The 57,671-nt window shown below is 40.5% G+C and carries 48 protein-coding genes and 2 pseudogenes (1 of these 50 running past the window's edge); 30 read left to right on the forward strand and 20 right to left on the reverse strand.

The window, feature by feature from the left end; genetic code table 11:
• A partial coding sequence (locus tag Q4591_RS12425) for a tyrosine-type recombinase/integrase (RefSeq protein ID WP_368501205.1) occupies window positions 1-152 on the reverse strand: 152 nt, incomplete at its 3' end.
• Complete coding sequence (locus Q4591_RS12430; protein ID WP_303461259.1) at window positions 145-822, reverse strand: site-specific integrase; 678 nt, start codon at window positions 820-822, stop codon at window positions 145-147. The genes Q4591_RS12425 and Q4591_RS12430, both read right to left, overlap by 8 nt.
• A 106-nt stretch (window positions 823-928) precedes the next feature.
• On the opposite strand from Q4591_RS12430, the pseudogene Q4591_RS12435 reads away from it, so the two are divergent.
• The 5 genes and pseudogenes from Q4591_RS12435 to Q4591_RS12455 all read left to right on the forward strand — a co-directional run.
• Window positions 929-1,156 (forward strand): annotated as a pseudogene (locus Q4591_RS12435) (DUF885 family protein); the annotation flags it as partial.
• Between the two features lie 207 nt (window positions 1,157-1,363).
• Window positions 1,364-2,128, forward strand: a complete 765-nt coding sequence (locus Q4591_RS12440) for a response regulator transcription factor (protein ID WP_303461261.1) — start codon at window positions 1,364-1,366, stop codon at window positions 2,126-2,128.
• Window positions 2,129-2,337: 209 nt separating this feature from the next.
• Window positions 2,338-3,468, forward strand: a complete 1,131-nt coding sequence (locus Q4591_RS12445) for a M14-type cytosolic carboxypeptidase (RefSeq protein WP_303461263.1) — start codon at window positions 2,338-2,340, stop codon at window positions 3,466-3,468.
• 8 nt (window positions 3,469-3,476) lie between these two features.
• A complete protein-coding gene (locus tag Q4591_RS12450) occupies window positions 3,477-3,794 on the forward strand; it encodes a zinc ribbon domain-containing protein (protein ID WP_076536453.1) in 318 nt (105 codons plus the stop codon).
• Window positions 3,791-4,072 (forward strand): YeaC family protein, encoded by a 282-nt coding sequence (locus Q4591_RS12455; RefSeq protein ID WP_102436222.1) that lies wholly within the window; start codon window positions 3,791-3,793, stop codon window positions 4,070-4,072. Before Q4591_RS12450 ends, Q4591_RS12455 begins: the two co-directional genes overlap by 4 nt.
• A gap of 104 nt (window positions 4,073-4,176) precedes the next feature.
• On the opposite strand, the gene ansA is transcribed toward Q4591_RS12455, so the two are convergent.
• Window positions 4,177-5,187: an asparaginase gene (ansA, locus tag Q4591_RS12460; RefSeq protein WP_102435808.1), complete on the reverse strand. Its 1,011-nt coding sequence runs from the start codon at window positions 5,185-5,187 to the stop codon at window positions 4,177-4,179.
• 162 nt (window positions 5,188-5,349) lie between these two features.
• A complete protein-coding gene (gene sppA / locus Q4591_RS12465) occupies window positions 5,350-7,191 on the reverse strand; it encodes a signal peptide peptidase SppA (protein WP_102476845.1) in 1,842 nt (613 codons plus the stop codon).
• A 163-nt stretch (window positions 7,192-7,354) separates the two neighbouring features.
• Here sppA and Q4591_RS12470 point away from each other — a divergent pair, with 163 nt between their 5' ends.
• Window positions 7,355-9,370, forward strand: coding sequence for an FAD-dependent oxidoreductase (locus Q4591_RS12470; RefSeq protein WP_303461264.1), 2,016 nt, complete (start codon window positions 7,355-7,357; stop codon window positions 9,368-9,370).
• 148 nt (window positions 9,371-9,518) lie between these two features.
• On the forward strand, window positions 9,519-10,184 hold the full coding sequence (locus tag Q4591_RS12475; protein WP_102439803.1) for an SDR family oxidoreductase: 666 nt from the start codon (window positions 9,519-9,521) through the stop codon (window positions 10,182-10,184).
• A gap of 117 nt (window positions 10,185-10,301) precedes the next feature.
• Here the strand turns inward: Q4591_RS12475 and Q4591_RS12480 are convergent, their stop codons facing one another.
• From Q4591_RS12480 to Q4591_RS12490, 3 genes and pseudogenes are all read right to left on the reverse strand, one after another.
• On the reverse strand, window positions 10,302-12,161 hold the full coding sequence (locus Q4591_RS12480; RefSeq protein WP_303461266.1) for an SLC13 family permease: 1,860 nt from the start codon (window positions 12,159-12,161) through the stop codon (window positions 10,302-10,304).
• Window positions 12,162-12,222: 61 nt separating this feature from the next.
• The gene (locus tag Q4591_RS12485; RefSeq protein WP_102439805.1) at window positions 12,223-12,405 is read right to left on the reverse strand and encodes a hypothetical protein; all 183 of its coding nucleotides are present in this window, start codon (window positions 12,403-12,405) and stop codon (window positions 12,223-12,225) included.
• Window positions 12,406-13,000: 595 nt separating this feature from the next.
• Window positions 13,001-14,175 (reverse strand): annotated as a pseudogene (locus Q4591_RS12490) (IS3 family transposase).
• 480 nt (window positions 14,176-14,655) lie between these two features.
• Between Q4591_RS12490 and Q4591_RS12495 the strand changes: the two are divergent.
• Window positions 14,656-16,203 (forward strand): AbgT family transporter, encoded by a 1,548-nt coding sequence (locus Q4591_RS12495; protein ID WP_102519922.1) that lies wholly within the window; start codon window positions 14,656-14,658, stop codon window positions 16,201-16,203.
• 86 nt (window positions 16,204-16,289) lie between these two features.
• Here the strand turns inward: Q4591_RS12495 and Q4591_RS12500 are convergent, their stop codons facing one another.
• Window positions 16,290-17,696 (reverse strand): MATE family efflux transporter, encoded by a 1,407-nt coding sequence (locus Q4591_RS12500; protein ID WP_303461268.1) that lies wholly within the window; start codon window positions 17,694-17,696, stop codon window positions 16,290-16,292.
• 115 nt (window positions 17,697-17,811) lie between these two features.
• Between Q4591_RS12500 and Q4591_RS12505 the strand changes: the two genes are divergently transcribed.
• Entirely contained in the window at window positions 17,812-18,702 is an 891-nt protein-coding gene (locus tag Q4591_RS12505) for a LysR family transcriptional regulator (RefSeq protein ID WP_102439812.1), read from the forward strand.
• A 70-nt stretch (window positions 18,703-18,772) separates the two neighbouring features.
• Here Q4591_RS12505 and yfaE read toward each other — a convergent pair whose 3' ends face one another.
• The 5 genes from yfaE to ubiG form a co-directional block, all read right to left on the reverse strand.
• Window positions 18,773-19,111, reverse strand: a complete 339-nt coding sequence (gene yfaE / locus Q4591_RS12510) for a class I ribonucleotide reductase maintenance protein YfaE (protein ID WP_102476838.1) — start codon at window positions 19,109-19,111, stop codon at window positions 18,773-18,775.
• Window positions 19,101-20,231 (reverse strand): class Ia ribonucleoside-diphosphate reductase subunit beta, encoded by a 1,131-nt coding sequence (gene nrdB, locus Q4591_RS12515; protein ID WP_102439814.1) that lies wholly within the window; start codon window positions 20,229-20,231, stop codon window positions 19,101-19,103. Before nrdB ends, yfaE begins: the two co-directional genes overlap by 11 nt.
• A 55-nt stretch (window positions 20,232-20,286) precedes the next feature.
• Window positions 20,287-22,575, reverse strand: coding sequence for a class 1a ribonucleoside-diphosphate reductase subunit alpha (gene nrdA, locus Q4591_RS12520; RefSeq protein WP_303461270.1), 2,289 nt, complete (start codon window positions 22,573-22,575; stop codon window positions 20,287-20,289).
• A 463-nt stretch (window positions 22,576-23,038) separates the two neighbouring features.
• On the reverse strand, window positions 23,039-23,707 hold the full coding sequence (locus Q4591_RS12525; protein WP_102439816.1) for an HAD family hydrolase: 669 nt from the start codon (window positions 23,705-23,707) through the stop codon (window positions 23,039-23,041).
• Between the two features lie 150 nt (window positions 23,708-23,857).
• Window positions 23,858-24,583, reverse strand: coding sequence for a bifunctional 2-polyprenyl-6-hydroxyphenol methylase/3-demethylubiquinol 3-O-methyltransferase UbiG (gene ubiG / locus Q4591_RS12530; RefSeq protein ID WP_102439817.1), 726 nt, complete (start codon window positions 24,581-24,583; stop codon window positions 23,858-23,860).
• A 356-nt stretch (window positions 24,584-24,939) separates the two neighbouring features.
• On the opposite strand from ubiG, the gene gyrA reads away from it, so the two are divergent.
• Window positions 24,940-27,642, forward strand: a complete 2,703-nt coding sequence (gene gyrA / locus Q4591_RS12535) for a DNA gyrase subunit A (RefSeq protein ID WP_102439818.1) — start codon at window positions 24,940-24,942, stop codon at window positions 27,640-27,642.
• A gap of 80 nt (window positions 27,643-27,722) precedes the next feature.
• Here gyrA and Q4591_RS12540 read toward each other — a convergent pair whose 3' ends face one another.
• On the reverse strand, window positions 27,723-28,868 hold the full coding sequence (locus tag Q4591_RS12540) for a serine hydrolase (protein ID WP_303461272.1): 1,146 nt from the start codon (window positions 28,866-28,868) through the stop codon (window positions 27,723-27,725).
• Between the two features lie 311 nt (window positions 28,869-29,179).
• Here Q4591_RS12540 and serC point away from each other — a divergent pair, with 311 nt between their 5' ends.
• The gene (serC, locus tag Q4591_RS12545) at window positions 29,180-30,271 is read left to right on the forward strand and encodes a 3-phosphoserine/phosphohydroxythreonine transaminase (protein WP_102439820.1); all 1,092 of its coding nucleotides are present in this window, start codon (window positions 29,180-29,182) and stop codon (window positions 30,269-30,271) included.
• Between the two features lie 109 nt (window positions 30,272-30,380).
• Here the strand turns inward: serC and Q4591_RS12550 are convergent, their stop codons facing one another.
• Entirely contained in the window at window positions 30,381-31,571 is a 1,191-nt protein-coding gene (locus Q4591_RS12550; protein WP_303446184.1) for an amino acid aminotransferase, read from the reverse strand.
• Between the two features lie 423 nt (window positions 31,572-31,994).
• Here Q4591_RS12550 and aroA point away from each other — a divergent pair, with 423 nt between their 5' ends.
• The 11 genes from aroA to Q4591_RS12605 all read left to right on the forward strand — a co-directional run bounded on the left by aroA (window position 31,995) and on the right by Q4591_RS12605 (window position 42,931).
• Window positions 31,995-33,275 carry a 3-phosphoshikimate 1-carboxyvinyltransferase gene (aroA, locus tag Q4591_RS12555; RefSeq protein WP_102439822.1) on the forward strand — a complete coding sequence of 427 codons (1,281 nt, stop codon included), beginning with the start codon at window positions 31,995-31,997 and terminating at the stop codon, window positions 33,273-33,275.
• Between the two features lie 175 nt (window positions 33,276-33,450).
• On the forward strand, window positions 33,451-34,128 hold the full coding sequence (cmk, locus tag Q4591_RS12560) for a (d)CMP kinase (RefSeq protein ID WP_102439823.1): 678 nt from the start codon (window positions 33,451-33,453) through the stop codon (window positions 34,126-34,128).
• A gap of 92 nt (window positions 34,129-34,220) precedes the next feature.
• Window positions 34,221-35,909: a 30S ribosomal protein S1 gene (rpsA, locus tag Q4591_RS12565; RefSeq protein ID WP_277869102.1), complete on the forward strand. Its 1,689-nt coding sequence runs from the start codon at window positions 34,221-34,223 to the stop codon at window positions 35,907-35,909.
• 72 nt (window positions 35,910-35,981) lie between these two features.
• Window positions 35,982-36,269: an integration host factor subunit beta gene (gene ihfB / locus Q4591_RS12570; protein ID WP_076536501.1), complete on the forward strand. Its 288-nt coding sequence runs from the start codon at window positions 35,982-35,984 to the stop codon at window positions 36,267-36,269.
• A 122-nt stretch (window positions 36,270-36,391) separates the two neighbouring features.
• A complete protein-coding gene (locus tag Q4591_RS12575; RefSeq protein WP_102439825.1) occupies window positions 36,392-36,691 on the forward strand; it encodes a LapA family protein in 300 nt (99 codons plus the stop codon).
• A 1-nt stretch (window position 36,692) separates the two neighbouring features.
• Window positions 36,693-37,853 carry a lipopolysaccharide assembly protein LapB gene (gene lapB, locus Q4591_RS12580; protein ID WP_102476829.1) on the forward strand — a complete coding sequence of 387 codons (1,161 nt, stop codon included), beginning with the start codon at window positions 36,693-36,695 and terminating at the stop codon, window positions 37,851-37,853.
• A gap of 27 nt (window positions 37,854-37,880) precedes the next feature.
• A complete protein-coding gene (pyrF, locus tag Q4591_RS12585) occupies window positions 37,881-38,576 on the forward strand; it encodes an orotidine-5'-phosphate decarboxylase (protein ID WP_102519898.1) in 696 nt (231 codons plus the stop codon).
• Between the two features lie 86 nt (window positions 38,577-38,662).
• Complete coding sequence (locus Q4591_RS12590; RefSeq protein WP_102476828.1) at window positions 38,663-39,466, forward strand: SDR family oxidoreductase; 804 nt, start codon at window positions 38,663-38,665, stop codon at window positions 39,464-39,466.
• Window positions 39,467-39,493: 27 nt separating this feature from the next.
• On the forward strand, window positions 39,494-40,045 hold the full coding sequence (locus Q4591_RS12595; RefSeq protein ID WP_102439829.1) for a DUF2058 domain-containing protein: 552 nt from the start codon (window positions 39,494-39,496) through the stop codon (window positions 40,043-40,045).
• 112 nt (window positions 40,046-40,157) lie between these two features.
• A complete protein-coding gene (locus tag Q4591_RS12600) occupies window positions 40,158-40,958 on the forward strand; it encodes a CLCA_X family protein (protein WP_102439830.1) in 801 nt (266 codons plus the stop codon).
• 215 nt (window positions 40,959-41,173) lie between these two features.
• Entirely contained in the window at window positions 41,174-42,931 is a 1,758-nt protein-coding gene (locus tag Q4591_RS12605; RefSeq protein ID WP_303412717.1) for an acyl-CoA dehydrogenase C-terminal domain-containing protein, read from the forward strand.
• Between the two features lie 66 nt (window positions 42,932-42,997).
• Here the strand turns inward: Q4591_RS12605 and dacB are convergent, their stop codons facing one another.
• On the reverse strand, window positions 42,998-44,449 hold the full coding sequence (gene dacB / locus Q4591_RS12610) for a D-alanyl-D-alanine carboxypeptidase/D-alanyl-D-alanine-endopeptidase (RefSeq protein ID WP_303461277.1): 1,452 nt from the start codon (window positions 44,447-44,449) through the stop codon (window positions 42,998-43,000).
• Between the two features lie 461 nt (window positions 44,450-44,910).
• Between dacB and pssA the strand changes: the two genes are divergently transcribed.
• The 5 genes from pssA (at window position 44,911) to Q4591_RS12635 (ending at window position 49,906) form a co-directional block, all read left to right on the forward strand.
• Window positions 44,911-46,224, forward strand: a complete 1,314-nt coding sequence (gene pssA, locus Q4591_RS12615; protein WP_303461279.1) for a CDP-diacylglycerol--serine O-phosphatidyltransferase — start codon at window positions 44,911-44,913, stop codon at window positions 46,222-46,224.
• Between the two features lie 77 nt (window positions 46,225-46,301).
• Window positions 46,302-47,072, forward strand: coding sequence for a tRNA-uridine aminocarboxypropyltransferase (locus tag Q4591_RS12620; RefSeq protein ID WP_303461340.1), 771 nt, complete (start codon window positions 46,302-46,304; stop codon window positions 47,070-47,072).
• Between the two features lie 44 nt (window positions 47,073-47,116).
• The gene (locus Q4591_RS12625; RefSeq protein ID WP_102519894.1) at window positions 47,117-47,440 is read left to right on the forward strand and encodes a hypothetical protein; all 324 of its coding nucleotides are present in this window, start codon (window positions 47,117-47,119) and stop codon (window positions 47,438-47,440) included.
• 179 nt (window positions 47,441-47,619) lie between these two features.
• Window positions 47,620-49,626, forward strand: a complete 2,007-nt coding sequence (locus Q4591_RS12630) for an ATP-dependent DNA helicase RecQ (protein WP_303461282.1) — start codon at window positions 47,620-47,622, stop codon at window positions 49,624-49,626.
• A gap of 1 nt (window position 49,627) precedes the next feature.
• Window positions 49,628-49,906: a hypothetical protein gene (locus tag Q4591_RS12635; protein WP_102439836.1), complete on the forward strand. Its 279-nt coding sequence runs from the start codon at window positions 49,628-49,630 to the stop codon at window positions 49,904-49,906.
• 112 nt (window positions 49,907-50,018) lie between these two features.
• On the opposite strand, the gene eco is transcribed toward Q4591_RS12635, so the two are convergent.
• Complete coding sequence (gene eco / locus Q4591_RS12640; protein ID WP_102439837.1) at window positions 50,019-50,582, reverse strand: serine protease inhibitor ecotin; 564 nt, start codon at window positions 50,580-50,582, stop codon at window positions 50,019-50,021.
• A gap of 217 nt (window positions 50,583-50,799) precedes the next feature.
• Between eco and Q4591_RS12645 the strand changes: the two genes are divergently transcribed.
• Window positions 50,800-51,759, forward strand: coding sequence for a GGDEF domain-containing protein (locus tag Q4591_RS12645; protein WP_303461342.1), 960 nt, complete (start codon window positions 50,800-50,802; stop codon window positions 51,757-51,759).
• On the opposite strand, the gene Q4591_RS12650 is transcribed toward Q4591_RS12645, so the two are convergent.
• Both Q4591_RS12650 and Q4591_RS12655 read right to left on the reverse strand, forming a co-directional pair.
• A complete protein-coding gene (locus Q4591_RS12650) occupies window positions 51,756-54,500 on the reverse strand; it encodes a bifunctional acetate--CoA ligase family protein/GNAT family N-acetyltransferase (protein ID WP_303461285.1) in 2,745 nt (914 codons plus the stop codon). The genes Q4591_RS12645 and Q4591_RS12650 overlap by 4 nt on opposite strands.
• 19 nt (window positions 54,501-54,519) lie before the next feature.
• On the reverse strand, window positions 54,520-55,317 hold the full coding sequence (locus Q4591_RS12655) for a LysR family transcriptional regulator (RefSeq protein ID WP_102439839.1): 798 nt from the start codon (window positions 55,315-55,317) through the stop codon (window positions 54,520-54,522).
• Between the two features lie 195 nt (window positions 55,318-55,512).
• Between Q4591_RS12655 and Q4591_RS12660 the strand changes: the two genes are divergently transcribed.
• Both Q4591_RS12660 and Q4591_RS12665 read left to right on the forward strand, forming a co-directional pair.
• Window positions 55,513-55,998, forward strand: coding sequence for a magnesium transporter (locus Q4591_RS12660; protein ID WP_102439840.1), 486 nt, complete (start codon window positions 55,513-55,515; stop codon window positions 55,996-55,998).
• Window positions 55,995-57,068 (forward strand): HlyD family secretion protein, encoded by a 1,074-nt coding sequence (locus tag Q4591_RS12665; protein WP_102439841.1) that lies wholly within the window; start codon window positions 55,995-55,997, stop codon window positions 57,066-57,068. Before Q4591_RS12660 ends, Q4591_RS12665 begins: the two co-directional genes overlap by 4 nt.
• Before the next feature lie 138 nt (window positions 57,069-57,206).
• Here the strand turns inward: Q4591_RS12665 and Q4591_RS12670 are convergent, their stop codons facing one another.
• Window positions 57,207-57,671: the 3' portion of a YgjV family protein gene (locus Q4591_RS12670; protein ID WP_241901023.1), read on the reverse strand. The gene runs 192 nt beyond the window's last position; 465 of the gene's 657 nt are visible here — the last part of the coding sequence; its start codon lies beyond the right edge, outside the window; the stop codon is at window positions 57,207-57,209.

Below are 57,671 nucleotides of genomic sequence, written 5' to 3' on the forward strand. Positions count from 1 at the left end.
AGGCGGGTATAGCGGGCAGTGGTATTAAGGCTGTTGTGACCGAGCAGGCTTTGCACTGAGCGCAAATCTAGCCCTTGTTCTAACAAATGAGTGGCGTAGCTGTGACGCAGGTTATGCGGGCTGATGGATTTGTGAATATTACACTCACGAATAACCCGCTTGAGGGCTTTTTCCTTCTGATTTTAAAGTAAGTCCCGCCTTTATCGATCTTTGAGTCTGGCTGGCCATCTTTACCAGAAAAATCAGCCGTGGGTGGCGATGAGTTTGCCAGTAATATCGCAGCGCTAACAGGGTACGTTGTGGCAAGGGAACCAGTCTGTCCTTACCGCCTTTAGCGTTACGAATGTGCACCTGCATCATCTGTGAATCGATATCGCCAACCTGCAGTGAAATGGCCTCACCGAGGCGCAATCCCATACTGTATAAGGCGAGAAAGCACACTTGATATCGCAGCTTATGGGTAAGGCTAATGACGATAGAAACTTCAGCAGGGGTAAGAATATCAGGCAGTCTTTGGACTTGTGGTGGCTTAACAATATTAAGCCACTCCCAGTGTTGATTAAGCACATGTCGATAGAAAAACTGTAGCCCATTACGGTCGAGTTTCACGGTGCTCCATGAATGTGACGCTATCAAACTGGCAAAATAGCGCTTTAGGTCATTAGTTGAAAGGTTATCAGGACAAGTGTCGAAATAAGCACTAATACGCCTAACGGCGCGGCTGTAGGCATCGATGGTAGCAGGCCGCTTGCCTTGCAGTGTTAAGTTGGTAAGATGTTGTTCATAAAGAAAATCAAAGCGTTGTTGCTCGTGAGTGTTCATAGTGATACTCCTAGATAACTGCCAAGGTAGGCAGGGTCTAGTAAGTATTTAAGATGGGAGAATAAAGGTGAGCTTTTATCTTTTCTGCCGCACAGCGGCTTCGTTCAACGAGGCGTTCCAGCAGCAAGCTGAAGCAGAAGGAAGGTGGCGCAGGGCAACATTAAGCCAAGTGCAGCTAACGAGTTACTATTCTGGCTATCGTGAAATATATGATTTACGCGAAGAGCTTAAACAAGCTCAAGGTGATGATTTTGATTTAAAAACTTTCCACGAAGAGTTTCTAAGTTTTGGCAGTGCGCCAGTAAAATATATTAAGAAATTAATGGTTAAATAATATTGAGGTTATTAAACTTCAATACAAGGTGCTTTATTAAGCAAACTTGATTATCCGTATCTAAAAAAGGCCTGAATTATCAGGTCTTTTCGTTTTTTTGTGAGCTAGGTTCAACAACCGTGCAGAAGCTTTACACTCCACATATAGTATTTTGATCATGACAGTGCTAATCTAAATGGTAATAGTTACTATTTAGATTAAGTCGTCATGAAAAAGATCCTCCTCATTGACCAGCAGCTAAAAAAAAGCTTGCCCTTATGTCAGCAATTACAACTTTTAGGCTATGTTATTACCATTGTTGATAACGGCTTTAATGCCTTAGTTGCAATGGAAAGTAATCAGTTTGAAGTGATTTTACTGGACTCTTCAGTAACACAAATGGATGCTTTTTGGTTACTCATGGGTAAGCATTGTCAAACACCCGTGATTGTTATTACCAACAATGCCAGTGTCGATGAACGTATTGCTGCATTTGAACTGGGCGCTGATGATTATTTACCTGAGCCTATTAATGTGAAAGAACTTTTACTGCGTGTGAATGTGCTTAATCGACGCACAACAAAGCAAACTCACGATTCAATGACTCATGTTGCCAATATTGATTTTGCTGTTATCGAATCACAGTTAACCAGTGGGCAAATAGAGCAAACTACCGAAAAACAACATATTGAACAAAGCGCCAATGTGGAGTTCGATGATGATATTAACGCGGTAACATTTAATGGTCAGCAATTAAATCTTACTCAAACAGAGTATCGTTTGTTCAAATATTTGTTTCAGCGTAAAGGAGAAATCGTCACTAAATCAGAATTGCAAATGCGTGTGTTGCATAAAGAGTTAGGCGAGTTTGACCGTAACCTTGATATGCACATCAGTAATACCCGTAGAAAAATGGCCAAAGAAAGTCTACCAAGAGAACTCATCAATACGGTTAGAGGTAAGGGCTATTGCTTTAGTCCATTATTTAGCTAATCTCATTTAACGTATCCGTTAACACCTAGCTAATGTGATCTTACAGGGGCTTTTTATTGTATTGGTATTAATAACCCTCATCAGCAGAAAATTAAGCCACCATATTGAATAGATGTAGAGCAGATGCTGTGGATTTGATTTTATTGCGTAACGGCTTTTGATAAGATGCAGGGATAACGTCGATTATAACCTTAGATAAAGGAAGTCCTATGCGTATTAGCGCGAATTTTGATGGCGGCAACATTGAGACCATTAGTTTAGACAAGCACGATGACATTCAACTCGCCATTAGACCTGATGAAGGTGGAGAGTTTTACCAATGGTTTAACTTCCGTATGGAAGGTCAAATTGGTCAAACTTACACATTGAATATCGTTAACGCAGGCAGTGCCTCTTACCCGAAAGGTTGGGAAAATTATCAAGCCGTTGCTAGTTACGATCGCCAGCATTGGTTCCGCTTACCGACAACATATCAAGATGGTAAATTATCAATCCAAGTTGATTTAGATTGCGATGCCATTCAAATTGCTTACTTTGCGCCTTACAGTTACGAACGTCACTTAGATCTGATGAGCTCAGTACAACTTCACCCATCAGTTAAACTAGAAAATTTAGGTTTAACCCTTGATGGTCGTGATATGAGCCTGCTAACTATTGGTGATAACGATCCTTCAAAGAAAAATATTTGGATTACCGCAAGGCAGCACCCTGGCGAAACCATGGCTGAATGGTTAATTGAAGGCCTGCTAAACCAATTATTAGACAGTGATTGTCCAACCTCGAAACTGCTATTGGATAAAGCTAATTTCTATATCGTGCCAAACATGAATCCTGACGGAAGCGTCAGAGGCCATTTACGTACGAATGCTGTTGGAACTAACTTAAATCGTGAGTGGGAGTCGCCTAGTTTAGAGCGAAGTCCTGAGGTTTATTATGTTACCAATAAGATGAAAGAGACTGGTGTAGATTTATTCTATGATGTTCATGGTGATGAAGGCTTACCTTACGTGTTTGTTGCTGGTTGTGAAGGCGCACCAAATTACACTCCACATATGGCCAAGTTACAAGAACAGTTCCTTGCAGCGTTAAGTATGGCAAGTGCTGATTTCCAAACTAAATATGGTTATGACAAAGATGAGCCAGGAAAAGCGAACTTAACCGTTGGTTCTAACTGGGTCGGCAACACATTCAAATGTCTAGCGAATACCTTAGAAATGCCATTTAAAGACAATGACAACTTAGCCGATCCTGTGGTTGGGTGGTCACCGGCGCGCTGTGAATATTTAGGTGAAGCATCACTAGTTGCGATGTTGGCTGTGGTTGATAATTTAACAGAATAGGCAGTTTTATGGCGTTAATCGAATGTCCTGTGTGTCAAAAGCGAATTTCGAGCAAAGCAAAACAGTGCCAATACTGTAAGGCTTCTGCTGATGGCGATAGTGATTCAAAAAGAACAATTTCACACATTCAGAAGTCTAATAAATTAATGAATCAAATGATGTTGTTTCTAACGCTATTTATTGCAGGTGCAGTATATGGTTTTTGGGGCGGCGAAGTTGCCACTGGAACGGATGCATATATTGCAGGTAGTTGTTTTGCTTTTGGCTTTGTTGGCTACATTATTACTCGAGTCAGAAGTCTAATACATAAGCGGAAAAGTGTATGAATGATATTAATAAAGTCATAGATGAAATGCCTGATGAGGTTTATCAACGTTTACGCGCAGCGGCAGAAACGGGTAAATGGGAAGATGGCACAGTGCTATCTAGCGAGCAAAAAGAGTCAACGTTACAGGTAGTGATGTTGTATCAAGCGCGTAAGTTAACTCAAACTGATCATTTTACAATTGCTGCTGGTGGCGAGATAAACGAGCTGTCTAAATCACAGTTAAAAAAACAATTTCGCGGTGAAGCTATCGCAGAATTTAAAGAGCCAGAACTATAAACTGATTTTTAGTTATCTCTAGTGAATTTATTTCAGCAAAAAAGCCGCATCAAAGATGCGGCTTTTTATTGTCTAAAGTACATTACATATTTATTTTCAGAAATTTATTCAGTTAGCTCACCCAGTAAGTTTTGCTGCATTGCGATTTTTACTTCATTTGAAGTTAAATTTTTTGATAGTAAATAATGTAATTTAGCCAATGCTGCTTCAATGGTCATATCTGAGCCGCTAATCACTCCAGCTTTGGCTAATGCATTACCCGTCGCATAACCCCCCATGTTCACCTTTCCTTGAAAACACTGGGTTAGATTAACAATTACAATGCCACGTTCATCAGCTTGTTTAAGGGTATCTAATAAGGCTTTATCTTGAGGCGCATTCCCAACACCAAAGGTCAGTAAGATAAGTGCTTTTACTGGCTGCATTAAGATGTTGTTAAAAATCTCAGTTGAAATACCTGGGTATAAGGTGATCACGCCTACAGGTTGCGGGCTGATGTTAATCACCTCTAAGGGCTTAGTGGTGGGCTCGGTGATCTTACCTGCACGTAAATTAATTTTGATCCCAGCTTCTAACAATATAGGAAAGTTAGGTGACGCGAAAGCATCAAAACCATCAGCATGGGCTTTGGTTGAGCGGTTGCCCCTAAACAACTTATTATTAAAGAATAAACACACTTCAGCGACGGGATAATTCGCCGCAATATACAGTGAATTAAGCAGGTTAGTTTGCCCATCTGAGCGCAGCTGAGCTAATGGGATTTGCGAACCGGTTACGATAACAGGCTTGGATAGCCCTTGTAACATGAATGACAAGGCAGAAGCCGTGTATGCCATGGTGTCAGTGCCATGCAAGATCACAAAGCCGTCGTAGTTATGGTAATTGGCTTTGATGTCATTGGCGATGCGCTGCCAATCAGGTGGTGCCATGTTTGAAGAATCAATCAATGGTGAATATTCATTAATGACAAAGGTTGGCATTTCTTCATGGTAAAACTCTGGCATGGACTTTACACAATCAGTTAAAAATCCTGCCACAGGTGCAAAGCCATCATCGGTTTTGCGCATACCAATCGTACCGCCAGTATAGGCAACGTATATGGAGCGTTTTGTCATTGTAATGAATTCTCAACCACTTAAATTATATAATCTGCAAATTATACGGCTTGAGCTGAATAAAACCCAATAAAAAAGCCCGAATAACGGGCTTTTTTGAAGATAATTCAATTTGATCTTATTCTGACTTCATGCCTAACAAGATTAAACAATCACAATAGCTTAGTAATCGCAGAGTTCGCAATACATGTATAGGCCATTGGGATCATCAAACTGAGTCATTTGTTCAACAACAGTGCGCCATTGACCCATAAATTGTTCAACCATAGGTGACTGTGTGGTTGCTACAGGTAAATATGTTGCAGCAGATGCGAGCATTTTTTGCATGAAGATTTGCTCGGTTGTGAGCTCTTGCTCGATGACTTTAGTATCAAACTTTACCATTTCAGCCATTTCAGCCGCTTTAGCAATGGCGCTATCCATATCGCCAAGTTCGTCAACCAACCCCAGTTCAACGGCGCGGGTGCCAGACCAAACACGGCCTTGGGCAATGCGGTCTACTTGTTCTAACGACATGTTTCGTTCAGTGGCAACTAACGAGATAAATTCATGATAGCCGTGTTCAATATGGCGTTGTATGACAGCAGAAATATTTGGGTCTAACTCACGGGTCGCCGAAATACCAGCCCATTGCGAGGTCGACACACCATCTGAGTTAATGCCCCAATTGGACAAGACTTTTTCAAAGGTGGCAAACATGCCAAAGATCCCGATAGAACCAGTGAGGGTAGTTGGAGTGGCATAAATGTAATCAGCACTTGCTGAAATCCAATAACCGCCAGATGCCGCTAGGCTACCCATACTGACCACTACGGGTTTACCAGCCTGTTTAAGGGCAATGACTTCTTGTCTAATTTTTTCAGAAGCAAATGCACTCCCACCTGGGGTGTCGACACGTAGCACGACTGCTTTAACTTTGTTATCAAAGCGAGCTTTCTTTAATAGTGCTGAAGTGCTCTCGCCACCAATTTGTCCCGCTTGTTGTTTGCCATTGAGGATATTACCTTTGGCGACCACAATGCCGACAGATTCTTGTTCTATCAGTGAAGGAATTGGCTGTACTAAATTAAAATATTTAGAAAAAGAGATTTGCTTGTATGAGTCGCCATTGGCTTCTTGACCTACGGTTTTAAGCATGGCGAGTCTAAATGACTCATCTGAGACTAATTCATCAACCCAATTCATTTTTATCGCTAATTGAGCTGAGTCACCGTTAACACTATCAAGTTCCGCTAGGTAGGTTTGTGGGTTTAATACGATATTCTCGGTCGCAATTTGACGGTTAGTGGCAATGGTTGTTTCAAAGTTTTGCCATAAGTCAGTAAGCAGGGCGTTGCTGGCTTCTTTTGCCGGCGCTGACATATCATCACGGATAAAGGGTTCGACCGCTGATTTGAAAGTGCCGACTCTAAATACATGGGTGCTGATGTTCATTTTCTCAAGTGCGGTTTTAAAGAACATGCGGTAGCTGCTAAGGCCTTCAAGTGACACGCCACCTTTATGGTTGAGATAAATGGTATTCGCATAACTTGCCAGGAAGTATTGATTTTGCTCGTATGAATTGCCAACAGCAACCACGGTTTTACCCGCTTCTTTAAACTTGTTTAAGGCATCACCAATGGCGGTCATTTTACTGATCCCACCACTACGTAAATTGCCCATTTTCAATACGATGCTATTAATACGTTTGTCATGAGTGGCATTTTCAATGACGTAAAGAATGTCGGCTAAAAGTATTTCTGCTTCCGGATCATCAGTGTTACTTTGTTTAAATATCGCTTCAATCGGGTCAACATGACGTTTTTGATCCACAATGCTGCCAGATAGGTTTAAGACTAAGGCAGATTGATCTTCAATGGTGATTTCTTCTTCAGATGTCATAGCCATAATGATCATGGCAATGATGCCGAAGAAAATGATATTGAGGATTAATTTACGAATACCGTTGATGGTTTTCCAAATAAATCCAAAGAATCTCTTAATTAATGAGGGTTTAGCGGACATTAGCCACTCCTGTAACATTCTAATAGTGTAATGCTAACTGATCTTGAGTGATTTTGGGAAATTGAATTGTAACGGTTTTTAACAATAGCTACGCTAAATGATTGAGCTTATGATTATGTCGTTGTATGCTAGTTTAAATCACTTGTTTAAAAAGGATGTTTGAATGTCGTTTCCACATTTATTAGAACCCTTAGATCTAGGCTTCACCAAGTTAAAAAACCGTGTATTGATGGGTTCAATGCATACGGGTCTAGAAGAAGAAAAGGGCGGATTTGAGAAACTAGCTGCATTTTATAAAGAACGTGCAGCAGGTGGCTGTGGCTTAATTGTCACCGGTGGCATAGCGCCAAATTTCAGAGGTCGGTTAGCGCCTCATGCATGTCAATTAAGTTTTCCTTGGCAAGTAAGCAAACATAAAATTGTTACCGATGCAGTCCATGAAGCGGATGGCAAAATCTGTATGCAAATTCTACATGCAGGCCGTTATAGCTACCATCCATTTTCATTAGCGCCAAGCAAAATAAAATCACCTATTACCCCTTTTACGCCGTCAGCAATGTCATCAAGACAAGTGCGTAATACCATTAAAGATTATGCCTCTTGCGCTGCGCTTGCAAAAAAAGCGGGCTATGACGGTGTTGAAGTAATGGGCTCAGAAGGCTATTTAATTAATCAGTTTATCAGTTCGCGTACCAATAAACGTACCGACGAATGGGGCGGTGACTTTACTCAGCGTGCTAAATTCCCCGTTGAAATTGTTAATGCTATTCGTGCCAAAGTCGGTAGCGATTTTATCATAATATTCAGGCTTTCTATGCTTGATTTAGTCGACAATGGCTCAAGCTGGGATGAAGTAGTGCAACTGGCTAAATGGCTAGAAAGTGCTGGTGTGAGCATCATCAATACCGGCATCGGTTGGCATGAAGCACGTGTACCTACCATTGCCACCAGTGTGCCGCGCGGCGCTTTTGCATGGGTGACTGAAAAACTCAAATCAGAAGTTAATGTGCCATTAATTGCGACTAACCGTATTAATACCCCTGAAATTGGTGAATCAATTATCGCATCGGGTCAGGCTGACATGGTATCAATGGCGCGGCCTTTCTTAGCCGATGCTGAATTTGTTAATAAAGCGGCAGCTGATCAAAGTGAATTAATCAATACCTGTATTGGTTGTAACCAAGCGTGTTTAGATCATACCTTCTCAATGAAACGTGCTACCTGTTTAGTTAATCCACGTGCATGTTATGAAACTGAGATTAATTTTACCCCAACCACAGGTAAAAAACGTCTTGCGGTTATGGGCGCGGGCCCTGCTGGAATGGCGTTTTCTGTATATGCCGCTTCACGTGGCCATGAAGTAGTATTGTTTGAAGCTAAAGACGAAGTGGGCGGCCAATTTAACTTAGCGCGTAAAATTCCAGGTAAAGAAGAGTTTCACGAAACCATTCGTTATTTCAAAAATCAAATGAAGCTGCATAATGTCGAATTACGATTAAACACCCGTTTAGATGCAGCAGTATTAGCCACTGAAAAGTTTGATGAAGTGATTATTGCCTCTGGGGTTGTCCCACGGGCGTTATCCTTACCGGGATTTGATGATCCTAAAGTGGTTGATTATCAGCAAGTGCTAAAAGGTGAAGTAGAGATTGGTGATAAAGTTGCGTTAATCGGTGCTGGCGGTATTGGTTTTGATATGGCGCATTTCCTGTGCGAGAAGGAATCATCAACATTACAGCCTGAAAAGTGGTTAAAGCAATGGGGTATTGATAAAAGCTATCAACATGCTGGCGGTTTAACTGACGAATCAGAGCATAACCCAAGTCGCGATGTGTATTTACTGCAACGTAAAACCACTAAAATGGGTAAAGGTTTAGGTAAAACAACCGGCTGGATCCATCGTAGTGTTTTAAAGCAGCATCAAGTGAATATGAAAACCGGTGTTAGCTATGAAAAGTTTGACCAACAAGGGTTACATATTAAAGTCGGTGAGCAGTCAGAAATTCTTGCGGTTGATAATGTAGTCTTATGTGCAGGGCAAGAGTCTAACCGCACATTAGTCGATGAGATGAAAGCGTCAGGGTTACCAGTTCACCTTATTGGTGGTGTTGATGTTGCCGCTGAATTAGATGCTAAACGCGCTATTAGACAAGGCGCTGAGCTGGCCATGGCGATTTAAGCTTAAGGTGAGTATTAATTAAAAAACCTAGCAATTTGCTAGGTTTTTTTGTTTACTGATAATATTCACTATTTGTATTAAATATAATTACTAAGTTTACTTATTGAGGTTTGTTTCAATGCAGAGCTCAGTGTTTAAGGATTATCCTATGTCAAAAAACGTTGTTATTACGGGTGCAAACCGCGGTATTGGTTTAGCACTAGCAAAACTATTCAAGCAGCAAGGTTATAAAGTGTTTGGATTATGCCGTCATACTTCTGATGAGCTCGACGATTTGGGTATTAACGTGATAACTCAAATTGATGTGGCTACCGATGAGGGGATTCATAATATGAAAACCTCACTTGCTGGTGTGTTAATTGACGTACTGGTGTGCAATGCGGGTATTTTACGTGATGAGCAGTTAGCTCATCTGAACATAGATACGATTCGCCAGCAGTTTGAAGTAAACGCACTGGCTCCGTTGCGTATTGTTGCTGCGCTACAATCACAACTAAATGTTGGTGGTAAAGTTGCGATGATAACCTCAAGAATGGGCTCTATCGAAGATAATACCTCAGGTGGTCGTTATGGTTACCGTATGTCAAAGGCTGCTTTAAATGCTGCATCAATGTCGTTAAGTCATGACTTAGCATCAAAAGAGGTTGCGGTCGGTATATATCACCCAGGTTATGTACAAACAGATATGGTAAATCATGGCGGTGATATATCAGCAACTGAATCAGCTGCGCGTATTGTAGGTTTAATAACGCAACTTGATATGAGTCAAACTGGCGTATTTAAACATTCAAACGGTCAAGTGTTGCCTTGGTAAGATTAAAGGCAAAACGTCAAAACTGATTATTAAAAAGCCCATTGCTGATCACAAGCGATATAAAATATAGCTTGTGAATGCATTATGTGGAAGCTATTAGAAATTCAGCAATGTTGATTAAAATGGCCACACCCATAGCAGCATAGGTATGCTCACTGACACCACAATAAGTTCAAGTAATAAACCCAGTCGCCAATAATCCCCAAAGCGAAACCCACCAGGACCGAGGATCAGGGTATTGTTTTGATGACCTATTGGCGTTAAAAACGCGCATGATGCCCCAATCGCTATGGCCATTAAGAATGTATCAGGGTTAACCCCAAGTTGGGCTGCAGTACTGATCCCGATCGGGCACATGACTGCTGCAGTGGCGACATTATTCATCAAATCAGATAAAAACATGGTCACAATTAACACCAATAATAATGCGCCAATGGCATGGCTCTGGGCAATATTATCCAGTAAAAACTGGGCAATTAAATCTGCGGTGCCAGTTGTGTACATAGCATTAGCAACAGGCAGTAAAGCCGCAAGTAAAACAATCACAGGCCAGTCGATTGAAGTATAAATAGAGCGGATTGGTACTAAGCCAAATAAAGTAAAGGCAAGGGCGCCTGCTACAAATGCTACCGCTGCTGGCAGTATTCCGAACGCTACAGTAATGAGGGTAATTATCATGATCAGTGACGCAGTTAGTGCATGTCCTTTTTTGGGGACGCGAATATCACGCGCCGCCAAAGGTAAGCAGCCGTACTGAGATGCAAAACCTGATACAGATTCAGGATCACCTTGAAGTAATAATACGTCACCGGCTTTTATCGGGGTAGATCGTAAACGTTTTACTGAGCGGTGGCCTTGGCGAGAAATGGCGAGTAAATTGATACCATAGCGGTTACGTAATTCAATATCGGATACCGAGCGATTAACTATTGTGGTGCCTGGCATTGCGACTAGCTCCTGCATGATAATTTCTGCAGGCTTACTTGTGTCATTATCATCATCTTTAGCAGATTCTGGTGTTGATTCGTCGCCTTTTTTTTGCAGTTTAGTTTCAACCACTGCTACAGTTTGCGCTTCTTCTGTAATAGCGCTTTCTGGTTCAAGTTCTAGCCCTAGGCTAGAAAGTGCTTTAGGGATAGATTCCGGTTCGACTTCTATGATCAGGATATCACCAGTTTGTAGCACTCTATTTGGATTTGGGGCCGTGAGGTGTACCTCGCGACGGATCATGCTGATAATTTGAGCATCGGCCTCATCAAGCAATTTATCTACTTCTCGCAGATTCATTTTTTCAGCAATACTGCCAGCCACAATATTAACTTCACAGAAGTAATTACCGGTATCAAAACTGCCAGATGAAGATTGTTTGCGACTGGGTACGATATGCCAGCCAAATAAACCGACAAACACGATTCCAGCCAGAGCAATACAAACACCTACTGGCGAAAAGTCAAACATGGTAAAACTACCTAATCCGCTGGATTCACGAAATCCAGAAACGACGATATTTGTTGGCGTACCAATTAAAGTTGTCATCCCGCCTAAAATTGAACCAAATGCCAGTGGCATTAATACTTTCCCTGCAGGTAAGTCATATTTAGCAGCCATTTGAATCGCAATAGGCATTAGTAATGCAAGGGCGCCTACATTATTCATAAACCCTGATAGCAAGGCCGCCAAACTGATCAGCGCCAGTATACTCAAGGTTGGTCCCGCTTGAGCTGGTAATAAGTACTTTGCCAATATATCGACAGCACCGGAGCGTTGCAGCCCATAGCCTAATACCAGCACACCGGCCACAGTGATGACTGCTGGGTGACTGAAACTTGTAAAAGCTTCACTGCTTGGGACTAGACCTGTGAATACACAAACAAGCAAGGCAGACATAGCGACTAAGTCATGACGCCAGCGCCCCCATAAAAAAAGCGCCATAGTAACGAATAAGATTATGACAATGATAATTTGATTTGGTGACATGGTATTTGGTCTTTAGAGGATGGTTGTTGAAATGATTATTTAGACCTATCGGCTATTGAAGTCACACCACCTCGTCAATAGATTTAAATTGCGGTAAACGTGGGTCTCGCTGTTTTCTGCGGTCATAACGAACGATAGCCGATTTGTTTTTGCGGCGCTCAACATAAGATCGTTGCTCAACTATGTAATGACCATCAACTAAAACAGTATCGGCAACCTTGGGGATGCTTTTTCTCACAGTCATGTACAACCTACAGATTTATATTCAGATTATCTAAAGCATAGGTGACACATTGTAGTTCTGCTAAGTAAGTCGCTAATTATTTAATATTTTGAGCAAGCTAACTAATGTATTGATTATTTAGATAACCTTTGGGCAGTTGATAACTACAGTGAAAAATCATTTCCATAAATAGGGCGATACCATCCACCTTGGCCTTACAACCTTGGGTATGCTTGTTTCACCGGTGTATCCAACCATAGATTGATACGCTAAAAAATTAAATATTAGCTGGCATAATATTGAACTGTTAAGTAGCTGATAATTAGTCGCTTTTATGAGTTTCTTTAACGGTATAGATTGTTACTTGTCATGTTTCGAGGGTTAGTGACAATCACGGCACTATAGGTGGGTCAGTCAAAATACTGAAACTTATGGGATGTATAGATGAGTATCTAACCTTATGATAGTTTGAATTATTAGCTGTTTATTTAACACTATTTAGCCAGAAGAGAGACTTAACTATTAAAGCTATTTAACGAATAAACCACTAAAGCAAGGAATTTAACTCACGGACAGAGTAGCGTAATTCCCGCTGCGTTGTGACACAATGTTCTGGTCAACTCCAACCGGACACTTTTCTAAAAGAGATTTCAAAATCTATCGGTGATTGATCAGCATTTGCCGAATGCAGTCGTTCAACATTGTAATATTTCATATATTTCGCCACATCATCACACATATTTTGACGAGTTGGCTGTGGTACTTTTAACAACCAGTCATGCTTTAAACTACCAAAAAATCGCTCTACAACAGCATTGTCCCAACACGCTCCCACATCGCCCATACTTGCTCGGCAGTCCAATTTTTTTAATAAACGTCGATAACCTTTACTGGTATATTGCGAACCTCTATCGCTATGAAACACCAAGCCTTTAGGTGGTTTGCGCAAGTTGTAAGCCTTCAAGAATGCGTTCTCAACTAAGCTTCGTGTCATTCGCTTAGATATGTTCCAGCCAACGATTCTGCGAGAATACAAATCCATTACCACTGCGAGGTACAGCCAGCTTTCGCCTGTTTTAAGATAGCTCACATCGCCTGCCCAAACTTGATTTGGCCCTACAGGATTAAAATTCATATTAAGCAAATTGTCAGCCACACTATCACTGTGCTTACGCTTTGTGGTGACTTTATAAGCAAGACGTTGCGTTACATGCAGATTCAGTCGCGCCATTAACTTAATGGTGCGATAACGTGTGATGCTAAACCCTTCTTTGCGTAGCGCTTTAGCTAACTCTCGACTACCTAAGCTGTTTCGACTGGCCTTGAATAATGCTTTAGCTCGACGAAACAATGCCAAGGTATCGGCAGTGATAAGCTCACCAGGAATTTTAAGCCAAACGTAATACGCTGATGTACTGACCTGCATCACTTTGCACGCCATCGAAATAGGATATTTCGTCACAAGAGTCTTGATAAATGAATACCTTACTTCATTTCTTTCACAAAGAAGGCGCTGGCCTCGGTGTGCCCCTTGGGTATTTTTAGGATTTCACGCTCCATTAATAAGCGCTTATTCTCTTTGCGTAACAGCATCAGTTCGGTGCGTTCATCGACAGATAAGGTATCACCTTATGCCTGCTTTTTGTGTTTAGAAGCCCAGCTGTAAAGGATTTTATCTGTGATCCCTAAAGAAGCTGCTGCTTGAATTATTGTGTAACCTTGCTCAAGCACCAAAGCCACGGCTTCTTGTTTAAAGTCTTCTGGATACTGCTTATTTATTCGTTTAGTCATATTCACCTCAATAATGGCATTATATTCCTTTATTAAAGTGTCCGGCTAATTCAACCACAACAGTCAGTATTATTAATGCTGTATTTGTCTTTCGATTGACTCATTTCCCCTCAATTATTTACGACAGAGTTTACCAGAATTCAATGATAATGAATGTAATATTTATTGTTTTCATTATCACAAGTTACTGATGTTAATAGGATGTTTGTTTTTGTCTGTTTCTTAAAACATTTAGTTTGAAGTGCTACATTGAAATTTTAGTGAAAGTGTAATCTAGGCTAATAATTAATAGTTGGATAATTTGCGGGCTGATTTATAGCTGGTTTTTTATTATTTTAAGTTTGCTTAAAGGTTCGTTTAATAAACTAAAAAAACAAAAAATTAAAATAGAGATGTTTTATATCCACTAGCCATAAATGTTACTGGCATTTATGCTGTGAAAGTGAATATGGACTCAACGAAGGTAGGGATAGAATGACAATGACAAGTGAATCTACTGAAAAAGCGCCTGGCTTTTTAGGTAGAGCTTTAGATGGTATTGAGAGAGTTGGTAATAAATTACCAGATCCTGCGATGCTGTTCTTAATTTTAATGTTCGCCGTATGGGCTATCTCAGCTTTATTGTCGGGTGTGAATTTTGAGGCGATTGATCCTAGAACAGATAGTCCAATTGTGGTTAATAATTTATTGAGTGCAGAAGCGTTAACTCACTTTCTAACCTCAATGGTAACCACGTTTACAGCATTTGCACCGCTAGGTGTTGTTCTTGTGGCCATGTTAGGTGTAGGTGTTGCTGAGCAATCAGGCTTTATTAATACAGCACTTAAACAAATGCTAAAAATAACCCCGGCAAAGTTTTTAACACCAGCGGTTGTGTTAGTGGGGATTATTTCTCATACCGCAACTGATGCGGGTTATGTGGTCGTTATCCCACTTGCTGGGGTGATATTTTTTACTGTTGGTCGCCATCCATTAGCTGGTATTGCCGCGGCGTTTGCAGGGGTATCAGGCGGTTTTTGCGCCAACTTTATTCCCTCAGGAATTGACCCACTATTACAAAGCTTTACTCAGTCGGCAGCGCAAATTGTCGATCCTGATATTCAAGTCAACCCACTCAATAATTGGTTCTTTGCAGCTTCATCATGTATCCCAATTACCTTAACAATTTGGTATTTAACCGATAAAATTCTTGAGCCAAGACTTAATCGTAGCCATAAAGTAAAGCGTGAAGAAGTTGATTTACCAGCAATGGAAGAGGTTACTTCTAAAGAAATAAATGCATTTAGAGTGGCATCGGCGGTGATGTTGGCCGCGATAGTTGGCTTTTTCTCATTAACTATTCCTGAAACATCAACCTTACGCGATGCTAGTGGTTCGTTAACCAGTTTTAGTGCGCCATTGATGCAATCAATTGTGCCGTTAATCTTTATCTTCTTTGTATTGCCAGGTTTGGTTTATGGCTTTATGACTGGCACCTTTAAAAGTTCAGCCGATGTGGTGCAGGCGATGTCAAAATCAATGAGTGGCATGGCGCACTATATTGTAATGGCGTTTTTCTGTGCCCAGTTTGTCGCTGCATTTTCAGCGTCAAACCTTGGTGCGTTAATTGCGGTAGAAGGCGCAGGCGGCTTAAAAGCCATGAACTTGCCTGCTGAAGTTACCGTTATTGGCATGGTAATTTTAGTTGGTTTCGTTAACCTATTTGTTGGTTCATCGTCGGCTAAATGGGCACTGATTGGGCCGGTACTGGTTCCTATGTTGATGCAGCTCAATATTAGCCCAGATTTATCCCAAGCCGCTTACCGAGTGGGCGATTCAAGCTCTAATATCATTACCCCATTGATGCCATACTTCCCGTTGGTGGTAGTTTACTGTCAACGTTATGTGAAAGGCATAGGTATTGGTACGTTAATTTCTATGATGCTGCCATTTAGCTTGGCATTGTTGTCTATTTGGAGCGCTTGGTTATTGATCTATTGGTCAATTGGTTTCCCATTAGGCCTTGGTGCAAGTTACACCTACGGTTAAGCCCTTAATGATTTAGGCCTACAGTCTACAATCGAATAAACTAAAAAGGACTGCATTTGCAGTCCTTTTGTATATTTGCACAGCGCTTACGCGTGCACACTCGTTGTTTGGGGACTTTGCTGTACTACCGCTACAGGCTGGTGTTGTTCGTCGATCTTTTTAATGCGTTTTAGTTCATTAAATACCATCGGCATCAGTAAAAGACATAAGCTTATATTGGAAAGTGGCACAGCCAGCCAAATACCATTGACCCCAATTATCAACGGCAAAAGCATCAAAAATGGAAGTTGGATCAGCATATTACTTATCGAAATGGTTAAGGATTTACGGCCTTGATTAACGGCCATAAAATACACTGTGGCCACAAAGATAATACCGTCCAAGATTAACGCAAACAGATGTAATCGAATTCCGATTAAAGCTTCAGCCATTAATGCGCCATCGCCATGACTGAACAGCTGCAGCACATTGCTAGGAAACAAGTTTAATACTACAACCAATAACAGTGCGAAAATACAAACGACTTTTGTCGCAAGAATCACCGTTGTTTTGATGTTGGCTATTTGTTTTTTGCCGTAATAATAACTTACCGGTGGCTGCATACCCCCAGCAATCCCTTCTGCTATGAGATAAAACATTGTGGCGATATAGCCGATAATCGCGAAGGCGGCGACATTCACAGCCGAGCCGTAAACCATGAATGAGTAGTTATGTAAGGCAATAATAAAGCTAAAATACATGAACATAAACAAACTGGATAAGCCCAATGTCATTATAGAACCCATAGTCTTAACGTTAATGACATTCAAAGAAAATTGTAATTTAGTATTCGATTTACTCGACATAAAATAACAGCCGCCTAATATCACGACTAAGGTTTGAGAAATCATGGTAGCCAACGCAGCACCATGCAAGCCCATTGGGTAAAGGACAATCAGCAGGTAATCCAATATGATATTTACACAGGCACCTAGCACCATAAGTTGTGTCGCGATAGCCGGGTTTTCATCATTACGAATTAACAGTGGTATTGCAGTAGCCGCGGTTGTAAAAAATGCGCCATAAACAAAAACGTCTATATAGGCCATTGCCATAGATAAGTTCTCACCTTCAGCTTTTTGTAATAACAATAAGTCTTTAGCAAAAAATTGAATGAACAGCGCAGCCATTATGCTAAAGCCAATGAGCAGGGCGATGGCATTATTTAAAATGCGTTTTGATTTTATAGGGTTATTCTCGCCACGGCTGATCGATAATAAGCTGCCTGCACCCATGCCTATCATCATGCCAACACCAATAATACCGCTGATAATTGGCCAAGCGAGGTTGATCCCAGCAAGCCCCTCGAAACCAATGTAATGGCCAACGAAGATACCGTCGATGATTTGATATAAGCCACTGACTAGCATTGCGCTAATCGATGGAATTGCATATTTCCAATAATGTTGCTTCACATTATTAGGGTTAACTTTTTGAGATATGATTAACGACATTTTTTTAAGGCTTGTTGAGAATGAAGCATCATTATCGCACCATATAAGATAGACTAAAGTTGGTTACTATCCGCTAAACGGATAGATTGTTAATGATTCAATTAAGAGTATGAATATGAATTGGTCTATAGAGCAATTACAAGCATTTGTTACTGCCGTGAATTTAGGTTCATTTTCTGCTGCTGCCCGATCTTTAGGAAAAGCGCAGTCAAGGATAAGCAGTGCTATAGCTAACTTGGAAATTGATTTAGGTTTTAAATTATTTGATAGATCTGGGCGTTTACCTGTGCTGACAGAGCAGGGCGAACAAATGTATATTGAAGCCAATGCCGTTATAGCACAATGTGAGCGTTTAAACGCTAGAGCTATGTCGGTAATGACTGATGATGAATTGTCGCTAACAATCGCTATTGACGAAGCTGTACCTATCTCTATTTTCGAAGATTTCTTTGATAAAACCGCTCACCAATTTCCATTATTAAAACTGACTATCTTAAATGGAACCCGAGACGATATTGCACAGTGGGTTGAAATAGGAAAGGCTGATTTAGGTATTTTGTTCTTGGGTGAACAACTGAGTGACAGTTTAGAGTTCTTTACCATTGATAGTTTTCATCAATCTCTAATTGTTGCACCGAAACATCCGTTAGCGTCAATACCAGTGCCAAATATTTCACAATTAAACATGTATAAACAATTTGTTATTTGTGACTTAGAAACCACAGGTAAACCTATTTCAGCTAATTGTTGGCACGTGGACAGCTATTATTATATTACTTCTCTCGTTGCCCGTGGTTTAGGTTGGGCCTTAGTACCGGAGCATATTGCCCATTCAGATTGGTATACAGGCGAGATAATTGAGTTAAGCTGTTATCACATATCGGATTCACTCACCATTGAAATGGGATTAGTGAAGCGACGGGATAAAGGTGCGGGACACATAATGAACTGGATGTTTGGTGAGGTGGAAAAAATGTTCATCGCAGCTAAAAAAGAAAGAATATAATTAAATTTTTATGTCTATCAAAGATGCTATTACTAAAAGTCAGGTCATGACTTAGCGTTAATTAGTGATATTACTCAGTCACTAATAAATGTCTGCGTTGTTGAACGTAAATATTACTGGGTTCATCTGTGGTGAGATCTAAATCAATATTGCTATCGGGTACGCAGCAACATGGCAGGCATTCATCAGCTTCTAACTCAACAAGTGGCTCAGTGATATAGCTCACCTTACCACTAATGATTTTGGTTTTACAGGCACCACAAAAACCACGTCGACATTCAGAGAAGACGTTGACTTTTTTTATTTCTAATACTTCTAAAAGCGTGTGTTGCTGTTGATTAAACAGCAACACAGGTTCCCCATTTAAGCTAACAATGGGGGCTTTTTTTAAATGTCTATTATAGGTCAAAATCTAAAAACTCATCGCTATCAACAGCTGAATCAATTTGTCCTACTAAGTAAGAAGAGACTTCTACTTCTTGTGGGGCAACTTGTACCGCATCACTTTCAAGCCAGTTTTTCATCCAAGGAAGTGGATTAGTTTGCTCAGCATAAGGCTGTTTTAAATTAACCGCTTTCATGCGCTGGTTAGTAATATATTCAACGTACTGACATAAAATCTGTTCATTTAAGCCAATCATTGAACCGTCTTTAAATAAGTACTGTGCCCACTGCTTTTCTTGTTCTGCAGCTTTATAAAAGATGTCATAGGCTTCTTGCTCACATTCAGCCGCAATTTCACCCATTTCAGGATCGTCTTTTCCACCTTGCATAATATTTAAAATATGCTGAGTACTATTAAGGTGTAATGCTTCATCACGGGCAATCAAACGAATAATTTTTGCATTGCCTTCCATTAAGTTACGTTCAGCAAAAGCAAATGAACATGCAAAGCTAACATAAAAACGAATTGCTTCTAATGCGTTGACTGACATCATGCATAAATACAATGATTTTTTAAGAATACGGCTATTAACGGTAATTTCTTTACCGTTGATGAGGTGCGTGCCTTGTCCGTGTAGATTCATCACTTGGGTTAATTCAATCAAGTCATCATAATATTGAGCGATATCACCGGCCCGTTTTAAGATTTCTTGGTTGACGACGATGTCATCAAAAACTACTGAAGGATCATTAACAATATTACGAATAATATGGGTATATGAACGAGAGTGAATAGTTTCAGAGAAAGACCAAGTTTCAATCCAAGTTTCAAGCTCAGGTAACGACACTAATGGCAATAATGCTACGTTTGGTGAGCGGCCTTGAATTGAATCAAGTAAGGTTTGGTATTTGAGGTTTGAGATAAAAATATGCTTTTCATGCTCAGGTAAACTTTGATAATCGATTTTATCTTTACTTACATCTACTTCTTCCGGACGCCAGAAAAAGGATAATTGTTTTTCAATTAACTTTTCGAACACTTCATATTTTTGTTGATCGTAACGTGCAACGTTAACGGGTTGTCCCATGAACATAGGTTCATACATTGGGTTGTTCGGAGTTTGACAGAAAGTAGAGTAAGCCATTTTTATATCCCAAAAAAGCGGGGAAAACTCCCCGCGTTGATATGCTAATTAGTGATTAAATCTTACAAGCGCCGCTTGCACAACCATCGTCTTCTTTTTCAACGACAGTGATGTCATCAAACTGATCCGATGCACCATCACGGGTGTTGTGATAGTAAAGGGTCTTAACCCCAAGCTTATAAGCGGTGAGCAAATCTTTCAGTAAGGTTTGCATAGGCACTTTTTGATTATCAAATCGTGTCGGGTCGTAATTGGTATTTGATGAGATTGCTTGGTCCACAAACTTTTGCATCAAACCGACTAACTGTAAGTAACCCTCATTATTTGGCATATTCCAAAGTAATTCATACTTATCTTTAAGTTCATCAAAGTCAGGTACAACTTGCTTTAATTGACCATCTTTACTGGCTTTAACACTGATCAGGCCACGTGGTGGTTCAATGCCATTGGTTGCATTAGAAATTTGCGATGATGTTTCAGACGGCATTAATGCCGAAAGAGTGGAGTTACGCAGGCCGTGCTGTTTAATATCGGCACGTAAACCTTCCCAATCCATGTGTAATGGCTCGTCACAAATTTTATCCAAGTCACGTTTATAGGTATCAATGGGTAAAATACCTTGAGCGTACGTTGTTTCATTGAACAAAGGACATGCGCCTTGCTCTTTTGCTAAATTGTTTGATGCTTTCAATAAGTAAAATTGAATTGCTTCAAAGGTTTTATGGGTCAAGTTATTACCTGAGCCATCAGAATATTTCATGCCATTCTTAGCAAGGTAATTAGCGAAGTTAATCACACCTATGCCTAGAGTACGACGATTCATAGAACCAAGTTGCGCTGAAATGATTGGGTAATCTTGATAATCAAGCAAGTTATCTAATGCACGTACTGCTAAGTCAGCTAATGGTTCTAGCTCTGATAAATCTTTGATAGCACCAAGGTTTAATGCTGATAATGTACAAAGGGCAATTTCACCATTTGGATCATCAATATTCTTCAACGGTTTAGTTGGCAAGGCGATTTCTAAACAAAGGTTTGATTGCTTAATTGGCGCAACTTGCGGATCAAATGGGCTGTGAGTATTGCAGTGATCAACATTTTGAATGTAGATTCGGCCTGTTGATGCACGCTCTTGCATCATCAATGAAAATAATTCAACTGCTTTAATCTCTTTACGACGAATGCTTAAGTCAGCTTCATACTGAAGGTATAGACGTTCAAATTCGTCTTGATCAGCGAAGAAAGCGTCGTATAAACCTGGCACATCAGATGGGCTGAATAGGCTGATGTTTTGACCTTTGATTAAACGTTGGTACATCAATTTGTTTAGCTGTACACCGTAATCAAGATGGCGAACACGGTTGTCTTCAACACCACGGTTATTTTTAAGTACCAGTAACGATTCAACTTCTAAATGCCATAACGGGTAGAATAGGGTAGCTGCACCACCACGTACGCCGCCTTGAGAGCACGATTTAACCGCTGTTTGAAAGTATTTGTAAAATGGTAAGCAACCGGTATGGAATGCTTCACCACCGCGAATAGGGCTACCTAATGCACGGATACGACCGGCATTGATCCCAATACCTGCGCGTTGACTAACGTATTTTACAATTGAAGATGCGGTCGCATTGATAGAGTCAAGGCTGTCGTCACATTCAATTAATACACATGAGCTAAATTGACGTGTCGGAGTACGTACACCTGCCATGATTGGGGTTGGTAAAGAAATCTTAAATGTTGAAGCCGCGTCATAAAAACGTTTGATGTAATCTAAACGGGTGTCTTTTGGGTAACGCGCAAATAAACAAGTTGCCACTAAAATATACAGGAACTGAGCACTTTCATAAATTTCGTTAGTGACGCGGTTTTGAACTAGGTATTTGCCTTCAAGCTGTTTAACTGCAGCATAAGAAAAGTTCATATCGCGCCAGTGGTCAATATAACCATCTAAAATGGTTAATTCTTCTGACGTGTAATCTTCTAAAATATGCTTATCGTATTTGCCAAGTTCAACCAAGCGAGTGACTTGATCAACTAACTTCGGTGGCTCAAATTGGCCAAAAGCTTTTTTACGTAAATGAAAAACAGCAAGTCTTGCAGCGAGGAATTGATAATCAGGCGCTTCTGGTGAGATTAAGTCTGCTGCTGCTTTAATAATGGTTTCGTGGATTGCTTCAGTTGGAATACCGTCAAAGAATTGTAGATGAGAACGTAATTCAACTTCTGAGACTGAAACGTTTTTCAATCCTTTAGCTGCCCACTCGATAACGCGATGAATTTTGTCTAAATCGATTGTTTCGCGTTCGCCACTGCGTTTTGTGACTGTCATATTGCTGTTCATTAAAAAAGCCTTGATTGTAAAATAGTTTGCGTGATTTAAATTTTGGATCTTTTTTAATCGTCTCGTTTACGATCGCCATTAAATCACAATACGGTCCCTTGTAAGTTGATCATCCATAAGCACTAACAACGTAATATATCCAAGAAATACGAGTGTTATTTGAAGACCCAAAGCAGAAAAAGCCTTGTGTCTTGTTCTGATGTCACACACAAGATATGGTGTTTAATTAAAACTTACATACAAGATAGTGAGGTTTGGGGCGATTTGCAAGCAGCAATTTAGTGAATAAGTTGTGGATATCTTATGTATAGTGGCCAATGTTAGTGAAGGCTAACCTGCTAGGTCAAAATACACGATATTTTGTTGGTTAAGATTAATATTTAGCCGAAAAAAAACGTGAGCTCGATCGCTACAATATTCGGCGATCGATTGTTTTGTTAACAAAATTATTTGCTATTTATATTTAAGATTTGTTAAGGAAAGCCTGATGTAAGTCGGCAACCTTGCTGAACTGAAAATCACTCGGCCATTCATTGGGTTTATCTTGCTCTGACAAATAACCCCATAATGCGATAGCGCCTTTCATCCCAGCATTACGGGCGGCAATTAAATCCCTTTCAGCATCACCTATATATAGGATGTCCTGTGGCAGGCAATTAATTTGCTGGGCAGCAAGTAACATTGGCGCGGTATGTGGTTTGGAGTGCTGGGTGGAGTCACCACTGATAATCGCAGTGAGTTTGTGCTCGATGTTTAAGGCCTTAACCAATGGCCGAGTAAAACGGGCTTGTTTATTAGTAACAACACCATAAGGGATGTCACGTTGCTCTAATAACAACAGAAAATCATCAAAACCGCTAAATAATGATGCTTTTTCACCATTGACCCGTTGGTAATGCACTAACAAAGCTTGCTGAACTTCGATTTGTAACTCATGGGAAAGCTCAGGTATACCGGCTTTTACAAGCGCCAAACTACCATGGGAGGCAGCATAGCGTAAGTTATCAATACTTTTACTAGCGATACCGCGCTCTTGCAAACTTAAATTTAATGCATGGACAAGATCTGGGGCTGTATCAGCTAATGTACCGTCTAAATCAAAGAGTACACCTTTAATCTTGTTCATAGTTATCCTAAGCGTGCTGAAGTTATTAGCGATTACTTAATCCGATTATGAATTAAGTGAAGGATTAAAGTAGTAATGTCACTGATTCACTGCAGTATTACTACTTTAATATTGTTCTACTATTTATGGCTGGCTATTAAAGATGACGATGTGATACTAATCAGCTTTTTGGGTGGCGATCATATAATTAACGTCAACTTTATTCGTGTACTTATATACACCCGTTAAAGGATTAAAGCTTATCCCAAGAGCATCACGGCAATGAAGCTCTGTTTGGTCAACCAAATTGATTAACTCAGACGGTTTAATGAACTTACTGTGGTCATGCGTGCCAACTGGCAGCATCTTTAAAACATATTCAGCGCCAACAATTGCTTGAATATATGACATCAGGTTACGGTTAATGGTTGAAAAGAACACATAACCGTTAGGTTTAATCATATCGCAGCATGCTTTAATCACTGATAATGGGTCAGGGACGTGCTCTAACATCTCCATGCATGTGACCACATCATAATAGCCTTGATGTTGCTGTGCATGTTCTTCTGCGGTCATGGTTTGATATTGGATATCGATGCCAGTTTCTAATGCATGCAGTTTAGCCACTTCAATTTGCGCTTCACCCATGTCTAAACCTGTTACATTGGCACCAATTTTAGCCATGCTTTCTGACAAAATACCACCACCACAACCGATATCTAATACTTGCTTACCAAAAATACCACCACTGGTTTGATCGATATAATTAAGGCGTAATGGGTTAAGTTGATGCAAAGGCTTGAAACTGCCATTAGGATCCCACCAAGACTGGGCCATTTGGGCAAATTTTTCTATTTCTTGATGATCTACATTTTGCGGCGTGGTTTGTTCTTGGTTAGACATGTCGAGAACCCATTAATTATTAGTATTTATTGCAGGTATTATAACCATTGGATTGAATAAACATAGTGAGATGAAGCAAGATTTCACTTTGGTTGACGGAATATTGCTCAATGTCTGCCCATAAAAACGACATCAGTATTTTATGGGGCAATTTATCAAAATGAAATACGCAAATAATGTAATAGAGATAGTTGAATTTAAAGATTTTTTGACAGCTTTTATCCTCGCGTTAATATTTCCTTGTTCTAGGGTCTAGCCTCTTTAAATATCTGTGTTAGAATGCCAAATCACGTTTTTGAGCTACACAATAAAATGGAATAATTATTGTGCGCTAATTTTAGGGGAACGAGCAGTTTATGACTGATCTGGCATCATCAATTTCGCCAATTAACATCGAAGACGAACTAAAGAATTCATATTTAGATTATGCAATGAGTGTAATCGTAGGTCGTGCATTACCTGACGTTCGTGATGGGTTAAAACCTGTTCACCGTCGTGTGTTATTTGCCATGAACGAGTTGAAAAACGACTTCAATAAGCCTTATAAAAAATCAGCTCGTGTTGTTGGTGACGTAATTGGTAAATATCACCCACATGGTGACACGGCCGTGTACGATACGATTGTTCGTATGGCACAACCATTCTCAATGCGTTACACGCTCGTTGACGGCCAAGGTAACTTTGGTTCTGTTGATGGCGATTCAGCAGCGGCGATGCGTTATACCGAAATTCGTATGCGTAAGTTGGCACATTCTTTATTAGCTGACTTAGAAAAAGAAACCGTAGATTTTGTACCTAACTATGATGGTACTGAATTTATCCCAGCGGTTTTACCTACTCGTGTACCAACATTATTAATTAATGGTTCGTCTGGTATTGCGGTTGGTATGGCAACAAATATCCCGCCACATAACATTTCAGAAGTGATTAAAGGCTGTTTAGCATTAATTGAAGAACCTGAGTTATCTATTGAGCAATTAATGGATTACATCCCAGGTCCTGATTTCCCGACAGCAGCCAGCATTAATGGTCGTAAAGGGATCATTGACGCGTATAAGACCGGTCGTGGCCGTGCGATTATGCGCTCAAAAGCTGAAATTGAAGACAATAATGGCCGTGAGCGTATTATTGTTACTGAAATCCCATATCAGGTTAACAAAGCCCGCTTGATCGAAAAGATTGCTGAGCTTGTTAAAGATAAAAAGATTGAAGGTATTACTGGTCTACGTGATGAATCTGATAAAGACGGTATGCGCATAGTTATCGAGATCAAACGTGGCGAAGTCGGTGAAGTTGTTTTAAACAACTTATATGCGCAAACTCAAATGCAATGTTCTTTTGGTATTAACATGGTGGCATTGACCAATGGTCAGCCTAAACTGTTTAACCTGAAAGAAATGCTAGAGTGCTTCATTCTTCACCGTCGTGAAGTGGTGACGCGCCGTACTGTATTTGAATTACGTAAAGCCCGTGAACGTGCTCATATTCTTGAAGCATTGGCTATTGCATTAGCTAACATCGATCCAATCATTGCACTAATTAAAGAATCGCCAACCCCTGCGGAAGCGAAAGTAAAATTAGTGGCACAAGGTTGGGATCTTGGTAACGTTCAAGGCATGCTTGAAAAAGCCGGTGATGATGCTGCTCGACCTGAATGGTTAGAGCCAGAGTATGGTATCCGTGAAGGCAAGTACTTCCTGACTGAGCAACAAGCACAAGCTATTCTTGAGCTACGTTTACATCGCCTAACAGGTTTAGAGCACGAGAAGATTCTTTCAGAATACGAAGAGTTACTTGAGTTCATTGCAAGCTTATTATTCATTCTTCGTAGTCCTGAGCGCTTGATGGAAGTGATAAAAGAAGAATTAGAAGAAATGCTTGAGCAATACGGCGACCCACGTCGTACTGTTATTAACCAAAACGAAGTTGATATGAGTCTAGAAGACTTAATCAATGAAGAAGATGTAGTCGTAACACTTTCTCATATGGGTTACGCCAAGTACCAACCGTTAACTGACTATCAAGCTCAGCGCCGCGGTGGTAAAGGTAAAGCTGCTACTAAAGTAAAAGATGAAGATTTCGTCGAAAAACTATTAGTTGCCAATACCCATGATACGATTTTATGTTTCTCTGATTTTGGTAAAATGTATTGGTTGAAAGTTTATCAACTACCACTGGCAAGCCGTACCGCTCGTGGTCGCCCAATCATTAACTTATTACCATTGTCAGATGGTGAGCGTATTACTGCAATTCTACCTGTTCGTGAATATGCAGATGACAAATATATTGTTATGGCTACCGCTCACGGCACCGTGAAGAAAACCGCATTAACGGCTTACAGTAACCCACGTGCGAACGGTATTATTGCCGTTAACCTTAAAGACGACGATCAACTAATTGGTGTTGATATTACTGACGGTAGCAACGACATCATGTTGTTCTCAAACGAAGGTAAAGTGGTTCGCTTTAACGAAAAAGTACGTGATTCAGAAACCGGTGAAGTGAAGAAAGATCCTGAAACTGGTGAAGACATGATTGCGATTCGTCCAATGGGCCGTACAGCAACAGGTGTTCGTGGTATCAAACTTGAAGATGGTCAGAAAGTTGTTTCGATGATCATTCCGAAAGTAGAAGGTGATATTCTAACTGTCACTGAAAACGGTTATGGTAAACGTACTGATTTAGCTGAATATCCAGCTAAGAGCCGTGGCACTAAAGGTGTGGTTTCAATCAAAGTAAGTGAACGTAATGGTGCTGTAGTAGGCGCAGTTCAAGTTACTGAAACTGACGAAATTATGCTAATTAGTGATAAAGGCACCTTGGTTCGTACACCATCTGCTGGCGTGTCGTTGATTGGTCGTAACACCCAAGGCGTAACGATTATCCGCACTGCAGAAGATGAGAAAGTCGTTGGCTTGCAGCGTATCGAAGAAATTCAAATGGATGAATCTGAACTTGATGCTGAAGCAGAAGGTCAAACAGTAGAAGGCGAAGTAGTTGCAACTACTTCTGATGCTGAAAACCCTGCAACAGATACACCTGCACAAGATGACGAATAAGTTATTCTAGTGACAAAAAAGGATGCCAATTGGCATCCTTTTTTATTGCTTGTCATTTATAGATGATAATGACGTCCGAATTAGTTTTGCTGTTTAAATACATCATGCCAAAAAGCAGAACTCAATTTAGCAATAACTCTCGACTCACCATTCAATAGCATTACCATGCCGATATTCAGCTCGGGAGAATAGGAAATTTCAGCAACATAACCCGCTACCCAACCAGCGTGATAAATTAATGGCCGGCCTTCAAACTCATATACCCGCCATCCTTTGCCGTAATAAGCATTATCAAGGTAGGTACGCCAATCTCGGCGGCGAAGCTCCTTGGTTGTTTTAACGCCTGGCGTCGTCACATCATTAATCACAGCGCTTGAAAGTACAGCAGGTTTCTCGCCTAAGTTGGCGATTAACCACTTGGACATATCAGTAATGCTCGCATTGACGCCTGCCGCTGGAGCCAGTTCATAGTAGTTTGCTTTTACTGATACTTTTTTAAAGCCTGATTTAGTCTTAATGTGTGGCTCTGCGCGATTTTTTTCCGCCATAAATGCTGTATAGCCTGTTGAGGCGTTATTCATCTCTAGTGGCTTAAAGATGCGTTTTTCAATGTAGTTCTCGTAGCTTAGGCCACTTTTTTGCTCAATGGCAGATTCGATAAATGAAAAGGCTACATTCTGGTAGCTATAGCAAACGCCAGGCCTGCACATTGGGGTTATTTCTGAAAACTTATTTAGAATTTTATCCTTGCTTACATTGGCATTGACTAAGTTATCGTAGCTATTTGGCATTAAGCCTGTGCTTTGACCGATAATATGGCCTAGGTTAATTTTCTGACTGGCTTTAGGATCAGCTAATACAAAGCTTGGAAGATAAGCATTTATCGGTTGTTGCCAGTCAAGTTTATTTTCCTGGACTAACATACTGGCCAGAGTACCTGCAAAGGTTTTAGATACAGATGCAAGTCGAAACACCGTATTGGCATTTACATTTAAAGCGCTACCTTTGCTGCGTTTACCGTAATAACTGAGCTTTAGAATCTTGTCGCCTTCGACAATAACAAACGCACCGCCCGGGACTTTGTTCTTTTTAAGTTGCTGATGAAATTTTTGCTTAAATTTATCAGATACACCGTTATAAATTGAAGCATGTGTTGGCTTACTGACAAGGACAGTACTTATTGCTAAAGAAAGCGTGCCTACGATAAAAGCCGATTTTGAAAACATGTAAATATCCATGACCGCGTTACGGTATTTATTATTCTAGTTAACACTGACACAAGGCCAATCTCCAAAGAGACTATAACCTAATGCTTTAGTATGACTATTGTTGTGTAATTTTTCTCACTTTACTAGTGATAAATAGCACTTAGTTTTTAAAATAGCGTTGTCGTTTATTGTCATTAACTAGCAATAAAGCTCGACAGAATCAGCATTGATGATTAATTTTCATTTTAGCTGCCAAACAGTTGCGATATACTGCTGAGAATTCGATACATTATGAATGTGTTAACTAAAAACGATATAAGGACAATGCTGTGAGCGCTATTTATAATTTCTGTGCTGGACCTGCCATGTTACCTCAAGCTGTGATGCAAAAAGCGCAGCAAGAATTAATTAACTGGAATGGCTTGGGTGTGTCCGTAATGGAAATTAGTCATCGTAGTAAAGAGTTTATGGCGTTAACCCAACATGCCGAGAAAACCTTACGTACCTTGATGGATATTCCAAAAAACTATCACGTTTTGTTTATGCATGGCGGCGGACGAGGTCAATTTACCAATGTTGTTAATAATTTCTTAGGTGACAACGGTAAAGCCTTGTATTTAGTTAATGGCCAATGGTCAACGGCTGCGGTAAAAGAAGCGATAAAACTGGTTGGTGAAAACAACATTGATCAAGTCAATATCATTGAAAATATCGATGGTTTAAATCAGGTGGTGCTGCCTGACTTTAGCGCGCATAGTGACGATTATCGTTATTTGCACTTTTGCGCCAATGAAACCGTTGATGGCATCGAAATTTTTGATGAAATTGAGTGTCCTTGGCCAGTCGTGGTTGATTTGTCTTCAACCATTATGTCGCGAAAAATCGATGTCAGTAAGTATGGTTTGATTTACGCTGGCGCTCAAAAAAATATCGGCCCTTCAGGCTTGTCTATCGTGATTGTCAGAGATGATATGTTGCAGCTACCCAGTTTGCCGCAGTCATCGATTATGGATTACCGTATCGCACAAGCCAATGACTCGATGTTCAATACGCCACCCACGTTCGCCTGGTACTTAGCTGCCGAAGTGTTTGACTGGTTAACATCAGTAGGCGGCGTAGCTGCAATGGAAGCATTAAATCAGCAAAAAGCGCAAATGCTGTATGACTGTATTGATAACAACCCGTTTTATACCAACGGTGTTTGTAAGCAAAACCGTTCACGGATGAATGTGACATTCCAATTAAGCGATAGTAGCTTAGATAGTGAGTTTTTAGCCCAAGCTGAGCAAGCAGGCTTGGTCGCCTTAAAAGGTCATAGAGTAGTAGGCGGCATGCGTGCCAGTATTTACAATGCTATGCCGTTAGCGGGTGTGCAGGCGCTGGTTGACTTTATGCAAGCTTTTGCTAAGCAGCATAGCTAAAGTGATACCAAGTTACATTGTTGAGCTTTAGTTCTACAGAATAAAAAGCGAATAATGAGCAGTCATTATTCGCTTTTTTAAACGCAATTATTGGCTTACAACCAGATAGTTAAAGAATTATTGCGATTGATTTTGCAAGGTAATCAACATTTGTTTCGCTTATACCCGCAATACTCATACGGCTTGAGCCGACCATATAAATGCTATGTTCTTTTTTAAGGGTTTCAACTTGCTCAGCATTAATCCCTAAGAAAGAGAACATGCCTTTTTGGTTAGCAATAAAGCTGAAATCTTGTTTAACCCCTTGTTCTATTAATTTGTTGACCAACATTTGTCGATTGCCATTAATGCGGTTGCGCATAACGGTTAACTCATCTAACCATTGCTGCTTTAATTGTGCGTCACCTAAAATGGTTTCAACAAGGGCAGCGCCATGAGCTGGCGGCATTGAGTAAATACAACGCACTACATACAAGAGTACAGAAAAAGCAATATTCGCCTTAGTACTATCTTTAGCCATAATGCTACAAGCACCAATTCGTTCACGGTATAAACCAAAGTTTTTAGAACATGAACTACATAAGATCATTTCTTCAACTTGAGCGGCCATTTGACGAACGCCGTAAGCATCTTCATCAACGCCATCACCAAACCCTTGATATGCCATATCAATTAATGGGGTAAAACCTTGCTTAGCGGTAATGCTGATGACTTCATCCCACTGGGCATTGGTTAAATCCATGCCGCTTGGGTTATGACAACATGCATGTAGTAGTACCACATCGTTACTACCGATCTTATTTAATGCCGCTTTCATTTCATCAAATTTTAGAGTTTTCGCATCGTAATCATAATATGGGTAAGTTTTTACAGTGATGCCAGCGGCTTCAAATAAGCCAGTATGGTTAGCCCAGGTTGGATCGCTCACCCATAACACGGCATTAGGATTACAGTTTTTAATAAATTCAGCAGCAACGCGCAGGGCACCGGTGCCACCAGGCGTTGATACCGTTCGGATACGGTCAGCAATTAATGCACTGTGAGCTTCGCCAAATGCTAGTTCTGTCATCAAAGTATTAAACTGAGGAGAACCAGTAGGGCCAATATAAACCTTAGTCGTTTCAGACTCAGTGCGCAGTCGCTCTGCTGTCTTTACACAATCAAGAATAGGCGTATTGCCGATTGGGTCTTTGTAAACACCAACCCCGAGGTCAATCTTCTGTGGGTGAGTGTCTTGGCGGTACTGAGTAAGTAAACCAAGAATGGGATCTGCAGGCATTGCAGTTAACGCGTTAAACATGGCCATTGACCTTATAGTATTAAAAATAAAAGTAGGGTTTTGTTTAGCATAACGTGGTTTAAATACTGATTGAAATGGCTATTTCTAGAAACTACTTAAAATAAAGATTTTACTTAGTTTAAAGTTTACACTTTTACCAATAAAGTCATTTATTTGCTTAATGAAGTTGGCTGTTTGGGTCATATAAATGGCCGAGTTGCGCTTTTTTTACGCAAATAATTCAAGTTCAGCGTAAAACTGTCATTTAATTTCAGTTATCCCTTGAATCATTGGCTGCAATCAGTAAATTTGTATTCAAGAATAATTTATTAAGTTTATACCATCTAATTCGTATAGATAAATTGACAAAGACGTCATTTTCTCTTTAGCCCATACACATTTATTCTTCCGTAGCAGGGAGAAGACATTTAAGAAGAACTTGTAATGAAACAATTGCGTCTTGATCCGATCCAAAAAGTAAATGGCGTTGTCAATATTCCTGGCTCTAAGAGTATTTCGAATAGAGCGCTGTTATTAGCAACCTTAGCCGAAGGCAGAACCACGCTAACAAATCTGCTTGATTCAGATGATATTCGCTATATGTTGGCATCATTAAAGCAATTAGGCGTTGATTACCAATTATCTGAAAATAACACCGTATGTGAGCTACAAGGCTTAGGTAAGCCTATTACGGCGGAACAAGCGCAAAGCTTATTTTTAGGTAATGCGGGGACAGCAATGCGGCCTTTATGCGCGGCATTGACACTGGGCAGTGGCGAGTTCACCTTAACGGGCGAACCACGTATGGAAGAGCGTCCTATTGGCGATCTTGTTGATGCACTACGTCAACTCGGTGCTGAAGTGAGCTATCTTAAAAATGATGGTTTTCCACCGCTGACGATTAATGCCAATGGTTTAAATGGCGGTGATGTTGAGATAGCGGGGGATTTATCCAGTCAGTTCCTCACAGCTTTGTTAATGGTAGCGCCATTAACCAAAGACACGGTTAATATCACCATTAAAGGTGAGTTAGTGTCTAAACCATATATTGATATCACTATCGCACTAATGGCCCGTTTTGGTGTTGAAGTGATCAATCATGACTACCGCCGTTTTGAAATACCTACAGGTCAGAAATATGTTTCCCCAGGTAAAGTGCTAGTTGAAGGCGATGCATCCTCTGCTTCATACTTTCTTGCTGCTGGCGCAATTCAAGGCGGTGAAGTCAAAGTGACCGGTGTCGGTAAACTCAGTATTCAAGGCGATGTTAAATTTGCTGATGTACTCGAAAAAATGGGCGCAGACATCGAGTGGGGCGACGATTTTATTATCGCGCGCCAAGCAAAATTAACCGCGGTTGATTTAGACATGAATCACATTCCAGATGCGGCAATGACCATTGCAACTGCGGCATTATTTGCCGAAGGCACCACACGTATCACAAACATTTACAACTGGCGCATTAAAGAAACCGATCGTCTTGCAGCAATGGCCACTGAATTACGTAAAGTCGGTGCAACCGTTGACGAGGGTCATGACTATATTACCGTTACGCCACCAGCTGTTTTAAATACAGCAGCAATTGACACTTACAACGATCACCGAATGGCGATGTGTTTTTCAATGCTGGCTTTTGCTGATTGCGGTATTACCATTAATGATCCAGATTGCACCTCTAAAACCTTCCCAGCCTATTTTACTGAATTTGCACGTATCGGTGAGTAAAGCGCTTGGTTTAAGTCTTAAATATGACGGCAGTCAATATACTGCCGTCATTTGATCTTGATTGAATATCGTAAATTTTCTCCAGTATTTTGCTGTAAATTGTTGTACAATGCCGCCCGCTCATTTTGATGAACCTTTTTATATTCATGGAAGATTGTTTTTTTCGGAGGAATTTATGTCTGAACGTGCTCCAGTAGTCACAATCGACGGACCAAGCGGTGCAGGAAAAGGGACCATATGCCAACTCGTCGCTGAGCGACTTGAATGGCACTTACTAGATAGCGGCGCTATCTATCGTGTTTTAGCCCTTGCAGCCATTCATCACGATGTTGAATTAGAAAATGAAGAGGCGATCACCTTACTTGCTTCTCATTTAGACGTGCAGTTCTTAGCGGGCAGTGACCTTGTAAAAGTCATTTTAGAAGGTGAAGACGTTTCAACCAGTATTCGTACTCAAGAATGTGGTAATGCAGCATCTAAAATCGCTGCTTTACCTCGCGTAAGAGAAGCATTACTGAGACGACAACGCGCTTTTTGTACTGAACCGGGTTTAGTCGCCGATGGGCGTGACATGGGAACAGTGGTTTTTCCTAACGCACCCGCAAAAATATTCCTAACTGCATCCGCAGAGGAAAGGGCGCAGCGACGCTATAAACAGTTGCAGGACAAAGGCTTCGATGTTAATATCGATCGCCTTTTATCTGAAATCATTGAGCGTGATGAGCGCGATATTAATCGCTCTGTCTCACCTTTAGTGCCTGCAGATGACGCGCTAGTTATTGATACTAGTGGCATAGGTATTAATGAAGTGCTTGAGCTTGTGCTTGAACACATCAATAAAAACTTAAGGTAATTTCTTAATTCTGAGAATTTATCAAACAACATTTATATCACGGAAGATGTAAATCAATTAATTGACTCCACATCTAGGATGGATGGTGGTTTATAAAAGAAAGTAATCATAAAATGACTGAATCTTTTGCTGATCTATTTGAACAATCCCTAAATGAACTTGAGTTCCGTCCTGGTTCTATCGTACGTGGCGTAGTAGTACGCATCGAAAACGGTACTGTACTTGTTGACGCTGGTCTTAAGTCTGAAAGCCCTATCTCTGCTGACGAATTTAAAAACGCTCAAGGTGTTTTAGAAATCGCTGTTGGCGATGAAGTTGATGTTGCACTTGACTCTGTTGAAGACGGTTTCGGTGAAACTCAATTATCTCGTGAAAAAGCTAAGCGTCACGAAGCTTGGATTGTTCTAGAAAAAGCGTATGAAGATGCTGAAACTGTAATCGGTATCATCAATGGTAAAGTTAAAGGTGGTTTCACTGTTGAATTAAACGGTATCCGTGCCTTCTTACCAGGTTCTCTAGTAGACGTTCGCCCAGTTCGCGATACTGCTCACCTAGAGTACAAAGAATTAGAATTCAAAGTTATCAAACTTGACCAGAAGCGTAACAACGTTGTTGTTTCACGTCGTGCTGTTATCGAATCAGAAAGCAGTGCCGAGCGTGATGCTCTTCTTGAGAACCTTCAAGAAGGTCAAGCAGTTAAAGGTATCGTTAAGAACCTTACTGACTACGGTGCATTCGTAGACTTAGGTGGCGTTGACGGTCTTCTACATATCACTGATATGGCTTGGAAGCGCGTTAAGCACCCATCTGAAATCGTTAATGTTGGTGACGAAATCAACGTTAAAGTTCTTAAGTATGACCGTGAGCGTACACGCGTATCACTAGGTCTTAAGCAACTTGGCGAAGATCCATGGTTAGAAATCAGCAAGCGCTACCCAGAAAGCACACGCTTAACTGGTCGCGTAACTAACCTAACTGACTACGGTTGTTTCGTTGAAATCGAAGAAGGCGTTGAAGGTCTTGTTCACGTTTCTGAAATGGATTGGACTAATAAGAACATTCACCCATCTAAAGTTGTTAACTTAGGTGATGAAGTTGAAGTTCTAGTATTAGACATCGATGAAGAACGTCGTCGTATTTCTCTAGGTCTTAAGCAATGTAAGACTAATCCATGGGATGATTTCGCTACTCGTTTCAACAAGGGCGATAAAGTTTCTGGTAAGATCAAGTCTATCACTGACTTCGGTATCTTCATTGGTCTTGACGGTGGCATCGATGGTCTTGTTCACCTTTCTGACATTTCTTGGAACGGAACTGGCGAAGACGCTGTTTCTGAGTACAAGAAAGGCGACGAAATCCATGCAGTAGTACTTTCAGTTGACCCTGAGCGCGAGCGTATCAGCTTAGGCGTTAAGCAAACTGAAGACGATCCTTTCAATGCCTACTTGGCAGATAAGAAGAAAGGTACTATTGTAAATGGTGTAGTTACTGCTGTTGACGCTAAAGGCGTTACAATTGAACTAGCTGAAACTGTTGAAGGTTACCTTCGCGTTGCAGATATCTCTCGCGAGCGTATCGAAGACGCATCTACAGTATTCGCTGTAGGTGACAAAGTTGAATCTAAGTTCATGGGCGTAGATCGCAAGAATCGTTCTATCAGCTTATCTATCAAAGCGAAAGATGAAGCAGATGAGAAAGAAGCTATGGCAACTATTAACAAGCAAGAAGATGCTGTTATTAGTAATGCAATGGCTGAAGCGTTCAAGGCAGCTCGTAAGTAATATATCGCCTGTTGTTTGGGGAGTTCGCTCCCCATTAGGCGACTGTTTTGGCTTGATTATAGAGGGTAAAGGATGACTAAATCCGAACTGATCGAAAAGCTTGCCACTGGGCAGTCGCAGTTGTCGGCTAAAGAAGTGGAAAGTGCTATTAAAGAAATGTTGGAGCAAATGGCAACAACATTAGAAGGCGGGGATCGTATTGAAATCCGTGGCTTTGGTAGTTTTTCTCTTCATTATCGTGCACCACGTGTTGGTCGTAATCCAAAAACTGGAACCTCAGTTGACTTGGAAGGCAAATATGTACCGCACTTTAAGCCAGGCAAAGAACTGCGTGAACGTGTCGATGCGGTTAATGTTTAATTAACGCTTGATTAAAAAGCCTCCTTTTGGAGGCTTTTTTGTATCTATTGCACTGCAAAGCTGGTTACTTTAGCAAATATCTTGGATAATCAATTATATTGCGACGTTGAATGGAGACTCACGTGAAATCATTTATTGCCATTGTTATTGTTGGTTTATTCTTTGTCCTAGCTTTACTTTTTGGTGCTAAGAATGAACAAATTGTCACTGTAAGTTATTTTATTGCAGAAGGTCAGTATCGTTTACCCGTCGTACTCGCTGTTGTTTTTTTCAGTGGTTTTGTCATAAGCTGGTTATTTGCTGCTTATTATATTTTAAAATTCAAAATCATATTAAGAAAAAACAAAAAGCAAATTGCCCAATTAACAGAGCAACTGTTAGAACAACAATCTCAACCAATGTCACAGGATACTGTAGCGTAATATGCTTGAAATCCTCTTTCTGTTATTACCTATCGCGGCCGGCTATGGCTGGTATATGGGTCGAAGAAGTATAAGACAGAATCAAAAACAACAAAGTAAAAAACTAAGCCGTGATTATTTTACAGGGCTTAATTTTTTGTTGTCTAATGAATCAGATAAAGCGGTTGATTTGTTCATTACCATGCTAGATGTTGACGATGAAACCATAGATACCCATTTATCTTTAGGTTCATTATTTAGAAAGCGCGGTGAAGTAGACCGCTCCATTAGAATACATCAAAACCTCATCGCTAGACCAAGCCTGACCACAGAGCAACGCGATATTGCCATGATGGAGTTAGGTAAAGACTATTTAGCCGCCGGCTTTTACGATAGAGCTGAAGAAATCTTTATTAATCTTGTTAGTCAAGATGATCACAGCGAAGAAGCTGAAACTGCATTAATATCAATTTATCAAGTCACTAAAGAATGGCAAAACGCCATTAATATTACTAAACGCCTAAGTCGCAAACGCCAGCAAGTTTTAAAACATGTAACCGCTCATTTTTATTGTCAACTCGCTGATGAAGAATCTGGAAACGCTGAAAAAATCAAATATCTCCAACAAGCCATTAAATTAGATGATAAATGTGGCCGTGCTTGGTTAACGCTAGCGAAGATATATCTTGATGCTAACCAAGTAAGCCTATGTAAAAAAAGCTTAGTCGAGTTAAAACTTGCCGATATAGAGTTATTTGCTGATGCCATTGGTATTGCTAAGCAAGTCTACCGCGACAGTAACGATCTTGAAGGTTACCAAACCTTGCTTCAGCAAGCTTTACAAGAAGGCGCTAGCGCGTCAGTAATTATTGCGTTAGCTCAGCATAAAATTCAGCAAGGCTTTAGTGAAAATGCCGAAAAAATGGTGCTCGATCATTTGTATCGACATCCAACAATGAAAGGTTTCCAACATTTAATGCAATTGCATATCAAGCAAGCTGAAGATGGCCAAGCGAAACAAAGTCTTTCAATGCTTGAAAAGTTAGTAGAACAACAAATTAAATTTCGTCCTAGTTATCGTTGTAGCTCATGCGGTTTCCCTGCACACAGCCTTTACTGGCATTGTCCATCATGTAAAGAGTGGGGAAGTATAAAACGCGTAAAAGGGCTAGATGGCGAATAACTGATTTTTTATATTACTGGAGTGAACATGGCAGATAAACCGATTGTAGTGGCCTTAGATTATGACAATAAAAATGAGGCGCTTGCTTTAATCGATAAACTTGATCCTACTATGTGTCGTTTAAAAGTAGGCAAAGAGATGTTTACTTTATTCGGCCCACAACTGGTTAAAGATATCCATGACCGTGATTTTGATTTATTTCTTGATTTAAAATTCCATGATATCCCTAACACTGTGGCTAAAGCGGTATCAGCAGCTGCCGATCTCGGTGTTTGGATGACCAATGTCCATGCAAGCGGCGGTTTAGCCATGATGCAAGCTGCTAAAACGGCATTAGGGAATTATGGTAAAGATGCGCCATTATTAATCGCCGTGACAGTGCTGACTTCTATGAGTGATGAAGACCTCGCGCTATTAGGGATCAATGTGCCAGCTTCAGAACATGTTAAACGCCTAGCAGCGTTAACACAGCAAGCAGGCCTAGATGGTGTAGTGTGCTCAGCTCAAGAAGCAACTATGCTAAAACAAACATTTGGCGGAGCCTTTAATTTAGTCACTCCCGGCATTCGCCCCGTTGGCGCTGATGTTGGTGATCAGCACCGTGTTATGACGCCACCAAAAGCAATTGCGGCTGGTTCAGATTATTTAGTAATCGGTAGACCCATTACTAAAGCGACAGATCCATTAGCGTCGTTACAGGCAATCGTTAACTCGCTTAAATAGCAGTTAATAGCGAACATTTTCGCCAGCACTAGCCTATAGCAGCGCAACTTTTAAACTGATTAATAACACACATGCAGGAGCATAAAATGTTTAATTATCAAGGAAAGAATGTCGTTGTTGTAGGTGGCACCAGTGGTATCAATTTAGGTATAGCGTGTGCTTTTGCAAAAGCGGGGGCCAATGTGGCTGTTGCCAGTCGTAACATGGATAAAGTCAATACTGCGCTAGCTTTACTGCAGCAAACCAATCCCAAAGGTAAGCATATTGGGGTCAGTTTTGATGTCAGAGATTCAGACGCAGTTGCATCTGGTTTCAATAGCATCGCTGATCAATATAACACTATTGATATACTCATCAGCGGCGCTGCGGGTAATTTCCCTTCAAGGGCAAAAGATCTCTCCGTTAATGGTTTTAAATCAGTGATGGATATTGATTTATTAGGTAGCTTTCAAGTCATTAAGCAAGCTTACCCTTTGTTGACTAAAGGCAATGCGAGCGTGATACAAATCTCTGCACCTCAGGCTTACGTGCCAATGGCTTTGCAAGTGCACGTATGCGCTGCTAAAGCCGGCGTTGATATGTTAACTCGCACTTTAGCAATGGAGTGGGGCGTTGAAGGGATACGGGTAAACTCGATTGTACCTGGCCCAATCGAAGAGACAGAAGGTTTTGATCGCTTAGCGCCCAGTAAAGCTTTAAAATCAATGATAGCAGACAGTGTGCCATTAAAGCGCAATGGTCAAAAACAAGATATTGCCAATGCAGCGTTATTTTTAGCTTCTGACATGGCCAGCTACATCACAGGCACCATTTTGCCCGTCGATGGCGGTTGGTCTTTAGGTGGCGCAGGCGCTGCAATGGATGCATTAGCAAAACATTTACCACAGTAATATGAACAATTTTTATAGGTGATTTAAATGGCAAACGCATTACAAGAGCAGCTGCTAAAAGCAGGACTTGCCAGTAAGCAAAAAGCGCGCGATGTGAAAACACAAAAGCGTAAACAAAAGAAAGCGAAAATTGATGATGGCAGTGCAGCGTTAAAGCAACAAATTGCCCAGCAAAAACTTGAACAAGCAGCGAAGGACAAAGCCTTAAACGAGCAGCGCTTTGCTGAAGCGTCAGAAAAAGGTCAGGTACGTGGTTTAATCACTGAATTTACTAAGTTTGCGATTAAAGCACCTGCAGGCGGCGAGATAAAATTTAACTTTACAGTTGAGAATAAAATTTTATCTGTTTATGTGGATGAAAAACTACAAGGCCAATTACAAACGGGTGTTGTTGGTATCGTGCGTTTTGAAGACAAAAGTTATATTGTGCCCCATAAACTTGCTGAACGAGTTAACTTGTTGGTACCTGAGTGGTGTGGGTATTTATGGCAAGAATCTGCTGATAATCAAGTTGAACAGGCCAGTGAAGAAAACGATCCTTATGCTGATTACGCTATTCCTGATGATTTAATGTGGTAAGGTTTTTTAACCCAAGCTAATGCTTGGGATAAAACAGAAATAAATGCCTCATGAAGAGGCATTTTTTATTGCAGATATTTACATAGCTGTAGAATAAATTTTGAGGTGATGTTTGTTAAAAACAGCCCGCTATTTTCGTAATGGAGCCGATTACCGCTCTGGTGAACAAGCTAATTTTATTGATATCAAACAGTGTTTTGGCCTCAATCATATCAGTGTGGGTAAATGGGTAACCAAAGAAGAATCTGATCTTGCCGCTAATTTAGTATTTGATTCAATGGCAGATTTATCGCAAATACTGCAAGTACCCACAGAGCTTATTGGCCTTCGTAAAACGCTAAATTTGTTATTCGGTCGTGGTGGTCAAAAAGGTGTGCAGGCCCATTATTCTCCGCTAACTCGCGAGTTAGCTCTTGCTAAAAATGCGGGCGCGGGGGCTTTAGCCCATGAGTTTTGGCATGCATTTGATCATTATATTGTCGATAAGGCTTTTGATGTATCACCCCGGTTTTCATTTAAAAAATATCAATGCGCCAGTGACTTGTGGCTAAATGATTCACTATTAAAGTCTCATAAGCTTAATGACAATTTATCTGCTTTGTTTAAAGTGGTGTTGTTGTCTGATGATGGCGAACAGCCCAGTGAGTATGTCACTAATGCAATCAAACTTGATAAGCAGCAAGGCTATTATTATTTTTCTAAGCCCACAGAACTGATGGCACGGGCATTTGAATCGGCGATTGAAGCTTGTAGTGATATACAAAACAATTACTTAGTCTCTGGTACATTAAAAAAGGATTTGGCGACACAATTGATGTATCCAGCAGCGCAGCACAGATCGCAAATATTCTCAGCGATGATCGATTATTTTGCTTTATTAGGCGCAGCCTTTGAGCGCAAGCTTAATAATTAAATCGCTTATTTGTAAGATCCAAATCTTTGCCTATAAATTGTACTCTTTGTAGGCGTTCTTTATACTAAGTTACTTATTTATCAGTATTTAATATGCTTTTATGTTTGTTCTATCACTAGAAATTAATCAATAACAATACTAGATTCATCTTGTATTTAGTGCGGTTTTTGTATAAATTGAAACAACTGTTTTAATTATCTGTTTAAGAGCATTCTATGAACCCTTACCAAGCCCCTTTAAAGGACATGCAGTTTTTGTTAGAAAACGTATTCGATGCGACGAATACTTGGCAGTCGATGCCAAATATCGCTGAGATGGTTGATATGGACACTGCTGTTGCTATTTTAGATGAAGCAAGCAAGATTAGTCGTGATTTGATTCATCCTATAAATAGAAGTGGTGATGAGCAAGGGGTTAGGCACCAAGATGATAAGGTCATCACACCAGATGGCTTTAAAGAAGTTTACCAGCAGTTTTCAGAAGGCGGTTGGGTAGGTTTATGTGGCGAACCTGATTTTGGTGGCATGGGAATGCCAAAAATGTTAGGTGTTTTGGTTGATGAAATGAATTACAGCGCATGTAACTCATTTACCCTGTATAGCTCATTAACTGCTGGTGCTGCGCTGTGTATTAATGCACACGCGACAGATGAATTAAAAGCTAAATATTTACCTAACTTGTATTCAGGTCAGTGGTCTGGTGCCATGGACATGACAGAGCCGCAAGCAGGTTCTGATTTACGCAATATTCGCACCAAAGCCGAACCACAAGATGATGGTAGTTACTCGATTACTGGTAGCAAAATTTTCATCACAGGTGGTGACCATGATCTTACTGAAAACGTTATCCACTTAGTGTTAGCGAAACTTCCTAACTCTAAAGGTATTTCATTATTTCTAGTACCAAAAATCACGGTTAACGATGATGGTAGCTTAGGTGGGGCTAATGGTGTGACGGTCGGCTCTATTGAACACAAAATGGGCTTAAAAGCATCAGCGACGTGTGTAATGAACTATGATGGTGCCAAAGGCTTCCTCGTTGGACGTCCTGATCGCGGCCTGGTTTGCATGTTTACCATGATGAACTACGAACGTTTAGCTATTGGTATCCAAGGCCTTGGTAGTGCTCAAGGCGCTTATCAGATGGCTGCTGATTATGCTAAAGAACGTGTGCAAGGTATTGCAGCAGGTGGTTCGCCAACAGGCAGTGCGGCTGACCCCATTATTGTTCATGGCGATGTGCGCCGCATGTTATTAACCATCAAGTCGGTTACCGATGCTGGCCGTGCGTTATCAGTATTTACCGGTAAACAATTGGATTTAGCAAAGCATGCTGAAGGTGATGTTCAGGCAAAAGCAGCCAAGTATGTGGGCTTACTGACACCGGTTTCAAAAGCGTTTCTAACTGACCGCGGATTAGACGCCACTATCATGGCGCAACAAGTATTTGGTGGGCATGGTTATATTCGTGAAACTGGTATTGAGCAGTTTGTGCGTGATACCCGTATTGCACAAATTTATGAAGGTACGAACGGTATCCAAGCAATTGATTTCTTAGGCCGTAAAGTCACTGGTGATAACCTTGCTACTTTGAATGCGTTTGTGGCAGATATCAATGCTGATTTAGCGGGCTTTGAGCATGTTTCTGAAGCTGACAGAAAAGCTATCAGTTCACGCTTTGATAATTTGCTGACATTAGCAAACTACATCAATGACAACAAGCTTACTCAAGCAGCATTAATCAACGCCAGTGCGGTAGATTTCTTAGATGCCTTTGGTTATATCCTATATGGCTATTACTCATTACTCATGGCAGAGCGTGCAGTTGGTCATGATGACAGCAGCTTTAGTGAGCAAAAGCGTTATGTGGCTAAATTCTATATGGATAAAATTTTGCCAAAAGCAGATTTTCATATTGCTCAAGTCAGTCAAGGTGATGATGCAATAATGGCTATGCCAGCAGAGTTATTTTAAACACCAATTGGTTCAATTTTCTGCTTGAGAAAGAGAGTTAAAGCGCATAGTTTACAATGCGCTTTTTTATGGCTGTAAATCATATAATCTTCGCAGTAATAGCGCGCTAAAAGGGGCTAGTCTTGTTTGTTTTGCATCAGGAGTGAGTCCATTTTCTATAATCACAAAGGCATAGTGTTTACCATTTTTTGCCTGAATAAATCCCGCTAAGTTTTCAACCCCTAGCATGGTGCCTGTTTTTGCTGATATTGCCGCTTTCAAAGGCGGTTTATTGAAATGTTGTTGGTATTTTAAGGTGCCGCTTTTACCAGATATAGGTAAAAACTCAGTTAGGTATTGAAAACGTGTATCGCTGTCGATGAGTTGCAGCACAGATAACATTTGTGCTGAAGTCAGTAAGTTATAACGAGACAAGCCTGAGCCATCAACGAGATTGGCATCATTAAATGGTAAGTTCAATTCGATTAAAATCGATTGTAATGCTTTAGCGCCCATAGTAAAGCCGTTAATATCAAGACCCTCTATGTTATCGCTGTTAAACGTTTGCCGGTAAAAATCTTGGCCAATTTTTTTTAATAAGCTATCGGCAATTAAATTATCTGACTTTTCCAGCATGATCTTTAATAATTTGGGTAACTTTTCAGACTGATGCGTGGCTAACAACTGCGCGCTAGGCGGGATGCTTTGCTTACTTATGATCAAATTAGCGTAATTGACTTGCTTGTCATTGAGTATGGCTTTGATCACATCTTTGGCATAGCGAGACGGATCATTAACAGCAACGGCTAAACTTATAGTTTGATTGCCTAGGTAACAACCTGAAATTCGATAGTGATTGCCGTCAAAGCGTTGCATGTGTAACTCGCAAAATTGCGCCTTAGCTTGAGTAACGTCTATATTAGGTTTAAAAACCGCCTTGGTGCTGATTTCAACTGGGTATTGTGCATCTATTATGATTTCAGATGCGTTATCTGTTAGTGGACTTAGGCTTGCTCTGACACAGTTTTTATCAATAATAAAATCGGACACTGGCGCTGCGTAACAAATACCGAGGTCATCCCATACCCAGCCAGGTGCTCTAAGACTTTCACTGGTCGGTGATACTAAGATCACATTGCCATTTATATGTTGTATATCCTTAGTTTTAAGTGTGGTGAGTAGTTGTTTTAGTTGTTCACGAGTAAAGCTAGGATCACCACTAAATTTAATATACACATCACCATTGAGTTGCTGCTGTACTACAACTCCATCAATATATACTTGGGTTTCATAATAAAAATCAGTACCTAATTGCTTTGTAGCTGCAACGGCAGTAAGTAGCTTTTGGATGCTCGCGGGTTGCATTAATGTCTGCTCATTAATGCTGTAAACACTGCTGTTTTTTTCAATATCCCATATGTTTATAGCCAGTTGTGATTGAGGAGGCGCAATATGTTGCATCACATTGGCTAAGTATTCATCGGCCCACACAGGTAAGCTAAATAAAGAAACAATTAATATACGTATTAGTAAATACATAACTAGCCAGTAGTAAAAGTTTGAGTCTCTCTAAAATACGTGATCTAACGGATTATTACAGTGATGAAGCGATAAAAATTGATGTTAGACCTTAGCGTCAGTTTTTGTGTTTGTTTTTTGCTCAACATGATTGGTTTTTATTTATTCAAACAAGATAGCGTAGGTTGTTTTTTCCACAGGCCTTAACAATCACTTTAAAAGTTTGATCCAAAATCGTTCACTTGAGCCTCATAAACCCATCAAATAGGGCTATAACATCAGAAAAGCCTTGCTCATAAGCCGCTAAGTCGGTAATTTCTATCTCCTAATATTTTTTGTTATTCAGTTAAAACGATGACAAAGTATAAATTTTAAAGTGACAGTATTTATTATTCAAAATTAGAAACAAACGATAAATACTTACCTAGTCAATTTATATCGACGTTAATAGCATTTAACTGTTTAAGTTCAAGGAGGTTGCCTTGCTGGATAAGCTTGGTGGTATCGCATTACAAAATGAATCGTTAAAGTGGTTATTAACCCCGGTTCAATTTAAACAAGAATTGTTAACTCGCATCGTGAATGCTACGAATGTGATATATATTGCTGCGCTTTATTTAGAAGATGATGAAGCGGGCCGAGAAGTTCTTGAGGCGTTACTTGCAGCTAAAGCTGCTAACCCAGAGTTAAAAATAGTTGTCCTAGTGGACTACCATAGAGCTAGGCGTGGCCTAATTGGCCATAAAGGTGATAGTGGTAATTACATCATGTACCGCAAAGCCATGGCTGCTGCGAAGGCACCTTTTGACATCTTAGGTGTACCAGTTAAGTCTCGCGAGTTTTTAGGGGTATTACACCTTAAAGGCTTCATCATTGATGATGCAGTAATATTCAGCGGCGCTAGCATTAATAACATTTACTTTAAACAAAACGATAAGTACCGTTTTGATCGTTATCATGTGCTGGAATCTGCTGAGCTTGCTCGCAGTATGGGTGAGTTCATTGAGCAACATCTAATTAGCGATCCGGCTGTTTGTCCGTTGACTCAAGACAGCAGCGACGAAAAATGCCCTGATAAAAATGACATGCGCACCTTTAAAACTCGCTTATCACGTTCAGATTATCAGTTTGAAAGTACCCGTATTGGCAATCGTGTTACGCCGCTTGTAGGCTTAGGCCGCAAGAAGAATAAGTTAAACGAAGTGGTGATAAAATTGGTTGATGAATCAACCGAGTCACTGTTTATCTGTACGCCGTATTTTAACCCACCAAACTCTTTAGTGAGAGCGTTGACGCGTCATTTACGTAATGGAAAGAGTATTGATATCGTGGTGGGTGATAAAACCGCCAATGATTTTTATATCCCACCAGAGAAAGATTTTTCTACCATTGGTGCATTGCCTTACATGTACGAACAAACCTTACGTAAGTTTGTAAAACGTCAGCAATGGGCGATTGAAAACGGTCAGTTACGGATCCACTTATGGAAAGACGGTATCAATAGTTATCATTTAAAAGGGATTAGTGCTGATGGCAAAAAGCATCTCATCACTGGTTCTAATTTAAACCCAAGAGCGTGGGCGTTGGATTTAGAAAATGGTTTGTTATTGCATGATGACAGTGGTGTGTGGAAGCAAAGTTTTGAGGCGGAACAAGAATTTATTCTGCAGCATACCGAAAAACTGTTCCATTATAGTCAAATTGAAACCGTGCAAAAGTATCCGGCTCCTGTGAAAAAGATTATGACCAGGATAAAGCGCTTAAAAGCTGACCTTTTACTAAAAAGAATTCTATAGTAACTTCATCACCCAATTGGGTGATGAATTTTTTTGAACGTTATAAACTATAACGTGTAACCGAGAATAATCCCATGTTGGCGTTACCTCCTGAGCAGCAACACGCAGTTCATCGTTTGTATCAATACCGAAAATCTATTTCAACTAAACCATTTGCTGCCAGAGGGAAAAAACTCATTCGCTGCCAGTGGTGTTTATTAGGAGAAATTTTCTGTACCTGTCAACATAGACAATATATCAATACTGAAGCCCACTTCATGCTAGTCATGTATGATGATGAAGTGCTAAAGCCAACCAACAGTGGCCGTTTAATTGCTGATTTAGTCCCTAATACTAGCGCTTATTTATGGTCTCGTACTGAGCCCAATAAACAAATGATTGAAGCGATCAACGACCCCAAATATCAGCCAATGCTGATATTTCCTGAGCAGTATGCCCAAGAAGGGCAAATGGTGGTTAGTCATCCTAGTCAATGTGACAATGCCGCCACTAGTAAAATACCGCTGTTAATTTTATTAGATGGTAGCTGGCGTCAAGCGATCAAAATGTTTCGTAAAAGCCCTTATTTACATAGATTGCCATTGTTTTCTTTTAGTCCTGAAACCTTAGCTAATTACGAATTAAGAAAAGGCAGCCATGATTTTCAGCTATCAACTGCTGAAGTGGCAGCTCTGGCCCTTGAAGCCATTGACGAGCCATTAAACTCCAAAGCATTGAGCTCGTGGTTTAATTTATTTGTTGAGTCGTCGTTACTGGGTAGAAATCGTCGTTTAAAAGAAGATATCATTCCGATTGAAAGTTATATTCAGCAGTTTGAACAAGCAATGCTAAACGCAGCGGCTAAATAGCGTTTAAATACCATCATAAAAGCAGCGGATGCGAGTGTTACTCTATGTTAGAAAGTAAGTTGATTGTGTTATATCGTCTAGAGCCCGGTTGTTTGGGCCCCGATGGTATGGAGCACATACAAATATTTTGTGATTTAGCACAGCAAATGCTGGCAAGCCTTGATACTGCAACATGTCAATGGTTTTTAGAGCCACGTTACAACAAACAACTCGATGAAATGGCGTACTGTCTAGCCAATAACATGTTATCTCGTGAGCAAGCCACTAAATTTATGGTTCGCTTTGGCGATGATTTAGAGCAAGCTCAAGAAGCCTTCGAAGACAAATTAACCTTGTTAATCAATCAATACCTATCACGTAAAGGCTAACCGACCTTGTTTATTTCAACTTTATGCTCCGATATTACTGTTTATTCTTTTGATGAATAAAGCCGTGTTCACCTCGGGTAAGTATTTTATAAGTTATTGTTTTATAAGCTTCAGAGTTTCAATTTTATTCGTGTTAGCGTATAATTGCCTTCGCTTTAATCATCAATCTAGGCTCCAGTATGCAAACTCCATCGTTTGATAGTCCTTCGCCATTACTACATGACAACGCCGATTTAATTCAAAAGCTCGAGCAGCAATTTGGATTTAATCAGTTTAGAGAAGGGCAAATTGATGTAATTAAACATATTTTGTCAGGAGCATCTTCTTTAGCCATTTTTCCTACAGGCTCAGGTAAATCACTGTGCTATCAATTTAGCGCCTTACAACTGGCTAATGTCACCTTAGTGGTATCGCCATTGCTTGCGTTAATGAAAGATCAAATCGCTTTTTTAAATGCTAAGGGAATAAATGCCGCCAGCATAGATTCAAGCTTAACCTTTGAGCAAACACAGCAGGTTATGCGTGATGTTCGCCGCGGGCATACAAAAATTTTAATGGTGTCAGTTGAGCGTTTTAAAAATGAACGTTTTAGGCAGTTTCTTAGCAGTATTGATATTTCATTATTAGTCGTTGATGAAGCTCATTGTATCTCTGAATGGGGCCATAACTTCAGGCCTGATTATTTAAAAATCCCATCTTATGTGCAGCAATTTAGTATTGCCCAAGTGTTGTTATTAACCGCCACAGCCACTGAAAAGGTAAAGCTGGATATGGCCAACCGTTTTGCTATTTTGCCTGAGCAAGTGGTACAAACGGGTTTTTATCGCAGTAATTTAGATATCAGTATCAAACCTGTTGTTGAAGCCGTTAAGCAATCGGAATTAGTCAACACAGTATCGCAATGCACAGGTGCTGGGATTATCTACGTGACCTTGCAAAAAACGGCAGAAGATATCGCGGCTTTTTTAAGTGCTAACAATATTCAAGCCACCGCTTATCATGCAGGACTTGATTCAGAGCTCAGAAATCGCATCCAACAGCAATTTATGGAAGGCCAAATCAACGTAATTGTTGCCACAATTGCCTTTGGTATGGGAATAGATAAAAGCAATATCCGTTTTGTGGTTCATTACGATTTACCGAAATCTATCGAAAACTACAGCCAAGAAATCGGCCGTGCAGGCCGAGATGGGCAATTATCTCATTGTATTACGCTAGCTAACAAAGATGGCTTAAATACCATTGAAAACTTTGTTTATGGCGATACGCCAGAACCCTCAGCGATTACCAACTTAATAGAACATATTAGCGCTGAAGTTGAACATGGCCGCTGGGAAATGCAAGAGTATGCGATTTCAACTAGCTGTAACATTAAACAGTTGCCGTTAAAAACCCTGTTAGTTCAACTTGAATTAGCCAACGTGGTGCAACCAAGCTTTGCTTATTTTGCTGAGTTTAAGTATCAATTTTTGATTGATAAACAGCAGTTGCTGGCCAGTTTTGATCCCCAGCGCCAAGCGTTTCTGCAGCAAATATTTGAGCATACTCGTTTTAAGAAAATATGGGGGCAACTAGATTTCGATAGCTTATATCAGCAATATGGTGCAGACAGGCAACGGGTAGTGGCGGCGTTAGACTACCTAGCAGACAAACAATATATCCAGTTAGAAACCAAAAAAATAACCCAAGTGTTTAATGTTGATATCAATGCTTTAAGTAATCCAAATCTTATTGCAAGTTTGTCTGATTATTTCCAAAGTAACGAAGTCAAAGAGATAAAACGTTTAAATCAGCTCATTAGTTTTTTTGAATCAACTGAGTGTATTACTGCTAAGTTGGCGCGTTATTTTGATGATCAGCAAGCACCTAGTCATTGTGGTCATTGTAGTGTCTGTCGTGGGCAGATAGCATTGTTGCCGCAACAGGCATTAGCGCCAATCACTCAATTAGCGTCATTGCAGCAGTATCTTAATGAGTTTTGCACTCATATGAACGCAAAAGGCATTATGCCGATATCTGTAGCGGTTCAAACTAAATTTTTAGCGGGTATTAGTGTGCCGATTTTTACCCGCAACAAAGTAAAGCAACTGTCAGGTTTTGGTTATTGCAGTCAGTATCGATATCAAGACATCGTTGATTATATCAATCACATAAACGGTAATAACTCAGATATGGGACCAGGTTAATATGAAGAAGAAAGCCGTAGATGCATTACTTAAAAAGCATGAAAAACTTAACCATATTGAAGGGGTTAAAGTTGTTTCCCATACTCAGCGTGAAAAAGAAGAGTGGGTTTACCATACCTTGATGTTAGCGGGTTACGATGTAGCATTTAAATTTAAGCGTACTAAAAAATATAAGAGCTTGCAGGATCAACTTGTGAGTTTAGTGTATTACCCTGAAGAGCATACTGTGGCTGGATTTAGCGTAGAGATTATGCAGGTTGTTCGGGTTAAACGTTGTTAAATTATTACCTTGGATCCAGTTAAATATTAAACAGCGTTAGCAGATGCATCATGGTTATTTGGGTTATCTGCTGACGCTTTGTTATAACGCTGTTTAGCCATGGTCCCACACATTAATTTGAATAGTGGTAATCACCTTTAGCTTGCCAAATACGGTATCTTAACGTTGCATCTTCAGGTAGGTAAAATATTTTTGGTAAACGGCTATCATAATTGATGCTCAAGCTTTGTCCCATTGGCACAAATTTAGCCGTTTTAGGTTCATTACACATCATCATCGTACTTGGCCCTACCGTTATACTATCGACGCTATAAAACGGATATCCCCAGCCTGATAAATTCTGCTCGACCAATTTGCCACTTAGTCTATGGTGATTACAATCTACCAGCTTATTTTGGCCAATTTGAATTTCAATTTTATAACTCGCCTCATCATCACGCTGTGCTAATTCAAGTATATGTTGCACTTGCTTAGTCGCTGGCTTTGGAAACATCTTTATATTGTCAATTAGCTGATAATTTTCATGAGTATTTTTATGCATGGTTATCATTGCGGGTTGACTAAATTGGTTAGGCACAGGGCTAGTGGCATAAGCGGGTACTATTACTGTCGCCGATACGCTTAATAACGTTGCCATAGGTAGTTTATTTAATTGGTTTTTTAGTAAAATTTTCATATGGTTTCTCTTATGTAAAATGTTATTGTTATGCTTGTTATTGTTTTAAACGTATCAAATGCGTAAAAGGGTTATATTTTTTTAAATTTAATTTTTTAGCATTTAAGTATAGCGTTACCTTTGCTGGGCTTACATTGACTTATATAAATCATAGGACGTGAAATTGAAGACGAGTTTAGAAAATTCTGCACAAATACTAAGAGTGGCAGTGCCGCAAATGTCCGCGCTGCATATACCGGTTACCCCAGAAAATTATGCCATTTGGTATCAGTATTATGCGGAAACAAATTTAGACTTAAAACGTGCGATCGATGGTTTAATTGCCAATAAAGTTGAGTTTACCGCCGCGGTCAATCAAGGCCTTTATAACAACTTTATTCAAGAGCAGTCTCCAGAAGTCATTGATAATGTTCAAATTGAAACCAAATTACTCATCAATAGCTTATACAGTAAGATCAGTCAGCTTTCTTCTGGTACTAGTGACTTTTCATCGAGCTTACATTCTTTAAACGAGGAACTGCAGTCAAATCCAAGTCCACAATTACTTAACGAGTTAATCGTCAATATTAGTTTTGAAGTGGAGAAGGTGCTATTAAACAACGATTTAATGAAAGCCGACATAGACTCTCTGGGTAATGAATTAACGACTTTAAAAGATGAAATGACCAGTTTAAGTAAAGTGGCAATGACCGATGAATTAACCTCGTTAAATAATCGCCGTGCCTATGAGGTGTTTGCTTTAGAGCAAGTCAGTTTGTTTAGCCATAGCAATATACCTTGTTGCCTATTAATGATAGATATCGATTTCTTTAAAAAATTCAATGATACTTATGGTCATCTAGTTGGCGATAAAGTGCTGGCATTTGTGGCTTTTGCATTAAAACAAACGGTAAAAGGTAATGATTTCGTTGCCCGCTATGGCGGTGAAGAGTTTGTGATTTTATTGCCTAATACTAAGCTACAAGATGCCTTAACGGTGGCTGAGCAAATTAAAAATCGTATTGCAGATAAGCAGCTCACCATTGGTAAAGAAAAAAAGCAGCATTTAGGCAATATCACAGTATCGATAGGGGCTGCTGAAATCCACCCTGGAGATGATAGTGATACCTGGTTAAGTCGCGCTGATGAAATGCTGTATCAAGCGAAATCATCAGGTCGCAACTGTGTTAAAGGCTAATGTTTATCGGCAGAGTCTATACCCGCTTTAGCTTGCGGGTTAGCTTCACATTGGGGCAAGTCCATATGCATCTTAATCAGGTGCTCATCCATATCAAAAGATACCGTAAAGCCAAGCCCTTTGGCGAGGTTTGCCATACTGCGGTTTTCAAACATGGTAAAGCCCGCTAACACAGGAGTATTAGTGGTTTTATAATAGTTAATCAGTTTTTCTAATAGCATTTTACCTAAACCAATTCCTTGATAGTCGCCGCGCACCGCCATAGCAAATTCTGCTTCTGTATTATCAGGATCAGTCGATGCTCGCACCGCACCTAAGGTGATTGCCTCACCATTTTCATCTTCTGCAGTGGCGATAAATGCCATTTCTCTGGCGTAATCTATTTGTGTTAAAACCGCCATTTCCTCATGGGTCATTTTCGAACGAACGCCAAAGTAGCGTTTATAGCGATCTTCATCACTGAGTGAGTTATCAAAGGCTAAATGCTTTGGCTCATCCTCAGGAAGAATGGGCCTGAGCATGACCTTCAAGCCATTTTTCAAGGTGGCCTTTTGTTCTAACTCTTTTGGGTATGGCATGATCGCTAAGCGCGCTTTGGGATCAATATCTGTACAATTGAGCTTCATGTTAACGTCAAGCAGGGTAATGGTTTCACCTGCGGCGAGCACTGGGTTAAGGTCTAAAGAAGCGATTTCAGGGCAATCGATAATCAGGTGCGATATTTGGGTTAGCATCACACACAGTGCGTTCATGTCTAAACCAAGGGGTAAATGTCTGTCTCTAAGTTTGTGAGTTTTCAACGCCTGAATGACCATATAGCGCGCCAGTGCCATATTAAGTGGCGGTAGGGCAACTGCAGCATCACGTGTCGGGTCCCATTCTGAGCCGCCTTCACCAAGGCAAATTGCAGGGCCAAAAACAGGATCATTAATCACAGAGACCCGCACTTCTTGAGCGCCAGCGGTTAATGCCATTTTTTGCACTATCATGCCATTGATTTCAGCGTCAGGGTTGGTGTCCTTAACTCTGGAAGTAATGGATAGCGCTGCCTGATACACTTCTTCAGCATTATTGAGGTTTAGTACCACACCGTGCACATCAGATTTGTACATCAAGTCAGGGGATTGGACTTTTAGTGCCACAGGAAAGCCCAACTTGGTGGCGATATTAACGGCTTGCTCTGCGCTACTGGCAAACTCTGTATCTATGGTATTTAAACCGTAAGCTTTTAAAATGTCACTGGCTTCATGGGTTTCGAGAATAAAACGATTATTGGCTTGGGCTTTTTGTAATAAATTCCGCGCTGTATTAGTGTCAGTGGGAATATTATCTGGAATAGATTGCGGCACTTCTTGCAATAGTTTTTGATTACGGCGGTATTCGACCATATGCATAAAGGCTTTTACTGCGCCTTCAGGGGTTCGATAAGTCGGAATCCCGGCTTTACTAAATCGCTTTCTTGCGGTGTAGGCTGAATCCTCACCACTCCAATTGGTTAAAATATTTAACTTGTTTCGATTTGGATGGCCCTTGATAACATCAATTAAACTCTGGGCGATTTGCTCACTTTCTTCTAATGCTGATGGTGAATGCAGCACTAAAATAGCGTCCATTTCTTGGCTATCCATCAATATAGTTAGTGCTTGGCTATAACGTTTACTGTCAGCATCACCGACAATATCTATTGGATTTTGACCAGACCAGGTTGTTGGCAATATGCGATTTAATTGTGTGATGGTGTCATCTGACAACTGTGCCAGTTTACCGCCTTTAATAATGAGTTCATCAGCGGCCAATACTGCAGGGCCGCCGCCATTACTGATTATGGCGACTCGCTCACCTTTTAATGGCGTGGAGTGGGCCAAACTTTCAACTGCGGCAAACAGTTCAATTAAGTCATGCACCCGCAACATACCACCACGCTTAAAGGCGGCATCGTAGACGGCATCATTGCCGCCTTTACCGCCTGTGTGCAACATAGCGGCCTTAACGCCTTCAGCACTGCGACCCGATTTAATCACAAATATGGGTTTATTACGGGCTGCTGCGCGCGCTGCGGATAAAAAATGACGCTTTTCACTAATAGAATCAATATAAAGCATAATGGCGCTGGTGCGGCTATCACGACCTAAATAATCGAGCAATTCATCAAAATTTATATCAGATGCATCACCTAAAGATATAAACGATGAAAAGCCGATGTCTTTATTATTAGCCCAATCCAGCACCGTAGTACAAATGGCGGCAGATTGTGACACAAACGCAATTTTGCCTTTTTTAGCGCCGGTATGCGCTAGGCTCGCATTAAGACCAATGGTGGGAATAATCATCCCTAAACTATTTGATCCCAATATTCGCATGCCGTAACGTTTTGCATTTTGCAGCGTTTGAGTTAACAGGCTAACACCATGTTCATCAAACTCATCAGCCATGCCTGAGGCCATAATTATCGCGATTTTACAGCCAAACTGCGCTAATGTTTCGACGATATCAGGTACACGACTAGCGCGAGTACATATCACGGCTAAATCGGGTTTAATGGGCAGCGATTCAATATTGGGATAAGCCAATACGCCCATAACGGCGGAATATTTAGGGGTTACGGGCATAATGGGCCCTGAAAAGCCGCTGGCCAATAAGTTTTTCATCAACACGCGCCCCGCGCGCTTTTCACTATTTGAGGCACCAATAACGGCGATGGAAGTGGGTTTAAATAATGTGTGAATACTTCTTTGGCTCATAATACCCTCAGCATAATCATTAACGCGTGGTAATTGCTTGTAATAAGACGTTTTTACATATCTCTGATAGCCATACTATTTTAGCTTCATGGCGCCGCGATGAACTACAAATAATCGCCATGTCTATGGCGACTTCTTTTTTGTGCAATTCAGCATCGATTTTAAAATTATAGGAGTAATGATCGGCCAGTAATTGGCGATGTAAACTATAGTTGTCGGTAATGATTGTCGGATTATGGTTTTCATTTAATTCACGAAAATATTCAACATGTTCATTTAAATCATCAACTAATAGCTTTACAAATTCCCCTTGCTCATTGCCCACTTTAGTAACATAACCAGAAGCCACTTTTTTCTGATACAGCTGCTGCGGTCTGTCTCGCAATGATTGCACGCCGATATCAATGGAGCCATCGATCAAGCCATCATTACTGGATTTTCGCCATTGTCTTAACTCTATGGTGGCATTGGTTTGTTTGCGTAATTCATTGATTAGGCTTTTACCCATTAATACCATCAAGGGTTCGCCTAAGTGCACCGAAATGAACTGCAGGTTTTTAGGGTCAAAGTATTCTGGTTCTAGGGCTAAGCTAATTTGCTCGATAGAACTTTGGATTTGCGGGGCGATTTTATCGGCATAACTGGTGGGTTGTAGGCCATTAGCGGTGCGAATAAATAACGGGTCGCTTAGTTCTTCACGTAATTGAGCCAATACTTTTGAGACAAATGATTGTGAGCGGCCCAGTTGCTTGGCGGCTTTTTGGGTCGAGCCTGATCTATACAGGGTGACAAACACATTCAGTGCATTCAAATCCATGAGATACCGATAAATAAGTGCAATTTAACAATATATTACACTATAAATTCGAAGCGTACATTGGGACTAAAGTAAATAGTTCATTTGGAATATCGGTTATTCCGTTATCACAGTGAGTTATTGCTAATATTCAGCTCATATACAGCGAGACATTGTTACTCTCCCTGTTAAATATCTCATGTTTTTAGGATCTTTATGACTGAATTACCTGATATCGACACGGTTCAACCATCATTGAGCAATAAGTTATCTTTCTATGTGCGAAAAATGACCACATTTATTTTATCGTTATCGGTTATCGGACTTTTAAGTTATGGCTTCTCATTACTCACTCAAATACACGGTAAGCAATTACCTGAAGGCTACTTTGTTAATGGCTACCCCAGCATTTTAACCCTATTAGATTCTGAATTTTTTATGGGCTTTGTGTTTGTGGTCACCATTTTGATCATTTGCTATGTACTGCTGTTATTTTGGAAATTACATGAAGTTGCAGTTCATAAGGCAGAAGCCATGTCGAGTGCCCATACCCAAATTGTGTTTGCTTTATCTTTATGTGGTTTGTTTATTGATAAGACCTGGTGGGTACTGGCGATAATCATTGCTTTTGGGCGCTGGGATGTCCTATCTAAACGGTTATCAAGCATCATTAGTAATGGCATCAAAGGAGTTAAATCATGAAAGAGATCATGTTGCCTTATGTGTTAATTATATGGCTCTTAGTCAAATTAGGGGTCATTCAATGGAACCTTACTAATGCGGTACGCACCATTGGTTTAGGAATGTTTATTGCTTTTTCATTGTTTACTGGCCATCGCTTTTGGTCACCCGCTGATTTAACCGATAGCTCAACCATTAAAGCGCCTCATGCAGTGCTAAGTCCACTCATTGGTCAGGAAGTTGAAAACGTCTATGTGACTCATAACCAAATCGTTAAAAAAGGGGACTTGATTTACACCTTAGTATCAGTGGATAGCACGGAACAAATCAAAGCCCTTGAAGCCAGTAAAAATGCAGTACAAGCGCAGCACGCTGCCGCAATCCAACAAATTAACGCTTTAAATGTCAGTATCAATAATGATGAGCGTAATTTAGCGCGTCTAACGGCCTTAAAAGAGCATGCAAGTCAGGTGGACCGCGATAATTTACAAGCGCAGATTGATGCCAATCGTGCCCAAGTGGCTGCCAATATTGCCCAGTTGGGCGCGCAAACAGCGCAAATGCAAGCTATTGAGGCTGATATTGAATCGGCTAAATGGACAGATTCACGTCGTGAAATACGGGCTCAATATGATGGGCAGCTTGCCATTACCAATGTAACTGAAGGCACCCGCTTGGGTAATATGCACTTGTTTGATACCAGTAAGAAATTTTTAGAAATGCGCATTGCCGATCAATCATATCGCTATATAAAACCTGGGCAGTTTGCCGAGTTCTATGTGGATGCTTATCCGGGAGAAATCTTTAGAGGCAGAGTGCACAGCATTACTTCAGGTACGGGCGAAGCCATGATTAACCCCATGAGTGGCAGTCAACATGTGCGCCAGCATGTGGGTAACAATGGCGGCTCTCATGGTCGTACAGTCGTTATTGAGTTTGAAGAACCTGAAGGTTATTCATTACCGATTGGGGCAACCGGCTCAGCTTGGATTTCTGCTGAGAAACCCCATCCAGCATTGGGCTTTATGGATATCATTGGCGCGGCGACTGTTAGGCTTAAAGCGTTAAAGTCGTACCTTAATGCGCTTTAGTGAATGCGTTCTAGTGAATGTGCTTTCGTTGCGAGTCATTGGTATTAGCATTAGCAGAGTGAGTAATATGACTCGCTCTTAATTGCTTATTACCACAGGGTTTACTCATCCTAACTGAATTGATTCAAGCTAATTACTTTAACCTTTAGACAGTGCCACTTGTGTTTCATTACAGCTTTCAAGGGCACTATTTTGCTCAAAGTTTTGGTTGAGCTGGTCGTTATAGTAGTCGCTAAATTCGCGCATAAGCCCTAGTGCCAATATTGCTATTGTCATTACTTGGTAGAGTATTCCTGACCATGACATCAAATATATTGAAAGCATCAGGTTTAATCCATTACTGGCAACCATAGCTAACCTTAGTTGACTGCCCGCTAAGAAGAATAAACTAAAGCTCATTACGACTGCAGCGATAACCGCACACCATTCACTCCAATGCTCAGCCCATAGAAAACCCTGCGTCATGGCAATAATACTAAAGCTGAGTGACATGGCTAAAGGCGATGTTAACCAGGCAGTCGATGCAAGATTTTGCTGGTTATTGCTATTCAAACTTTGACATAAACGAAAGCGAATAACATTAACTAGTTGGTTGGCCATGCC

Source organism: Shewanella sp. 3_MG-2023 (assembly GCF_030548765.1).
Classification (GTDB): Bacteria; Pseudomonadota; Gammaproteobacteria; order Enterobacterales; family Shewanellaceae; genus Shewanella.

Coding starts and splice junctions, on each gene's coding strand:
- Q4591_RS12625 (WP_102519894.1), top strand. CDS start 47,117: ATGTTAGAAAGTAAGTTGATTGTGTTATATCGTCTAGAGCCCGGTTGT.
- Q4591_RS12445 (WP_303461263.1), top strand. CDS start 2,338: ATGCGTATTAGCGCGAATTTTGATGGCGGCAACATTGAGACCATTAGT.
- Q4591_RS12505 (WP_102439812.1), top strand. CDS start 17,812: ATGAATTGGTCTATAGAGCAATTACAAGCATTTGTTACTGCCGTGAAT.
- cmk (WP_102439823.1), top strand. CDS start 33,451: ATGTCTGAACGTGCTCCAGTAGTCACAATCGACGGACCAAGCGGTGCA.
- dacB (WP_303461277.1), bottom strand. CDS start 44,449: ATGTATTTACTAATACGTATATTAATTGTTTCTTTATTTAGCTTACCT.
- Q4591_RS12540 (WP_303461272.1), bottom strand. CDS start 28,868: ATGTTTTCAAAATCGGCTTTTATCGTAGGCACGCTTTCTTTAGCAATA.
- Q4591_RS12455 (WP_102436222.1), top strand. CDS start 3,791: ATGAATGATATTAATAAAGTCATAGATGAAATGCCTGATGAGGTTTAT.
- Q4591_RS12590 (WP_102476828.1), top strand. CDS start 38,663: ATGTTTAATTATCAAGGAAAGAATGTCGTTGTTGTAGGTGGCACCAGT.
- Q4591_RS12605 (WP_303412717.1), top strand. CDS start 41,174: ATGAACCCTTACCAAGCCCCTTTAAAGGACATGCAGTTTTTGTTAGAA.
- Q4591_RS12660 (WP_102439840.1), top strand. CDS start 55,513: ATGACTGAATTACCTGATATCGACACGGTTCAACCATCATTGAGCAAT.
- Q4591_RS12480 (WP_303461266.1), bottom strand. CDS start 12,161: ATGTCACCAAATCAAATTATCATTGTCATAATCTTATTCGTTACTATG.
- Q4591_RS12440 (WP_303461261.1), top strand. CDS start 1,364: ATGAAAAAGATCCTCCTCATTGACCAGCAGCTAAAAAAAAGCTTGCCC.
- Q4591_RS12650 (WP_303461285.1), bottom strand. CDS start 54,500: ATGAGCCAAAGAAGTATTCACACATTATTTAAACCCACTTCCATCGCC.
- nrdA (WP_303461270.1), bottom strand. CDS start 22,575: ATGAACAGCAATATGACAGTCACAAAACGCAGTGGCGAACGCGAAACA.
- gyrA (WP_102439818.1), top strand. CDS start 24,940: ATGACTGATCTGGCATCATCAATTTCGCCAATTAACATCGAAGACGAA.
- sppA (WP_102476845.1), bottom strand. CDS start 7,191: ATGTCCGCTAAACCCTCATTAATTAAGAGATTCTTTGGATTTATTTGG.
- Q4591_RS12470 (WP_303461264.1), top strand. CDS start 7,355: ATGTCGTTTCCACATTTATTAGAACCCTTAGATCTAGGCTTCACCAAG.
- Q4591_RS12500 (WP_303461268.1), bottom strand. CDS start 17,696: ATGTCGTTAATCATATCTCAAAAAGTTAACCCTAATAATGTGAAGCAA.
- Q4591_RS12665 (WP_102439841.1), top strand. CDS start 55,995: ATGAAAGAGATCATGTTGCCTTATGTGTTAATTATATGGCTCTTAGTC.
- ansA (WP_102435808.1), bottom strand. CDS start 5,187: ATGACAAAACGCTCCATATACGTTGCCTATACTGGCGGTACGATTGGT.
- Q4591_RS12485 (WP_102439805.1), bottom strand. CDS start 12,405: ATGACTGTGAGAAAAAGCATCCCCAAGGTTGCCGATACTGTTTTAGTT.
- Q4591_RS12635 (WP_102439836.1), top strand. CDS start 49,628: ATGAAGAAGAAAGCCGTAGATGCATTACTTAAAAAGCATGAAAAACTT.
- Q4591_RS12655 (WP_102439839.1), bottom strand. CDS start 55,317: ATGGATTTGAATGCACTGAATGTGTTTGTCACCCTGTATAGATCAGGC.
- Q4591_RS12630 (WP_303461282.1), top strand. CDS start 47,620: ATGCAAACTCCATCGTTTGATAGTCCTTCGCCATTACTACATGACAAC.
- Q4591_RS12595 (WP_102439829.1), top strand. CDS start 39,494: ATGGCAAACGCATTACAAGAGCAGCTGCTAAAAGCAGGACTTGCCAGT.
- ihfB (WP_076536501.1), top strand. CDS start 35,982: ATGACTAAATCCGAACTGATCGAAAAGCTTGCCACTGGGCAGTCGCAG.
- Q4591_RS12450 (WP_076536453.1), top strand. CDS start 3,477: ATGGCGTTAATCGAATGTCCTGTGTGTCAAAAGCGAATTTCGAGCAAA.
- Q4591_RS12550 (WP_303446184.1), bottom strand. CDS start 31,571: ATGTTTAACGCGTTAACTGCAATGCCTGCAGATCCCATTCTTGGTTTA.
- eco (WP_102439837.1), bottom strand. CDS start 50,582: ATGAAAATTTTACTAAAAAACCAATTAAATAAACTACCTATGGCAACG.
- nrdB (WP_102439814.1), bottom strand. CDS start 20,231: ATGGCTTACTCTACTTTCTGTCAAACTCCGAACAACCCAATGTATGAA.
- aroA (WP_102439822.1), top strand. CDS start 31,995: ATGAAACAATTGCGTCTTGATCCGATCCAAAAAGTAAATGGCGTTGTC.
- Q4591_RS12475 (WP_102439803.1), top strand. CDS start 9,519: ATGTCAAAAAACGTTGTTATTACGGGTGCAAACCGCGGTATTGGTTTA.
- Q4591_RS12430 (WP_303461259.1), bottom strand. CDS start 822: ATGAACACTCACGAGCAACAACGCTTTGATTTTCTTTATGAACAACAT.
- ubiG (WP_102439817.1), bottom strand. CDS start 24,583: ATGTCTAACCAAGAACAAACCACGCCGCAAAATGTAGATCATCAAGAA.
- lapB (WP_102476829.1), top strand. CDS start 36,693: ATGCTTGAAATCCTCTTTCTGTTATTACCTATCGCGGCCGGCTATGGC.
- pyrF (WP_102519898.1), top strand. CDS start 37,881: ATGGCAGATAAACCGATTGTAGTGGCCTTAGATTATGACAATAAAAAT.
- Q4591_RS12495 (WP_102519922.1), top strand. CDS start 14,656: ATGACAAGTGAATCTACTGAAAAAGCGCCTGGCTTTTTAGGTAGAGCT.
- Q4591_RS12645 (WP_303461342.1), top strand. CDS start 50,800: ATGTCCGCGCTGCATATACCGGTTACCCCAGAAAATTATGCCATTTGG.